The organism is Pseudomonas sp. Bc-h (genome assembly GCF_002080045.1).
Lineage (GTDB): Bacteria > Pseudomonadota > Gammaproteobacteria > Pseudomonadales > Pseudomonadaceae > Aquipseudomonas.
This window is the reverse complement of sequence record NZ_MUIN01000015.1, coordinates 57,672-115,342: the sequence shown is the minus strand read 5'-3', so window position 1 is coordinate 115,342 and position 57,671 is coordinate 57,672. Positions and strand designations below refer to the sequence as shown.

Sequence of the window (57,671 nt, the reverse complement as noted above, 5' to 3'; positions counted from 1 at the left end):
TCGGTGACGACAAAGGTAACGTCCAGCGAATCGCCGGAACGTTGCAGCGAGCCCTTCTCGACCATGCCCCCGGCGCGAATCCGCGTGTCATGGGGAGCTTCGCCACTGGCGATCTGGGTCGGGGTGTAAAACAGGTTGATGTTCTCTCGCAAGGCGCTGAGGGCCAGGCTCACAGCGATGCCGACCCCGGCGAGGATCGCCACGATGATCAACAGTCGCTTCTTTCGCAGCGGATTCACGTGTTGCTCTCCCGGCGCAAACGACGCGCCTCTTGTTGCAGGTAACGCCGACGCGCCAGCAGCGGTGACGCGACGTTGATCGCCAGCACGGTCAGGCAGATGCCATAGGCGGTCCAGACGAACAGCCCGTGTTTGCCCATGGCGAGAAAATCGCCAAACGAATCGAAACTCACTGTCCGGCTCCTTTGCGCGGGGCGTGCCCAAGGCTCTTCATCACTTCGTCCTTGACCCAGGTGGCGCGGGACTCACGCTTGAGCACTTCCAGGCGCATGCGCATCAGCAGCACCGCGCCAAAAAAGCAGTAGAACCCCAGCGCGGTGAACAGCAGCGGCAGCCACATCTCAGCAGGCATCGCCGGTTTTTCGGTCAGGCTGAAGGTTGCGCCCTGATGCAGGGTGTTCCACCACTCCACGGAGTACTTGATGATCGGGATGTTGATCACGCCAACGATCGCCAGCACCGCACAGGCCTTGGCGGCGCTGTCACGATTGCTGATGGCGTTGCCCAGCGCAATCAGACCGAAGTACAGGAACAGCAGAATCAGCATGGACGTCAGTCGCGCATCCCACACCCACCACGAGCCCCAGGTCGGCTTGCCCCAGATCGCGCCGGTGACCAGCGCCACGGCGGTCATCCAGGCACCGATGGGCGCGGCGCATTGCAGGGCCACGTCGGCCATCTTCATCTTCCACACCAGGCCGACCACCCCGCACACCGCCAGCATCACGTAGCAGGACTGCGCCAGCATGGCGGAAGGAACGTGGATATAAAGGATGCGGAAACTGTTGCCCTGCTGATAATCCGGCGGCGCGAAGGCCAGGCCCCAGACCACGCCGATGCCGATCAGCAACGCCGAAGCGATGCTCAGCCAGGGCAGCAGGCGGCCGCTGATGCCATAGAACCATTTCGGCGAGCCCAGTTTATGGAACCACGCCCAACTGATGCCGCTTTTAGCCTTGGCGCTTGTGTTCATCACGCTGCCTTTTCATCACGGTACTTTTCATGTTCTGGTTCTGTTCTGGCGCTTCTATTGATTGAAGCGTCCTGGCTCCGACGACCGAAAAGTTGTCCGGTCGGTCAGAATCCGATTATTCGCCAACGCTGATTTTCAAGCCAGCAGCAATTGCAAAAGGTGTCAGGGTTATCGCCAACGCGGTCAGGCTGCCAAGCCAAAGCAGATAGCCGGTCGCGGGCATGCCCTGAAGTGCCGCCTGAAGCGCACCGCTGCCCAGAATCAACACCGGGATATACAGCGGCAGGATCAATAACGCCAGCAGCAGGCCACCGCGCTTGAGCCCTACGGTCAAGGCCGCACCTACTGCACCGAGCAGGCTCAGCACCGGTGTGCCCAGCAACAGCGACAACAGCAACACCGGCAGGCATGCGCTCGGCAGCCCCAGCATGAGCGCCAGCAGCGGCGCCAGCAACACCAGCGCCAGACCGGAAAACGCCCAGTGCGCCGCCACCTTGGCCAGGACCAGTAGCGCCAGAGGGTGCGACGAAAGCACCCATTGTTCAAGTGAACCGTCTTCGAAATCGCTGCGGAACAGGCCGTCCAGCGACAGCAACACCGATAACAATGCCGCTACCCAGACCAATCCCGGCGACAAGGTTTGCAACAATTGCGCCTCAGGGCCCACGGCCAACGGGAACAGCGCGATGACGATGGCGAAGAACACCAGCGGATTGAGCAGCTCGGCGGGACGACGGAACAGCAGACGGGCTTCGCGGGCGATCAGCAGGGTGAACACATGACTCATACGGCCCATTGCCCCAGATCCAGATCGCGATAACCGGCCGGTGTGCGGCTCAGCGTGTGGTGCGTGGTCAATACCACGGTGCCGCCGTTGTCACAGTGTTCGGCCAGATGCGCTTCGAGTTGCGCGACGCCCTGCTTGTCCAGCGCCGTGAAGGGTTCGTCGAGCATCCACAAGGCTGGGCCCGGCAGGTACAGCCGCGCCAGAGCCACCCGGCGTTTTTGCCCGGCAGACAGCGTGTGGCACGGCACGTCTTCGAAACCGCGCAGTCCAACCGCTTCGAGGGCTTGCCAGATATCGGCGGACGCGACGCTTTGATGCAAGGCGCAGAGCCAGGAGAGGTTTTCAACGGGGGTGAGCAGGTCCTTGATTCCGGCGGCATGGCCGATCCACAGCAGGTTGTGGGCCAGTTCGCTGCGTTGCTCCGAAAGCGGTTTGCCGTCGAGCAGCACGTCGCCCGAGGTCGGCTGCATCAGCCCGCTCAGCAGCCGCAACAGGCTGGTCTTGCCACTGCCGTTGGGGCCGCTGATCTGCACCATGTCGCCCGCCGCCAGCCGCAGGTCGAGATGCTCGAACAGCAGACGCCAGTCACGCTCGCAGGCAAGCGCCACGGCTTCAAGAACAGGGATCGACATGTAGGCCTTCTTTTCGGATAGCAGGTGTGCACGGCGGTTCAAGTCACGCTCAGGGCGGCCGTTATACTGATGCAGCTTAACGGTAGCCCGCCGATGACGTTGGCGCAGGATTATACATAGATAGGCGCGGTTGCCGTGCTCGCGCTGAAACGGCGACCACCGCAAGACGGGCGACCCAGAGCGCATATTTACCGAGTCGGGATCTGATGACAGGCGATATACCCAATCTTTCTCCAGTAGCGGCCGCCACGGCCTTGTTGCGCGCGGGTGTGCCGCCGGGCGAAGTGCTCAAACTGATGGAGCCCCGCGAAGGCCTGCTCAACTCCGGTCAAGTCGCCAATGCCGAGGTGGTCAGCCTCAAGCAGCTCGGCCAGGATTTCCAGCTGCTGCTCAAGCTGACCATGAACAACGGCCAGCAGACCACCCTGCCCGTCAGCAGTACGTTGCCATTGACGCCGGGCACCAACGTCAACGTCGCCCAGGGTTCGGCCGACACGCTGACCATCAGCGTGCAGGACCTGCAAAAAGCCATCGCCAACAGCCTGACCAGCATCGACACCCGCCAGCTCCCTGCGGGCACGCTGCTACAGGGCAAGGTACTGACGACCCAGGTCGAGGCGCAGAACGTCGCACAACTGGCGGGCCAATCCGCAGGCGGCGCAAACGCACCAACGACATATCGCTCCATTGTCATGCTGCTCAATACCGCGCTGGCCGGCAGCAGCCTGACCATCGAAAGCCCGCAGCCATTACGGGTCGGCAGCCTGCTCAGCGCTCAGGTGCAGAACAGCCAGGCACTGAATTTCATCGCCATGCCCAATCGCCTCGACGAACTGGCCCTGGCCCAACAGCTTTCGACCCAGCAGAGCCGACAGGGCTCGCTGCAGAGCCTGCTGACCGCGCTGCAAAATCTCCCACAGCCCGGCGCGAACACGCCCGATAACCTGCCGCAGTCGCTGCGCGCCAGCATCGATCAGCTGTTTGCCGACCTGCCGGACCTGCAACAGATGACCACCGCCAAGGGCGTAGCACAGGCCTTGAACGCCAGTGGGCTGTTCATGGAGTCGCGCTTGATGGCGGGAGAAAACCCGACGCTGGTGCCAGACATGAAGGCCAATCTGCTGCGCATCATCGCGCAGATCCTTCCGGGCCTGCCGAACAACGCCAGTTACGATGCTGCCGCCGCCGCCAACACGCTTGCCCGGGCAATGCCGAGTGTGATCCGCAATGCCTTGGGCACGCTGGGACTGGTGGCTGCGCCGGCCCTGCCGATCAACTTCCCATTACCTTCCCGAACCCTCGGCAACCCGGAAAACAAGGACGATCTGGAGGTCCTGCTGAAACTGGCGGCGGGGGCGATTTCGCGTTTGCAAAGCCATCAACTGGGCGGACTGGAACAGACCCGCACCCACGCCGATGGTACGCAAGTGACCACCTGGCAGCTGGAAATCCCCATGCGCAACGCTCACGACATCGTGCCGTTGCAGGTCAAGGTTCAGCGCGAAGACACCCCCGAACGCGAACAGACGCCTGAAAACGCGACTCAGGAGGTCAAGGAGAAGGAAAAACTCTGGCGCGTCGAACTGGCCTTCGACCTGGAGCCGCTGGGCCCGCTGCAGGTGCAGGCGCAATTGATCGCGGGCAACCTATCCAGCCAGATGTGGGCCGAGCGCGAAGGCGCGGCGGAGCTGATTTCCAGCGAACTGGACAGCCTGCGCGCCCGACTCGTGGCATGCGGCCTGAACGTCAAGAAACTGGAATGCAACCGCGGGGTACCGGCCCAGGGTTCGCGCACGGTGCTGGAACAACGCTGGATCGACGAGAACGCCTGATGAACACCCACGACCAGAACTCGCGTCAGGCCATTGCCCTGAGCTACGACGGCCAGCAGGCCCCGACGCTGACCGCCAAGGGCGACGATGCGCTGGCCGAAGCCATTCTTGCGATTGCCCGGGAATACAAGGTGCCGATCTATGAAAACGCCGAACTGGTGAAGATGCTCGCGCGCATGGAGCTGGGCGACAGCATCCCGCAGGAGTTGTACCTGACGATCGCCGAAATCATCGCCTTCGCCTGGCGTCTGAAGGGCAAGTTCCCGGTGGGCTTCGATCCGGACCCTGAGCCGGTGGAGCGGGATATCACTCCCAGATAATCATCGAAGACGCACCTATGGGTCGGGTTTGCAGGCGGTAATGACCGGAAGATCGCTACCGCCGGCAAGCCGGACTGCTGCAGATGTGGAGGCAAAACGGACGATCAGTTGCCGTTGCCGTGCAACTTGGTCATCAACTGCGCCTCAGCCTGGGTCAACCCACAGGACTGAGTCAGTTCGTCGACGCTGGCGCCCATGCCGACCAGGCGCGCGGCCTGGGCGAAGGAGAGCGTGGAGGGATCGCGCTGTTCGAGCGCGGTGATCTTGTCCGGCAGCGGCGCGACGATGGAGCGCAGCTCGTGCAAGTCCTCGCCCATTTTCACCGTTCCGCCCTGGTAGTTTTCCAGGCGCCGGGCCAGATCGCGAATGCGCTGGTCACGCAGCGAGTCGGCTTCGACCTGCTGCATGGCCAGTGTGCGTTGGCGTTTGGTGTGGGCCATGAACATCGCGACGCTCGCGACCCACAACACCGCCAGAAAAATGACCGCAACCTCGAAAATCAATCAGATGTTCTCCAGCTCGGACCACTCTTCCTCGGACATCATCTTGTCCAGCTCGACGAGGATCAGCAGTTCGCCGTTCTTGTTGCAGACGCCCTGGATGAATTTTGCGGATTCGTCGTTGCCGACGTTCGGCGCGGTTTCGACTTCCGACTGACGCAGGTAAACCACTTCAGCGACGCTATCGACCAGGATCCCGACCACTTGCTTATCGGCCTCGATGATCACGATACGCGTGTTATCGCTGACTTCAACCGGCGACAGACCAAAGCGCTGACGGGTGTCGATCACGGTGACCACGTTACCGCGCAGGTTGATGATGCCCAGCACGTAGCTTGGGGCACCCGGAACCGGGGCGATCTCGGTGTAACGCAGCACTTCCTGAACCTGCATCACGTTGATGCCATACGTTTCGTTGTCCAGGCGGAAGGTGACCCACTGCAGAATCGGATCTTCGGAACCCTGTGCTGACGACTTCTTCATACCCCTAACCCCTTGCGTGTTGTGCTTTGCGGACGACGCTTCAGACGCCGGCCTGTGTTTATTCGATGATGTTCAGTTGCCGATGTTTATTTAAATGCCTGCATCTGTTTGACGGCGCCGCTGGCAATCAGCTCGGCCAACGCGGCAACGTCCAGCAGCGCACACATGTGTTCGATGACGGTCCCGGCAAGCCAAGGGCGCTGACCCCGATGGGAGCGCCATTTGATTTCCTTCGGGTCCAGACGCAGCGAGCGGCTGACCTGATGCACCGCCAGCCCCCATTCATAGCCCTGAACCGAAATCACATACTGCAAGCCCTGGCGAAAGTCGTCGCGATAACGGTCCGGCATGATCCAGCGCGCGGTGTCCAGCACCTTCAGGTTCCCTGCCTGGCTGGGCAGGATCCCGAGAAACCAGTCCGGCTGGCCGAACAGCGGCGTCAGGTCATGCCCGGCCAGTGGGTAAATCGAACCCAGGCACACCAGAGGCACCGCGAGCGTCAGACCCGCGACGTCGAACAGCAGGCATTCGAAGGGTTCTTCTGCCCACGCTGGACGCTCGTCCGAGGTCGGTGGCGGCGTCGGCGTTCGTTGTGCAGGCAGATGCACTTCGGCGACCGGCTCGACCAACGCTACTTCAGGTTCTGGCACAACCGGTTCGACAACAGGCGCGATAACCGGAGGCGCAATGACCGGTGGCAGGATGACCGGCGCTTCGAACACCTTGGCCACCACAGGCTCGGCAACCCGTCGAACGACCGGCTCGGGCTTGATCTCGGGCGTAAACGCCAACGAAACCGGCGCAGGTCGGATGACCGGAACAGCAGCCGCGACCGCTTCGGCAACCGCCGAGCGCATGCGTGCATCATGGGCCTGCTCTTCGAGCACGGCCGCCTGAAATTCGTCGACGCTCTCGACTTCCAGCTCTTCGGTGGCGTCTTGCAGCAACGCGTCGAGGTAGTTTTGCAGCGCCAGTTGTGGCCGTGAAGCGATGTCCAGAGGGCGGTTCATACAGGGGCCCGAAAATAAGTGATGCGATTACCGCCTGAACCCGATATCGGCTGAATAACGTGCCGACTTGAGCCCACAGACGCAACGCATGTGAATAAACGATCAATGGACACGTCAGGCCACCTGTCCGACAAGCTGTTCGGTGAGCATGTGTTTGAGCAACGCGCGATATGCCAGCACGCCGCGACTCTTATTGTCGAACTGCGACGGGGTCACCCCTGCCCGGCTGGCATCGCGCAAGCGCGTATCGACCGGGATGTAGGCATTCCAGACGTGCTCCGGGTAGCTGTCGCGCAACAATTTGAGCGTGCCCATCGACGCCTGGGTACGGCGGTCGAACAGGGTCGGAACTATGGTGTAAGGCAACGGCACTTTGCGCGAGCGGTTGATCATCGCCAGGGTGTTGACCATTCGCTCGAGGCCTTTGACCGCGAGGAACTCGGTCTGCACCGGAATTGCCAGCTGCTGGCTCGCTGCCAGGGCATTGACCATCAACACGCCCAGCAACGGCGGGCTGTCGATGATCGCGTAATCGAAGTCCTGCCACAGCTGCGCCAGGCTCTTGGCGATCACCAGACCGAGGCCACTCTGGCCGGGGGTTTGTCGTTCAAGGGTCGCCAGCGCGGTGCTCGAAGGCAGCAGGGAAATGCGTTTGTCGCTGGTGGGCAGCAGCAGTTGACCGGGCAAGCCGTCAGGTACCGCGCCCTTGTTCAGAAACAGGTCGTAGCAGCTGTGCTCCAGCGCATCGGGGTTGTGGCCGAAATAACTGGTCATCGAGCCGTGAGGGTCCAGGTCGACCACGACCACGCGCTTGCCCGCCTCGGCCAGTAACCCGGCTAAAGCGATTGAGGTGGTGGTCTTGCCGACCCCGCCTTTCTGATTGGCTACTGCCCAGACTCTCATGTGCTCGTTTTCCCCCCAGCCATATCAACCATGACCGAGACCTGTTTAAGGGGCAGATGACGAAGATTTGACGCCTTGTGGCGGTTTGGCTGGGACAGGTGCAGTTTGTGTGCCAGCACGACGCAGTGCCGCATCGGGTTTTGCGTTGGCCGCGGTGCCGGAGCCGGTCAGGCTGCGACGCACGTCCAGATTGCGGGAGATCACCAGCACCACGCGGCGGTTGCGGGCCCGGCCGTCGGCGGTCGCGTTGGAGGTCAACGGCTGGAACTCGCCGTAACCGACCGACGCAAGCCGCGCCGGGTTGATACCGTCCATGGCCAGCATGCGCACGATGCTCGAAGAGCGTGCCGAGGACAGCTCCCAGTTGCTCGGGAACTGCCCGGTGTTGATCGGCTGGTCGTCGGTGAAGCCTTCGACGTGAATCGGGTTATCGAACGGTTTGACGATTTTCGCCACCTTGTCGATCAGGTCGAACGCCAGGTTGCTGGGCATCGCATCGCCGCTGCCGAACAGCAGACTGGAGTTGAGTTCGATCTCGATCCACAGCTCGTTGCCGCGCACGGTCATCTGCTTGGACGCGATCAGATCACCGAACGCCGCGTTGACGTCATCGGCGATGGATTTCAACGGATCCTGAGCGCCCTGCCCCAACGCTGCGTCGGTTTGTTCGCTGTCCTGAACCAGTGGATCGGCGGGACGCACGGTCTGCGGTTTCTGCTCGCCGATCGGGATCGGCTTCACGCTGCGCTCGGCTTCATTGAACACACCGACCAGCGCTTCGGAGAGGACCTTGTACTTACCTTCGTTGAGCGACGAAATGGAATACATGACCACGAAAAACGCGAACAGCAAGGTGATGAAGTCCGCGTAGGAGACCAGCCAGCGTTCGTGATTTTCGTGCTCTTCGTGGCGACGTCGACGGGCCATCAGTCCATCACTCCATGAAGCCTTGCAGCTTCAGTTCGATCGAACGCGGGTTCTCGCCTTCGGCAATCGACAGCAGGCCTTCGAGGAGCATTTCGCGATAGCGCGACTGGCGAATGGCGACCGCCTTGAGCTTGTTCGCCACCGGCAACAGGATAAGGTTGGCCGAGGCCACGCCATAGATAGTCGCAACGAAGGCCACCGCAATACCGCTGCCCAACTGGTTGGGGTCGGCCAGATTGCCCATGACGTGAATCAGGCCCATGACGGCGCCGATGATGCCCACGGTCGGCGCGTAGCCGCCCATGCTTTCATAGACTTTCGCGGCCTGGATGTCGCGGCTTTCCTGGGTCATGAAGTCCACTTCCAGGATGCTGCGAATGGCTTCCGGCTCGGCGCCGTCGACCAGCAGCTGCAGGCCTTTGCGCGAGTACGCGTCGGGCTCGCTGTCGGCAACCGATTCCAGGCCCAGCAGGCCTTCCTTGCGCGCCGTCAGGCTCCACGACACCACGCGGTCGATGCCGCCGGCCAGGTCGATGCGTGGCGGAAACAGAATCCAGATGAAGATCTGGATCGCACGCTTGAACGCGCTCATCGGCGTCTGCAACAGACAGGCCGCCAGGGTGCCACCCAGCACGATCAGCGCCGCAGGACCATTGAGCAACGCGCCCAGATGGCCGCCTTCGAGGAAGTTGCCGCCGATAATGGCGACGAACGCGAGAATGATCCCTATCAGCGTCAGAACATCCATTACAGACACGCCTCGACCAGGTGGCGCCCGATATCGTCCAGGCTGTAGACGGCGTCAGCCAGATCGGCTTTGACGATGGCCATGGGCATGCCATAGATCACGCAGCTGGCTTCGTCCTGCGCCCAGATGTGGCTGCCGCCCTGCTTGAGCAGACGCGCACCTTCACGACCGTCGGCGCCCATGCCGGTAAGCACCACGGCCAGCACTTTGTCGCCATAGGACTTGGCCGCCGAACCGAACGTGATGTCGACGCAAGGCTTGTAATTCAAACGCTCATCGCCGGGCAGGATTTTCACCGCCCCGCGACCGTCGACCATCATCTGCTTGCCGCCGGGGGCCAGCAGCGCCAGGCCAGGACGCAAAACGTCGCCATCCTCGGCTTCCTTGACGCTGATGCGGCACAGCTTGTCCAGACGCTCGGCAAACGCCTTGGTGAACGCTGCGGGCATGTGCTGAATCAGCACAATGGGAGCCGGAAAATTGGCAGGCAGTTGAGTCAGCACGCGCTGCAGGGCAACCGGGCCACCCGTGGACGTGCCAATGGCAACCAGCTTGTAGGCCTTGCGCTTGGGAGCGGGTGATGTCGGTGCGTGATGAGCGGGCGCATGATGCGGCGCATGAGCCGCGGGGCCAGGCCGAGCAGGTGCTGGCGCCGGACGCGCAGCAGGAGCAGCGGTCGGACTGCTGCGCAGCGAGCTGGTCGCAAGTGCTGAAGTCGACGCTGGCGCTGCGGTGGTCGAATGCGTGCTGCCGAAACCGCCGAAACGACGGTTGCTGCGCGAGATGCTGTGCACCTTTTCGCACAGCATCTGCTTGACCTTGTCGGGGTTGCGCGAGATGTCTTCGAAGTTCTTCGGCAGGAAGTCGACAGCGCCGGCATCGAGCGCATCCAGGGTTACCCGGGCGCCTTCGTGGGTCAGCGAGGAGAACATCAGAACCGGGGTCGGGCAGCGCTGCATGATATGACGAACTGCGGTAATGCCATCCATCATCGGCATTTCGTAGTCCATGGTGATCACGTCGGGCTTGAGCGCCAGGGCTTGCTCGATCGCTTCCTTGCCATTGGTGGCGGTACCGACCACTTGAATCGTTGTGTCAGAGGAAAGAATTTCCGAGACGCGCCGGCGGAAAAAACCGGAATCGTCTACCACCAGAACCTTGACTGCCATAAACACTCCATTAGGCGAAACGGGCCATGCCCGCAGCCCCTTTCATCAAACTTGACACAACGAGTGCCAAAACACGGTCACGCTCTGTAGCAGCACGGCTTGCCGGCGGTGACGTCAGCAAGATCGCTACCGCCGGCAAGCCGTACTGCTACAGATAGCGTGGCGCCGTGGCAGCGAGCGCACTCGCTGAATCAAATACGCCGCGCGGCGTAACGCTTGAGCATGCTCGGTACGTCGAGGATCAGCGCGATGCGGCCGTCACCGGTAATGGTGGCGCCGGACATGCCTGGCGTGCCTTGCAACATCTTGCCCAGCGGTTTGATGACCACTTCCTCCTGGCCCACCAACTGATCGACGACGAAGCCGATACGCTGAGTGCCGACCGAGAGGATCACCACGTGACCTTCGCGTTGTTCTTCATGCGCGGCAGAGCTGACGAGCCAGCGCTTGAGGTAGAACAGCGGCAAAGCCTTGTCGCGCACGATCACCACTTCCTGGCCATCGACGACGTTGGTGGTCGACAGGTCCAGATGGAAGATCTCGTTGACGTTGACCAGCGGGAAGGCGAATGCCTGGTTGCCCAGCATCACCATCAGGGTCGGCATGATCGCCAGGGTCAACGGCACCTTGATGACGATCTTCGAGCCCTGGCCCTTGGTCGAGTAGATGTTGATCGAGCCATTGAGCTGGGCGATCTTGGTTTTCACCACGTCCATGCCCACACCACGGCCTGACACGTCGGAAATCTCGGTCTTGGTCGAGAAGCCCGGCGCGAAGATCAGGTTGTAGCAATCGGTGTCGCTCAGCCGATCCGCCGCATCTTTGTCCATGACTCCGCGCTTGACCGCGATTGCGCGCAGTACCGCGGGGTCCATGCCTTTGCCGTCATCGGAAATCGACAGCAGGATGTGATCGCCTTCCTGTTCCGCAGAGAGCACCACGCGACCGCCACGGGCCTTGCCCGAAGCCTCGCGCTCTTCCGGCGACTCGATGCCGTGGTCCACCGCGTTGCGCACCAAGTGCACCAACGGGTCGGCCAGTGCCTCGACCAGGTTCTTGTCCAGGTCGGTTTCTTCACCCACCAGTTCAAGGTTGATTTCTTTTTTCAGCTGACGCGCCAGATCGCGGACCAGTCGCGGGAAACGACCGAAGACCTTCTTGATCGGCTGCATGCGGGTTTTCATCACCGCGGTCTGCAGGTCGGCAGTCACCACGTCCAGATTGGACACGGCCTTGGACATGGCTTCGTCGGAGCTGTTGGCCCCCAGGCGCACCAGGCGGTTACGTACCAGCACCAGTTCGCCGACCATGTTCATGATTTCGTCCAGCCGCGCGGTGTCGACGCGCACGGTGGTTTCCGCTTCGGTTTTTTCAGCTACCGCAGGCGCGGCACGAGCCGGTGCAGGTGCGGCGGCTGGAGCTGCTTTCGCAGGCGCAGCAGCGGCAGGTGCAGGTGCAGCCGCTTTCGCCGGCTCGGCTTTCGGCGCTTCGACCTTGGCGGGTTCGGCTTTCTTGACCGGTGCAGTGGCGGTAGCAGCATTGGCCGCAACGGCAGGTTCGAACTTGCCCTTGCCATGCAACTGGTCGAGCAGGTCTTCGAATTCGTTGTCGGTGATCTCGTCCGAGGCAGCGGCTTTTGCCTCAGCCGCGGTTGGAGCGGCGGCTACCGGAGCAGCTGCACCCGCTTCGGGCGAGAACGAGCCCTTGCCGTGCAACTGGTCGAGCAGCGCTTCGAATTCGTCGTCGGTAATCTCGTCGCTGGCCGGTGCAACAGCAGGTGCAGCGGCGGCAGCTGGCACCACGGCGTCGACCGCGAACTGGCCCTTGCCATGCAGTTGATCGAGCAGGGATTCAAATTCGGCGTCAGTGATTTCATCGCTGGTCGCTTCATTGGCTGGCGCCGGCGTTGCAGGCGCTGCGACGGCAGCAACCGGTGCAGGCACAACAGCACCCGCCGCTTCGGCCTTGACCGCATTCAGCGAGTCGAGCAGCTGTTCGAATTCCTGATCGGTGATGTCGTCGGACGGCGCTTCGGCAACCGCCTCGACCACTGGCGCAGGCGCGGCAGCCACTTCGTCAGCCGACGCAGGCTCAGCCAGGCGCGACAGCGCGGCCAGTAATTCAGGCGTGGCCGGGGTAACGTCGGAACGCTCGCGAACCTGACCGAACATGCTGTTGACGGTGTCCAGTGCTTCGAGCACAACGTCCATGAGTTCCGCATCGACCCGGCGCTCACCTTTGCGCAGGATATCGAACACGTTTTCGGCGATGTGACAGCATTCAACCAGCTCGTTGAGCTGGAGGAAGCCGGCGCCCCCTTTTACAGTGTGAAAACCGCGAAAAATTGCATTGAGCAGGTCCGCATCATCCGGTCGGCTTTCCAGCTCGACCAACTGCTCGGACAACTGCTCCAGAATCTCGCCGGCCTCTACCAGAAAATCCTGAAGGATTTCTTCATCGGCGCCGAAGCTCATTGGGGGTGCTCCTAAAATTAACCGTCAAACCGATCCAGAGGCCGCATCACCGGTCTGCGCGCATTGCTTTCGTCGAAGCATTCGCGCGCAAACCTTGCGCCACTTTCACATAGAACCTGGAATCTAAAAGTTAGAACCCGAGGCTGGATAGCAGATCGTCTACATCATCCTGACCGGATACGACGTCTTCACGTTTATCGGCATGAATCTGCGGACCTTCACCCTTGGAATGAAGTTTTTCCTGTTCTTTTTGCTTACGGAACACTTCCTGGTCGTGCTCGATCCCGGCAAAGCGATCGACCTGGCTGGCCATCAGCACCAGCTTGAGCAGATTGCTCTCGACTTCGGTCACCAACTGGGTCACGCGCTTGATCACCTGACCGGTCAGGTCCTGATAATCCTGAGCCAGCAGAATGTCGTTCAAGTGGCTGGCGACCTCGTGGGTCTCCTTCTCGCTGCGCGTCAGAAAACCATCGACGCGGCGGGCCAGGTCACGAAACTCTTCAGCGCCGATTTCGCGACGCATGAAGCGTCCCCAATCGGCACTCAACGCCTTGGCGTCGGCACTCAGGCCGTTCATCAAAGGCGTGCTCTGCTCCACCAGGTCCATGGTGCGGTTGGCCGCACCTTCCGTGAGCCTGACAACATACGACAGGCGTTCGGTGGCATCGGTGATCTGCGACACTTCCTCGGCTTGCGGCATGTGCGGGTCAATCTGGAAATTGACGATTGCACTGTGCAGCTCGCGCGTCAGTTTGCCGACTTCCTGATACAGGCCACGATCGCGGGTCTGATTAAGCTCATGGATAAGTTGCACGGCGTCGCCGAACTTGCCTTTTTCGAGGCTGGTGACGAGCTCTTGTGCGTGTTTCTTCAGGGTCGACTCGAAGTCACCCATTGTCGAATCTTTAGGATCCATAGCGCCCTCGCAGCGGACATCAGCTATTGACGCGCTCGAATATCTTCTCGATCTTCTCTTTGAGCACTTGGGCGGTGAATGGCTTCACCACGTAGCCGTTCACACCGGCCTGAGCGGCTTCGATGATCTGCTCGCGCTTGGCTTCGGCAGTCACCATCAACACCGGCAGATGACGCAGACGCTCATCGGCACGCACCTGACGCAGCAGGTCGATGCCGGACATGCCTGGCATGTTCCAGTCAGTGACCAGGAAGTCAAAAGCCCCGCTCTGCAGCATCGGCAATGCGGTGGTACCGTCATCTGCTTCGGCCGTGTTGGTGAACCCAAGGTCACGCAACAGGTTTTTTATGATCCGCCGCATCGTTGAGAAGTCATCAACGATGAGGATTTTCATGTTCTTGTCCAATTCGACCTCCAAGCAGTCTTTAACGCGTCCAGCACCTGGACGCGCGTTCAATCAATACCGGCACAACCTGATGACCAGTGTGCGAAAACAATAAGAGGGGTTTTGAATCGACAACTGACGAGCGCAGCGGAACCGGACTTTGAAAGACCTGATCCGACCGGCTCCTGCCTTGTCTCTCTTATGACCCACACAACATTTTGCACAGCCGGTCTTACATGCAACACGCAGACACCACGGTCTACGCTTGATGAGTCAACGCGCGCGCCACTCGCCCAACCGGCCGCGCAACCGCGCGGCGCACTGGCTATGCAACTGGCTGACCCGCGACTCGCTGACACCCAGGACCTCACCGATTTCCTTGAGGTTCAGCTCTTCGTCGTAGTACAGCGCCAGCACCAGGCGTTCACGCTCGGGCAGGTTGGCAATGGCGTCCGCCAGCGCGCTCTGGAAGCGTTCGTCTTCCAGATCCCGTGACGGTTCGAGCGACTGGCTCGCGCCGTCCTCGTGCAGTCCTTCATGCTCGCCGTCCTGCAACAGGTCGTCGAAGCTGAACAGGCGACTGCCCAGGGTATCGTTCAAAATCCCGTAGTAATCGTCGAGACTCAATTGAAGTTCGGCCGCAACTTCGTGATCTTTAGCGTCACGGCCGGTTTTTGCTTCAATTGCACGAATCGCGTCGCTGACCATGCGCGTATTGCGGTGAACCGAACGTGGCGCCCAGTCCCCCTTGCGCACTTCATCAAGCATCGCGCCACGGATACGAATACCCGCGTACGTCTCGAAACTCGCACCCTTGGTGGAGTCGTACTTGGTCGAGACTTCGAGCAGACCGATCATGCCGGCCTGAATCAGGTCCTCGACCTGTACGCTGGCCGGAAGACGCGCCAGCAAGTGGTAAGCGATGCGCTTGACCAGAGGGGCATAACGCTCGATCAGCTCATACTGAGAATCTTTGGATGATTTGCTGTACATGCGATAGCCGCTTGCTGTCATGACACTGGCCCTGCGCTGGTCTGATGAACCAGACGTTCAACGAAAAATTCAAGGTGGCCACGCGGGTTCGCCGGGAGTGGCCAGGTATCGACCTTCTGCGCGATGGCCTTGAACGCCAGCGCACATTTGGAACGGGGGAACGCCTCGTACACCGCGCGCTGCTTCTGCACCGCCTTGCGTACGCATTCGTCATACGGCACGGCGCCGACATATTGCAGGGCCACGTCGAGGAAACGGTCGGTGACCTTGGTCAGCTTGGCGAACAGGTTGCGCCCTTCCTGCGGGCTCTGCGCCATGTTGGCCAGCACGCGGAAGCGGTTCATGCCGTAGTCGCGGTTGAGCAGCTTGATCAGCGCGTAGGCGTCTGTGATCGAAGTCGGCTCGTCGCAGACCACCAACAGCACTTCCTGAGCCGCGCGAACGAAGCTGACCACCGACTCGCCGATCCCGGCAGCGGTGTCGATCACCAGCACGTCCAGGTTGTCGCCGATGTCACTGAATGCCTGAATCAGGCCTGCGTGTTGCGCAGGCGTCAGGTGCACCATGCTCTGAGTGCCGGAAGCCGCAGGCACGATGCGAACACCGCCTGGCCCCTGCAACAGAACATCGCGCAGCTCGCAGCGCCCTTCGATGACGTCGGCCAGGGTGCGTTTAGGGGTCAACCCCAACAATACGTCGACGTTGGCCAGACCCAGATCGGCGTCCAGCAACATGACGCGACGTCCCAGCTCGGCCAGGGCCAGCGAGAGATTCACCGACACGTTGGTCTTGCCTACGCCACCTTTGCCACCGGTCACCGCGATAACCTGAACGGGATGCATGCTGCCCATGTTAATTTTTTACCTTGTCTTGCTTAGACCTAAGCCACATTTCGGGCTGCACGTTCACTGAGTGAACAATGCCTGGCAGACCATCGATGCAGGTATTTTCCAATGTCATTTTCCTTAACCTAGCCCGCGCGCTTGCCGGGGCTGTGATAAAGATCCGCAAACATATCCGCCATCGCTTCCTCGCTAGGCTCCTCCTGCATCTGCACGCTGACAGCCCTGCTGACCAGCTGGTGCCGACGTGGCAGATGCAGATCATCCGGTATCCGTGGGCCATCAGTGAGATAGGCCACCGGTAACTCGTGTGTCACTGCAAGGCTCAGCACTTCGCCAAGGCTTGCCGTTTCGTCCAGCTTGGTCAGGATGCACCCGGCCAGGCCGCAACGTTTGTAACTGTGGTACGCCGCTGTCAGCACCTGCTTCTGGCTGGTCGTTGCCAGCACCAGATAATTGCGGGCCTTGATACCACGGCCTGCCAGGCTTTCCAGCTGCAGACGCAATGCCGGATCACTGGCTTGCAGGCCTGCGGTGTCGATCAACACCACGCGCTTGCGCAGCAGAGGTTCCAGCGCCTGCGCCAGGGACTGTCCCGGATCGACGTGCGTCACCGGCACATTGAGAATACGTCCCAGCGTCTTGAGCTGTTCCTGAGCCCCGATACGAAAGCTGTCCATGCTCACCAGCGCGATGTTTTGCGCGCCGTATTTCAACACATATTGCGCCGCAAGTTTCGCCAGAGTGGTGGTCTTGCCCATACCGGCAGGACCGACCATGGCAATCACCCCGCCCTCTTCCAGCGGCTCTACATCGGGCGTCACGATCATGCGGGCCAGATGCGCCAGCAACATGCGCCAGGTGTGCGCCTGATCGTCAGCATCCGGAACCATCGCAAGCAAGTCGCGCGACAGCGGGCCGGACAAGCCGATGCGTTGCAGGCGACGCCACAGATTAGCCTGTTGCGGGCGTGTGCCTTGCAGTTGATTCCAGGCCAGCGAACCCAGCTGGACTTCCAGCAGTTCACGCAGGCCATTCAATTCGGAGCGCATCGAGTCGTAGGCCCGCTGGCTCACGGCAGGCTCGGCGGCGGCACGTTCGGCGCGCTCGGCACGGTCCGCGGCAATGGCGGCGTGGATCGACGGGCGGAACGGTTCGTCCAGCGTCGGCTCGATCTGCTTGCTGTCGTCCATGGCAATGCCGGTGAACAGCTGACGGTTGGCGACAGTGTCCACTTCGCTGCGATGCGTCAGCTCGGCCTGAGCGCTGACGATCCGCGATTGGGTCTTGCGCAGCTCGTCTTCAAGCTCGATGTTCGGCACACGCGGCGCCAGCGCGGACAATTTGTAGTCCAGCGCGGCGGTCAGTTCCACGCCACCGGCGATCCGCCGGTTGCCGATGATGGCGGCTTCAGCGCCCAGCTCATCACGAACCAGTTTCATGGCTTGTCGCATATCGGCGGCGAAAAAACGCTTAACTTGCATGACTCACTACCTCAGCCGTTCGGCCCGACAGTCGCTACGATGGTGACTTGCTTATTGTCAGGAATTTCCTGGTAAGCCAAAACATGCATATTCGGTACTGCCAGACGCCCGAAGCGGGACAACATGGCGCGAACCGGACCTGCGACCAACAAAATAACCGGCTGCCCCTGCATCTCCTGACGCTGCGCCGCTTCGATCAACGAGCGCTGAAGTTTCTCAGCCATGCTCGGTTCGAGCAGAACGCCTTCTTCCTGACCCTGACCCGCCTTCTGCAGACTATTGAGCAATATCTGTTCCAACCTTGGCTCAAGCGTGATAACAGGCAGCTCCGGCTCAATGCCGACAATGCTTTGGACGATTGCGCGGGACAAACCGACCCGTACGGCAGCCACCAATGCGGCGGTATCTTGACTCCGCGCAGCGTTGTTGGCGATGGCCTCGGCAATGCTGCGAATATCACGTACCGGAACCTGTTCGGCCAACAGCGCCTGCAACACCTTAAGCAGCGCCGACAGCGACAACACGCCGGGTACCAGCTCTTCTGCAAGCTTTGGCGAGCTTTTGGCCAACAAGGTCATCAATTGCTGGACTTCCTCGTGACCGATCAACTCATGAGAGTGCTTGTAGAGGATCTGGTTCAGGTGAGTTGCCACTACTGTACTGGCATCTACCACGGTATAGCCCAGTGACTGCGCCTGAGCACGCTGGCTGATTTCGATCCAGACCGCTTCCAGGCCGAACGCCGGGTCTTTGGCATTGATGCCGTTAAGGCTGCCAAAGACTTGACCAGGGTTGATCGCCAGCTCGCGATCCGGGTAGATCTCGGCCTCGGCGAGGGTCACGCCCATCAGCGTCAAGCGATAGGCGCTCGGCGCCAGATCGAGGTTGTCGCGGATGTGGACGGTCGGCATCAGGAAGCCCAGCTCCTGTGAGAGCTTCTTGCGCACGCCCTTGATCCGCGCCAGCAACTGACCACCCTGATTGCGATCCACCAGCGGAATCAGGCGGTAGCCCACTTCCAGGCCGATCATGTCGATCGGGGTCACGTCATCCCAGCCCAGCTCTTTGGATTCCTGCGCGCGACTCGGTGGCGGCAGCAGGTCCTGCTGACGCTTGACCTCCTGAATCGCGGCCAGCTTGACCATGTTCTGTTTCTTCCACAGCAGGTAGGCGCCACCCGCTGCCACCAGCCCCAGGCTGATGAACGAGAAGTGCGGCATGCCCGGCACCAGCCCCATGACGATCATGATGCCGGCCGAAACGGCCAGAGCCTTGTGCGAGGTGAACATCTGGCGACCGACCAGCTTGCCCATTTCTTCGGAACCCGAAGCACGGGTCACCATGATCGCGGCAGCGGTGGAGAGCAGCAGAGAAGGCAATTGCGCCACCAAACCGTCACCGATGGTCAACAACGCGTAGACCTTGCCGGCGTCGGCGAACGTCATGTTGTGTTGAAGTATGCCGACCAGCACACCGCCGATGAGGTTGATGAAGAGGATCAACAGGCCGGCGACGGCGTCACCGCGCACGAACTTGCTGGCACCGTCCATGGAGCCGTAGAACTCGGCTTCCTGGGCGACTTCCAGACGACGTCGCTTGGCCTCCGGTTGGTCGATCAGACCGGCGTTGAGGTCGGCGTCGATGGCCATCTGTTTGCCGGGCATCGCATCGAGAGTGAAACGCGCGCTCACCTCGGAGATACGACCGGCACCTTTGGTCACGACGACGAAGTTGATGATCATGAGGATCGCAAACACCACGATACCGACCACATAGTTGCCGCCGATGACCACTTCACCGAAGGCCTGAATCACCTTACCCGCGGCGGCGTGGCCGTCCTGACCGTGGAGCATCACCACCCGAGTGGACGCCACGTTGAGCGCCAGTCGCAACAAGGTGGCGATCAGCAGGATGGTTGGGAATACCGAGAAATCCAGCGGCCGCAGTGCGTAGACGCATACCAGCAGGACGACGATGGACAAAGCAATGTTGAACGTGAAGAACACGTCCAGCAGGAACGGTGGCATCGGCAACATCATCATTGCCAGCATGACCAGCAACAGCAACGGAACGCCCAATTGGCCACGGCCCAGACCGACCAGTCCAATGCGAGTGTTAGAGATTAACTGAGAGCGATCCACCGATTCTTTACCTGCGCGTTAAATCAAACTTTTGACGCCAGAGGCGCTGTAACACAGGTATTGCAAAAACCTGTCCAACTTTTGGAACAGGTGGAAAGTATCAGAGTGCCAGTATCATTTTTGTGGGGTTGTTCGCAGTTTCTTGCGACGCTCAGCCTGCAACCAGGTCGCGATTTGTGCCGTCTGGATATCGCGCATACAAGCAAAATCAAAAGCCAACGCGACTCTCGAAGGCTGACGCCATCCCTGTGGGAGACGCCGGAGGCCACGACGGTACGGGCCGCGATTCGGACGAGGCGGTGGGTCAGCCAGGACGTTATTTWCTGAGATACCGCTTCGTCCGATCGCGGCCCGGGCTGTCGCACAGCTCCAGCAGCTCCCACAGGGTTCCGTGTGCAGGTGGAAATCTGGATACGCCACGNCTGAGATACCGCTTCGTCCGATCGCGGCCCGGGCTGTCGCACAGCTCCAGCAGCTCCCACAGGGTTCCGTGTGCAGGTGGAAATCTGGATACGCCACGTAATAGCGGCGCGGCTGATACGGCTCTGGCTAACGCCAGACCTGTTTCGCCTCCGGCGAGTTACTTGATAAGACCCCATGTAACCAAGGGTCCTGGCTCCTGGTTGGGTTCCTCCTTCGTCGGAATACCCTCACTTCGGCGACGCTCCGTGGGCCCGCCGCCATCCGCCATCCATGGCAGGGGGCGGCTCTCGCGGCATCCATGCCGCTCGGCCCACTACGCGCCTCCTGCGTTCAGCCTGCACCCAAGTCGCGATTTGTAGCGTCTGAACTGACGTGCGCTTAGAAGCAAGATCAAAAGCCAACGCTAACGCAGATCTTCAATTCTGACGCAGTACCTGTGGGAGACGCCGGAGGTCACGACGGCAGCGAAGCGGTGGGTCAGCCAGGACGTTATTTTCTGAGATACCGCTTCGNGATCTTCAATTCTGACGCAGTACCTGTGGGAGACGCCGGAGGTCACGACGGCAGCGAAGCGGTGGGTCAGCCAGGACGTTATTTTCTGAGATACCGCTTCGCGGCTGTCGCACAGCTCCAGCTTCTCCCACAGGGATTGATGTTCAGCTTTAAATCTCGGATCGACACACAACCCTGCAGCAGTCCGGCTTGCCGGCGGGGCGTATTCGAGATCGCTACCGCCAGCAAGCCTGACCGCGACAGGGGGAAGCGCCGCATCTCGTGCTCTTGCTCTTGCTTTAAGCGCGCAACAGCCCAGACACCACAGATCGCGACTTGGGTGCAGGCTGAACGCAGGTGGCGTGGAGTGGGCCGAGCGGCATGGATGCCGCGAGAGCGCCGTCAGGACATGGATGTCCGTTCGGCGCGGGCCCACCGACGAAGGAGGAACCCAACCAGGAGCAAGGACACTTGGTTACTTGGTGTCTTTTCAAGTAACTCGCCGAAGGCGAAACAGGTCTGGCGTTAGCCAGAGTCCTATCAGCCGCGCCGCGATTACGTGGTGTATCCAGATTTCCAGCTGTACACGAAACCCTGTGTGAGACGCTGGAGCTTTRGGAGCTTTGGGAGCTTTGACAGCCCGGGCCGCGCTCGGACGATGGGGTAGGTCAGTAGATAACTTCTTCACTGACCCACCGCTTCGCTGCCGTCGTGACCTCCGGCGTCTCCCACAGGTACCGCATCAGAATTGAAGATCTGCGTTGGCGTTGGCGTTGGCGTTGGCTGCTTCTAAGCGCACGTCAGTTCAGACGACACAAATCGCGACTTGGGTGCAGGCTGAGCGCAGGCGTCGTGGAGTGGGCCGAGCGGCATGGATGCCGCGAGAGCCGCCCACCGCCATGGATGGCGGATGGCGGCGGGCCCACGGAGCGTCGCCGGAGTGAGGATACGCTGACGAAGGAAGCGCCAAACCAGGAGCCAGGACCCTTGGTTACTTGGGGTCTTATCAAGTAACTCGCCGAAGGCGAAACAGTTCGGACGTTAGGACGAACCGCTCCTGACCTTGATCTCAAGCCTCAAGCCTCAAGCCTCAACCCCCAAGCCCCGAGCCCCCATCACGAATCCCGCCTCAAATCCGGCGGAATCGGCAAATCATCACGCAATGGATCAGGCCGCTTCCCACGCCCCTGCCGGAACTGCCGAATCTGATACACATAGGCCAACACCTGCGCCACCGCCAGATACAACCCCGCCGGGATCTCCTGCTCAAGCTCAGTGCTGTAATAGATCGAACGCGCCAGCGCCGGCGACTCCAACAGCATGATCTGATGCTGCGCCGCGATCTCACGAATCTTCAGCGCCATGAAATCGCTGCCCTTGGCCAGCAAAATGGGCGCCCCACCCTTGTCCTGATCGTACTTGAGCGCAACGGCATAATGAGTCGGGTTAGTAATGACCACATCGGCGTCGGGGATCGCCGCCATCATCCGCCGCTGCGACATCTCCCGCTGCAACTGACGAATCCGCTGCTTGACCTCCGGACGCCCTTCATTGTCCTTGTGCTCATCACGCACTTCCTGCTTGGTCATCAACAGTTTGTTGTGGGCCTCGTACAACTGAATGGGCACGTCAACGGCCGCGATAATCAACAAGCCGAACGAAATCCATAACGTGCTCCAGCCCACCAATTGCAAGCTGTGCACAATGGCCAGGTTCATCGGCTCATGAGCGATGGAAACCAAGTCATTCTTGTCTTTGAGCAGCACCACGATCGCCACCGCCAGGACAATCAAAAACTTGGCAAAGGATTTGAGCAGTTCGATCAGGGCCTTGGGCGAGAACATCCGCTTAAGCCCGGCAGCCGGATTCATCCGGCTGAACTTGGGCGCCAGCGAACCTGCCGCGAACAGCCATCCGCCCAGGGAAATGGGACCTACAAAGGCTGCAATCGTCAGCGCGACAAGAATGGGTTGAACCGACAACAGCGCGGCCTTGCCCGAAGCCAAAAGCATCAGGCCCATGCTGCGCTCGTCCATCAGCGCTTCACGGGAGATGGTGAAGTTGTCGCGCATCAACTGCATCATCATTTCGGCCATCGAACCGCCAAACGCCAGCAATCCGGCGGCGCCGACCAACATCACGATGACCGTGTTGAGCTCTTTGGAGCGGGCGATCTCGCCCTTCTCCCTGGCCTCACGTTTTCGTTTGTCCGTGGGGTCTTCTGTCTTGTCCTGACCGCTCTCGCTTTCAGCCATCTCAGCGCGCCTTGACCATTTCCTTGAGCAACTGCAAGGCGTCGACCGCCAGCGGTTGATACTGGTTGAGAATGTCGCCCAGGGTGACCCACAGAATCCCCATGCCCATCACCAGAGTGACCGGAAAACCGATGGTAAAAATGTTCAGCTGCGGCGCCGCCCGGGTCATTATCCCCATCGCGACGTTGACCACCAGCAACGCCGTAATCGCCGGCAGCACCAACACCAGCGCCGCCCCGAGCACCCAGCCGAGGCGCAGCACCAGCGCCCAGAAATTGGCCGTGACCAGCCCGTCGCCCACCGGCAGCGTGGTGAAGCTTTCGATCAGCACCTCGAACACCACCAGATGCCCGTTCATGGCCAGGAACAGCAGCGTCACCAGCATGGTGAAGAATTGCCCGATCACGGCCACGGATACGCCGTTGACCGGGTCGACCATGGACGCGAAGCCCATGCCCATCTGAATGGCGACGATCTGCCCCGCTATCACGAACGCCTGAAAGAACAGCTGCAGTGAAAGGCCCAGCGCCGCACCGATGATGATTTGCTGGGCGATCAGCAGTAGCGCACTGAGATCCAGCGCGTGGATTGCCGGCATTGGCGGCAGGCTGGGTGCGACCACTACGGTGATGGCAAGGGCCAGATAGAGGCGCACACGATTGGGCACCAGCGTCGTGCCGAAGATAGGCATGGTCATCAACACCGCTGCGATACGAAACAGCGGCAGCATGAAGGCCGCGACCCACGTGCTGATCTGCGTGTCGGTCAGCGCCAGCACGGGTTCCATTGCAGGGTCAGCCGATGACTTGAGGAATGCTGGTGTACAGCGAGGTGATGTACTCCATGAAGGTGCGCACCATCCACGGACCGACCACGATCAACGTAACCAGCATGACCAACAGACGCGGCAGGAAGCTCAGCGTCTGTTCGTTGATCTGCGTCGCGGCCTGAAACATCGAGACGATCAGGCCCACGACCAGGCTCGGCACTACAAGGATCGCCACCATGGTGGTGGTCAGCCACAGGGCTTCGCGAAACAGGTCGACGGCGACTTCAGGGGTCATGCTGCGCACTCCACGTCAAACAGGTTCATACGCCACCGAAACTGCCGGCCAGCGTGCCGATGATCAATGCCCAGCCGTCCACCAGCACGAACAGCATAATCTTGAACGGCAGCGAAATGATCAGTGGCGAGAGCATCATCATACCCATGGCCATCAGCACGCTGGCGACCACCAGGTCGATGATCAGAAAAGGGATAAAGATCATGAAGCCGATCTGAAACGCCGTCTTGAGCTCCGAGGTCACGAACGCGGGGACGATGATCGTCAGGGGCGCAGCATCGGGGGTCGGGATATCGGTGCGCTTGGACAGGCGCATGAACAGTTCCAGATCGCTGGAGCGGGTCTGGGCCAGCATAAAGTCCTTGATCGGCACTTCTGCCTTGGCCACGGCATCTTGCGCGGTGAGTTTTTCCGCCAGATACGGCTGCAGGGCGTCATTGTTCACCCGGTCGAACACCGGCGCCATGATGAACAGCGTCAAAAACAGCGCCATGCCGGTGAGGATCTGGTTCGACGGCGTCTGCTGCAAACCCAGAGCCTGACGCAGAATCGAGAAGACGATGATGATCCGGGTAAAGCTGGTCATCAGCATGACGAACGCCGGGATGAAGCTCAGCGCCGTCATGATCAGCAGGATCTGCAGGCTGACCGAGTACTCCTGCTGACCGTTGGCGCCAGTGCCCAGGGTGATCGCCGGGATCGACAACGGGTCGGCCGCGAATGCCAGCGGCGCTGCCAGCAGCAACAGCAGCGTCAAAACAATGCGCATCAATTCTTATCCTTCTGACCCGGGTTGCCGAAACCGTCTCTACCGGCACGCGGCGTGATGCCTTTATTGCCCAGCACTTCCATCAAACGTCTGGCGAATTCGGGCGTGGCGTTCTGGGTTTCAGGCACCTGCACCGGCTCGTTCATCACATGCAGCGCGGTGATGCTCCCCGGCGAGACGCCCAGCAGAACCTGCTCATTGCCGACCTGAACCAGCACCAGCCGGTCCCGCGGGCCCAATGCCCGGGAACCCACCAGCTCGATCACCTGATTGCCCGCAGGACCGCTGCGCTGGACCCGACGCATCAGCCAGGCCAGCACGAAAATCAAGCCGACCACCAGCAACAGGCCCAGCACCAGCTGCAGCAATTGCCCACCGACGCCAGCCCCCAACGCGCTCGATACCTGCGGCACCGCAACTGGCGCGGTGACCGGCGCAGCGGCGGTTGCAGCGGCAGGTGTTGCCGGGTCGGCTGCCATCACGACCCAGGACAGCGCCAGCAATGGCAGGGCCGAAAGGCCTTTGAGGAGACGATTCACTTAGCGCAGCTTCTTGATGCGTTCGCTCGGGCTGATCACGTCGGTCAGGCGAATGCCGAATTTCTCGTTCACCACCACCACTTCACCGTGGGCGATCAGCGTCCCGTTCACCAACACATCCAGCGGCTCGCCGGCCAGACGGTCCAGCTCGATCACCGAGCCCTGATTGAGTTGCAGCAGGTTGCGGATGTTGATGTCGGTGCTGCCCACTTCCATGGAAATCGACACCGGGATGTCGAGGATGACGTCCAGGTTCGGACCATCCAGCGTCACCGGGCCGTTGCTCTTCGGCATGCTGCCGAATTCTTCCATCGCCAGACGGTTGGTGGAGGAATGGCCTGCGTCGGCGGCCAGCAGCGCGTCGATGTCGGCCTGACCACCCTCGCCCGCTTCACCCAGGGCCGCAGCCCACTCGTCGGCCAGTGCCTGGTCGTCTGTGGAGTTCATATCGTTTTCATCAGCCATGGTTGTCCTCGGGGAGCAATGTTCGTTGACACAGCAAATCGTTAAAACACTAGTTCTGAAACTGACGGCAAAGCGTCAACGGCGTTCGACGGGCTCGACCACTTGCAGGGCCAGGTTGCCCTTGTGCGAGCCCAGCTTGACCTTGAATGTCGGCACGCCATTGGCGCGCATGACCAGATGATCCGGCAACTCCACCGGAATCACATCGCCGGGCTGCATGTGCAGCACGTCGCGCAACTTGAGCTGACGACGGGCGACGGTGGCGCTCATGGGCACCGATACGTCGAGCACGTCCTGTTTCAACGCGTTGACCCAGCGCTCGTCCTGATCGTCCAGATCCGACTGGAAACCGGCGTCGAGCATTTCGCGAACCGGCTCGATCATTGAATACGGCATGGTCACGTGCAGATCGCCGCCACCGCCATCGAGTTCGATGTGGAAGGTCGACACCACGATCGCCTCGCTCGGTCCGACGATATTGGCCATGGCCGGGTTCACTTCCGAGTTGATGTACTCGAAGTTGACTTCCATGATCGCCTGCCAGGCTTCCTTCAGATCGATGAACGCCTGATCGAGGACGATGCGAACCACGCGCAATTCGGTGGGCGTGAACTCACGACCTTCGATCTTGGCGTGACGGCCATCGCCACCAAAGAAGTTGTCCACCAGCTTGAACACCAGCTTGGCATCGAGAATGAACAAGGCCGTGCCGCGCAGTGGCTTGATCTTCACCAGGTTCAGACTGGTCGGCACGTACAGCGAGTGCACGTATTCACCGAACTTCATCACCTGCACACCGCCCACCGCCACGTCGGCAGAGCGCCGCAACAGGTTGAACATGCTGATGCGGGTATAACGGGCGAAACGCTCGTTGATCATTTCCAGGGTCGGCATGCGTCCACGGACGATGCGGTCCTGACTGGTCAGGTCATAACTCTTGACGCTGCCAGGTTCGATAACGCTTTCGGTCTGTACCAGACCATCGTCGACACCATGCAGCAGCGCGTCGATTTCATCCTGGGACAGCAGGTCTTGCACGGCCATGTCGTGGTCCTACTGCAATACGTAGTTAGTGAAAAGTACCTGTTCGATGACGCTTTTGTTCAGCTCCTTCTGGCCGACTTCCTGCACCACGGCAGCGGCTTTCTGGCGCAGCATCTCCATCCCGACCGGGGTCGCGATGGTGTCGAACGGCTGACCGGAGAACATCATGACCAGGTTGTTGCGAATGACCGGCATGTGAACCTTCAGCGCTTCCAGATCAGCGTGATCGCGGGCCAGCAAAGTAATGCTGACCTGCATGTAGCGCTGACGACCGTTGACGTTGTAGTTAACGACAAAGGGCGGCGTCAGAGGTTCGAAAATCGCTTCCTTCTTGACGTTCGCAGACTCGGCGGCCACGGCGGGATCAGCCTTGCTCTCTGCCTTGTGCATGATGAACCAGGTCGCGCCGACCGACAGACCAATGGCCAGCAGCAAGCCCACCACAATCAGAATGATGACCTTAAGCTTGCCTTTTTTTGCGGGGTCTTTAACTGCGTCGTCGCTCTTCGCCATGCCAATAATCCGTCACTATCCGAGGGGTTCTGTGTTGCGTGACAGAGGGAGAGCAAGGGTTGTGCCACATCTAAAGCTGCAAGTTGTCAGCGGCAAGAAAAAGCAAAAGCGGCAAGGCATCAGAAACCGGCGTCTCTCATGCTCTTGCCGCCCTTGATCTTGCTTGCACTTGCCGCTTGTAGCTTGAAGCGGCTCTTACGCGTAATAATCAACCGCGCTGGAACCCACCACCGTCAACGGCGCGCTCGCCGCCGCAGTGGCTGCATCGACAGGCGCGCCATCGGCGATCAAGTCGCTGCCACTGCCAGATCGACCAGTGCCGCTACCGCGCTGGGCATCACCGCCCGATTGCTGCTGGGCCTGCTGCTGCATGTTGCGCGATTGATCCGAGACGTTGACGTCGACCTGCCCCATGCCTTGCTGGACGAACGAGTCACGCAGACGCGACATCTGGCTTTCCAGCGCTTCGCGCACGCCGACGTGGGCACTCATGAAGGTGACCTGGGTCTGCTGGTCTGCCGCCATATTGACGCGAATGTCCAGACGCCCCAGCTCAGCCGGTTCAAGCTGGATATCGGCCTGCTTGAGGTTTTGACTGGACAGGTACATCACGCGATTGACCACCCCTTCGGTCCAGCCACCCTGGTTCATCGCCAGCGGCTGATTGAGCAACGGCGCAGGGGCGGCAGTGGAACTGGTTTTCGCCTGCGCAGCCTGTGACAACGCCGCCAGACGCTCGGCGAAGTTATCCACGCGGGTATCGCTGCTCGCCCCCTTCACATCTTTGAGCCCATCGGCCAACAGCCCACTGAAGGCCTTGTCACCACCACCCTCGGTGGTGCTCTTATCCACAGGCTGATCGCCCAGCGCTGCAAGATTACCGGCCATTTGCTGCGTCAGATCGGCATTGGGGTCCTGCTTGCCGGAAGTCTTGCTGGCATCGTTGGCATGCCCCGCTGCCTGGGCATTCTGCTGAGCCTTGGCGTCAAGAGCGACCTGAACCGCGGTCAACCCTTCCAGCGGATCGGCGTAAGGGTCGAATGTGTCATCGGTCGCATCAGCCGGCGCCTCTACCACTGGCGGCGGAATCACCGGCGCGGTAGTGGCCAGCAGCGCAGGATCGACCGCCGGTTGCTCAACGGCAGGCTGCGCAGGGTCCTGAACCGGCGGGGTCACCGCCAGCGTCGGGTCCACAACCGAATCGGTAGCAGACGCGTCTGCCACCGTCGGATCAGCTGAAGCCTCTTGGGTGTCGGAAGCGTCGTCATCGTGTTTCTTGTCACTCGCACTGCCGTCGGCTTTGCTTTGAACCGTCTTGGCAGGCAACCCCTTGCCGCTATCGGCAACGGTCTTGTCGTCGGCGGCAGACGAATGGCTGGCGCTGTCCTTCTTGTCCACTGCCGAACTCTTGGCGCTTGCAGGCTTGGCGGGGCTGTCGTCGACACTGTTCGACTTGGGCGTCGCTTGTTTGGCAAACACTGTCGAGAAGCTGGAACTGCGGTCCTTGACGGGGTCGGGTGCCTTTGCCGAGGTGTTGGCGCTGGCTTTCTGGGCTTTGGCAGCCGTCAAAGCCGTTAGTAAAGGGTTGTTGGCAAGGGCCATGTTTATCTCCGCAAGAGCACGATTGCACGGAGATCAAGCAAATGGCGGGCCAGTTATGGAGGTGACGAATTTTTATCGGCTTAATGCCGGATGAGGGAGGACTGCAGTTCGACATCGAACATATCGCGGACGATGGAAAATTCGTCTTCTATCGCCTGGACCTGCTGCCGGACTTGCTGATCGGAGACCGCAGCGACACCCCTGCCCATGTCTTCGAGCTGACGGCACAGCTCGGCCAGGTGGGTGGCGCCCATGTTGCTGCTACTGCCTTTGAAGCTGTGAGCCATTTCGCCCAACAACTGGCGTTGCACCGTAGAAGTGACAGAGAAGCCGGGATCATTCGTCAGCCCGTTCAAGTCCCTGACACGCTGCTCCGAATCCTTGATGAACACGTCCAGCAGCGACGGATATTCCCCTTCCATGACATCGCGCAGCGTTTCGAGAACGCTCAAATCCACGTGATTTTTCAACACTTGTTCGCTCCTTGACCAAGAATCGCGGGATTATGCCAGACCCTCCCACGCAAACTCCACACGGGCCGTCCGACCGTCCGCAGACCACTGACATTGATGGCTCAACTGCCTGACCAGGCTCAGCCCACGCCCGGACAGCTGATCCACGGCGGGCGGAAGCGCCAGCACTTGCTCGGCGTTGAACCCGCCGCCGCTGTCATGCACCTCCACAATCAGTCGCCCACCCTGCCCCTGGGGGATTATCTGAAAATTAAAGCGGATGAAGCCGTCTTCCAGACTGTCCAGCCGCTCGCCCCGCTGCTGGTAGTAAAGCGCAAAGCCATCGGCATCGCGCTTGAGTGCCGAGTCCAGCCCTAACACCCCGTGCTCCAGCGCATTGCTGTAAAGCTCCGACAGCACGATATACAACTCGCTGCTCTGCAGACGCAGGCCGTGAACCTCCTGCAATAGCTGCAGCAGGTAGGGCAGCGGATTGAAGCGCTTGAGGGTCGAGGCGCGGAACTCGAAACTGGCAGCCCAATCCAGCGGGCTGGAATCGCCGCTGTCGGTGTAGATCACCGAGGGCGGCCCCAGCAGCTCCGGCTCGGTGAACGCGACCTCGACCATGCTCACATCGTCGCGAGCCTGCCCCCGAAATCGCGCCAGCGCCCATTGCACTTCTTCGATCAACAGCGCCGGATTGCGATTGGAGACGAAGACATTCTGGAGCCTTCGCGTACCGAACATTTCGCCGCTTTCGTCAGTGCTGTCCACTACGCCATCGGACAACAGGAAAACCCGGTCACCGGCGCCGAAGGGATAGACCTGGGTGTTGTCGTCGAAGCTGCCGGCGCTCAGCACGCCCAGTGGAAGATGGGCCGACACCAGAGGCGTATGCGGCCGGCCATCAGCATGGAGCAGGTAGCCGTCGGGCAATCCGCCGTTCCAGATCTCGACCAGTTGCTGCTTGAAGTTGACACACAGCAGCGCCGCGCAGCAGAACATGTCCACGGGGAGGATGCGTTTGAGTTTGGCGTTCATCTCCCGCAGGGTTTCGGGCAATCCGTAGCCCTTGGCGGTCATGCCGTAGAACACTTCCGCCAACGGCATCGCCCCCACCGCTGCGGGCAGACCGTGGCCCGTGAAGTCCCCGAGCAGAACGTGCATGTTGCCGGACGGCGCCCAGGCGGCCAGCAGCAGGTCGCCATTGAACAACGCGTAAGGCGATTGCAGATAACGGATGTTGGGTGCGCTCAGGCACCCGGAATGCGCCACCTGATCGAACACGGCCTTGGCCACACGTTGCTCGTTGAGCAGGTACTTGTGATGACGGGCAATCAGGTCGCGCTGTTGCAGAACGGTCTCCTGCAACAGTCGCAGGCGGTTCATCGCGTTGATCTTGGCGGCCAGCACCACCTGGTTGTAGGGCTTGGCCACGAAGTCGTCGCCGCCCGCATCCAGACAGCGGGCCAGGCCCTCACCTTCGGTCAGAGAGGTCAGGAAGATAATCGGCACCAACGCCTCGCCCGCCAGCGCCTTGATCTGTCGCGCCGCCTCGAAGCCGTCCATCACCGGCATCATGGCGTCCATCAGGATCATCTGCGGCCGACCGCGCTCGAACAACGCCACCGCTTCGGCGCCATCGCACGCGCTCAGGACCTCATGCCCCTGGCGGCTGATGATGGCCGAGAGCAGCATGCGGTCACTGGCGTTGTCGTCGGCGATGAGAATCTTCAGGCGCTCGGGTGGCGCAGAGCCCGTCATCAGCCGATTTTGAAGAGTTTGGCGAAGTTGGAAATGGCGAGGATTTTGACGACGTCGGCGCTGCAGTTTTCCAACCGCACATCCGCCCGTTCGCCCCCGGCATGATCGCGCAGCAGCAAGAGCATGCCCAGCGCCGAGCTGTCGAGGTAGTTGGTCTCTTTCAGATCGACCACGTAGCGCTTGGCCTTGGTCTCTTTTTCGTAGGCACCGCGAAAATCCTGATGCGTCGAGAAGTCGAAGCGTCCCTTGATCTTGATGGTCAGCTGCTGCTCGTCTGGTGAACGATCGGAAGTTACTGACATGGACAAATCCCTTATATGAAACGACGTCAGACGGGTGAAGTTTTAGCACCGCTTGTGCGGGGGGGCAAATGGAAGATTGCGGGGCGCGTTGTGCCAGGGCTTCGGCCTGACGGCCAAACCGTTCCGCATTCGGCGGGTTACTTGAAATGACCCCGCTTTTTTTCAAGGGGCAGCCAGTGGTGGCTGATCTGACGCGCGCCAAGAAGCAAGATCAAAAGCGAACGCGGCTCTGGAATCTAGAACTCAAAACCCATCATGCCTGGGCAACCGCTGCGACAGTTCATCCAGCAGCTTTTGCTCGCGCTTGTCCTCAAGCGCCCGCGCCTCATCGATATAACGCTGCACCAGCTTGCGCAGTCCTTCGACACGCGCATAAGCCTTCTGCCATTCGTCGCGGGCCTTGTTCACGTTGTTCTGATGCCAGGCCAGACTCTGACGCTGCTGACTCACCGCCGTCTCCAGCTGATTGAGAAAGCGCTGGTAGTTCATCAGCCACTGGCCGGACACCCCGTGGGCGCCCTTATCGATCCACTGCTGCTGATAATCGGAACGAAACTTCTCCAGGTCGCCCAGCTTGCTCTCGGCCAACCGAACCTGCCCCTGAAAATGCCCCAGACGCTGGACAGCGGTTTTCTCGGTCTTCTCGGCCATCTCCACCACGGGAGCCAAACGAGCCGCACGACTCTGCGCCATGACCTATCAGCTCCCGCCCTGCGGATTGAAGATCTTCGCCAGCTGAGCCTCGCTGCTCTGCATGCTTTCGTTGTCATGCAAACCCTGGCGCAGGTACTGGACCAGTTGTGGTTGCAGATTGATCGCGAGGTCGGTTTCCCGATCACCGCCAGCCACATAAGCGCCGACGCTGATCAGATCGCGGCTCTGCTGATAACGCGACCACAGCTGCTTGAAATACTGGGCCTGGACCATGTGCTGCGGATCGACCACCGACGGCATGACCCGGCTGATGGAGGCTTCGATATCAATGGCCGGGTAATGCCCTTCCTCGGCCAGACGCCGTGACAGCACGATATGCCCGTCCAGCACACCCCGCGCCGAGTCGGCAATCGGGTCCTGCTGGTCATCGCCTTCGGACAGCACGGTGTAGAACGCGGTGATCGAGCCACCGCCCTTTTCGGCGTTACCGGCGCGTTCCACCAGCTTGGGCAGCTTGGCGAACACGGAAGGCGGATAACCCTTGGTCGCCGGCGGCTCACCGATGGCCAGGGCGATCTCCCGCTGGGCCTGGGCGAAACGTGTCAGCGAATCCATCAGCAACAGGACGTTCTTGCCCTTGTCGCGAAAGTATTCGGCGATGCGCGTGCAGTACATCGCTGCGCGCAGACGCATCAACGGCGCGTCGTCCGCAGGCGACGCCACGACCACCGAGCGCTTGAGGCCTTCCTCGCCAAGGATGTGTTCGATGAATTCCTTTACCTCGCGGCCCCGTTCGCCGATCAGCCCGACGACAATGATGTCGGCCTCGGTGAAGCGGGTCATCATCCCCAGCAGCACACTCTTACCCACGCCAGTACCGGCGAACAGCCCGAGACGCTGACCACGACCTACCGTCAACAAACCGTTGATGCAGCGAATGCCCACGTCCAGCGGCGTGCTGATCGGGTCACGTTTGAGGGGGTTAATGGTCGGGCCGTCCAGCGGCACCCAGTCTTCGGCTTTCATGCCGCCCTTGCCGTCCAGTGGACGACCGGCGCCATCGAGCACGCGCCCGAGCATGGTCATGCCCATCGGCAGACGCCCGGTGTCAGGGAGCGGGACGACGCGAGCACCCGGCGCGATGCCGGCCACGCTGCCCACCGGCATCAGAAAGACCTTACCGCCGGCAAAGCCCATGACTTCCGCTTCGACTTCCACCGGGTGGTGGCTGTCGTCGTTGATCACCACGCAGCGGCTGCCCATGGCCGCGCGCAACCCTTCTGCTTCGAGGGTCAGGCCGACCATGCGCAGCAGACGGCCCTCGACCACCGGCTGCACCGGCAGTTTGATGGCCTCAGCGTACGTGCTCAGGCGTTTGCCGAAGCTGGTGCGCTCAAGACGCATCGGAGGCGTCCGCGTGTTTCTGCATCACTTGCTCGGCGCTCTTGATTGCCGCTTCCAGGTCCACGCTCACGTCTGGCACCGCAGGATGCAGCGCCTGCTCGTGCAACTGATCGAACATCTTGGCAATGGCCACGCTCAGCCGCGTCTCGACCGTGGCATCAATTCGACTGTGCTCGGTTTCGACCCGGCAGCCGCCCGGCTGCAGCGTGTCGTCCTCGAGAATGCGCCAGGTTTCTTCATGACGTTCGCGCAGGGCTTTGACCTGAGCGAAGTCCTGGGAATTGACCAGAATACGAACGTTGTTGGCGCCCATCGGCAGCAGCCGCAGGGCATCCTGCAGCACTTTGCCGATCTGGCTGGAGTCGGTTTTCAGTTCACGCTGAATCACTTCGCGCGCCAGGTGCTCGACCAATTGCACCAGAGATTTTTCGATCTGTGCATCCTGATCGGCAATCGGTTCAAGCAGGTGCGTCATCACGGTTTCCAGCCCTTCCAGCTTGGCTGCCAGCGCGACTTCCGCCTCCTGACGCACCTTGAGCTGGGTGCTGTGGAAACCCTCTTTTTCACCAATGGCGAAACCCTCGTTATAGGCGTCCTGACGGATGCTTTCCAACTCTTCAAGGGTCAGTGGCTGGACTTCTTCCAGCGGCACTTCTTCGCTTTCGGCAGGCTCCGGTTGTTCGACGACGGGCTCAGGCTCGGGCTCTTCCACCTGAGGGTCGAAACTGGGCAATGCCCAGACATCCAACCCGCGCAGATCCTTGGCGCGGATGAGCTCGCTGGGTGCTTCTTTATCGGAGCTGAACATCGACTGCACCTGTTGTTAGATCATTTCCTCGCCACCTTTGCCGCCGAGAACGATCTCCCCGGCCTCCGCCATACGACGGGCAATGGTGAGGATCTCTTTCTGTGCAGCTTCCACGTCGCTGACGCGAACCGGGCCCTTGGCTTCCAGATCGTCGCGCAGCAGCTCGGCGGCACGCTTGGACATGTTCTTGAAAATCTTTTCCTTGATCGCGTCGTCCGAACCCTTCAGTGCCAGTACCAGCACATCGGAGGAAACTTCGCGCAGCAAGGCCTGAATACCACGGTCGTCGACGTCGGACAGGTTGTTGAAGACGAACATGAGGTCTTCGATCTGCGTCGACAGGTCTTCGTCCACTTCGCGGATGGAATCCATGAGCTGGCCTTCGATCGAGCTGTCGAGGAAGTTCATGATGTCCGCTGCACGCTTGATACCGCCCAGGGTGGTACGCGACGTGTTGGCGTTGCCCGAGAACTGCTTCTCGAGGATCTGGTTCAATTCCTTCAGCGCCGCTGGCTGCACGGTGTTCAACGACGAGACGCGCAGGATGATGTCCAGACGCACCTTGTGGTCGAAATGGCTCAGCACTTCACCGGCCTGGTCGGCGTCGAGATAGGCGACGACGATGGCCTGGATCTGCGGGTGCTCGAAGCGAATGACGTCCGCGACGGCGCGCGGTTCCATCCACTTCAGGCTGTCCAGACCGCTGGTGTTGCCACCCAGCAGAATGCGGTCGATCAGGCCGTTGGCCTTGTCCTCGCCCAGTGCCTGGGTGAGCATCTTGCGAATGTAGCCGTCCGAGCCGATGCCGACGCCGGTCTGATCGCCAATGACGTCGACGAACTCGCTCATCACCTGCTCGACCTGCTCGCGGTGCACGTTGCGCATCTGCGCCATGGCAACGCCGACACGCTGAACCTCCTTGGGGCCCATGTGACGCAACACCTGCGCCGCATCGGTCTCACCCAGGGTGAGCAGCAGGATCGCAGCCTTATCAACGCGGGTCATTTTGACCGCAGCAGCACGACTATCACTCATCTGTGTTGATCCACTCTTTTACGACCTGAGCCACACGAGCCGGGTCTTCAGCCACCAGGCTCTTGATTGCGTTGAGCTGCGCGTCATAACCCTCGCTCGGGCTCGGCAGCAGAATGCTTTGCGGACCGCCCAGACTCACGCGGTCGTTCGCCAGCTCACCGTCCAGACCGACCATGCCGCCCAACTCGACGTCGCCGTCAGCGTGCTTGCCTTTCGGATTGGTGATGTTGTTCAACACCGGACGCAGTACGCCGAACACCAGCACCAGGATGAAGATCACGCCCATCGCCTGTTTGACGATGTCCCAGAACCATGGCTGCGAGTAGAACGGGATGTCCGGAATCACTTCGCCACGATCAGTCGAGAACGGCACGTTGATCACGCTGACACTGTCGCCACGGGCAGCATCGAAGCCCACGGCGTCCTGCACCAGACGGGTGAAGCGCGCCAGTTGATCGGCGGTCCACGGCACCATGGTGCTTTCACCATTGGCCGGGTTGACCTTGACCTGATCGTCCACCACCACCGCGACCGACAGGCGATTAATCTTGCCCTGCTGCTGCTTGGTGTGGCTGATGGAACGGTCCAGTTCGAAGTTCTTGGTCGACTGGTTGCGCTTGTCCGACGGGTACGGCGCCAGCATCGGCTGACCGGTGGCCGGGTCCATGATCTGCTGACCGTTGGCGTCCAGCAGCGGCTGGCCTGGAGCGATCGGGCCTGTGGCACCGGCAGCACCGGCGGTGGCGTTCTGCGGAGCAGTGGCCGGACCAGGTGGCTGGTTGCTCAGAGCACCCGGAACACCTTGCGGGCCGCTGCTGCTGGAGCGTTGTTCGTTGGTGGTCTGCTCACTGCGCAAGGCAGGCTGGTCAGGGTTGAAGCTTTCGGCAGTGGACTCCACTGCGCTGAAATCGACGTCGGCCGAAACCTCCGCCTTGTAGCGATCATTGCCCAGTACCGGTTGCAGAATGTTCTGCACACGCTGAGTCAGCATGGTTTCCATGCGACGGGTGTAGTCGAACTGCTTGCCGGCCATGGTCAGCTCGGAGTTCTCCGCCTGATCGGACAGCAGGTTACCTTTCTGGTCGACCACGGTGACCTGGGATTTGGTCAGCTCGGGAACGCTGGTCGCCACCAGATTGACGATTGCCATCACCTGACCGGGCTCAAGCGAACGACCGGCATACATCTCCACCAATACCGAGGCGGTAGGTTTACGGTCATCGCGAACGAACACCGAACTCTTCGGAATCGCCAGGTGAACGCGAGCGGCCTTGATGTTGTTCAGGCTGGAAATGGTGCGTGCCAGTTCGCCTTCCAGACCACGGCGATAACGGGTCGCCTCCATGAACTGGCTGGTACCCAGGCCCTGGTCCTTATCGAGGATCTCGAAACCGACGTTGCCATCGGTCTGCGCGATACCGGCACCGGCCAGCTTGATGCGCGCACGGGCCAGGTCATCGGACTTGACCAGCAGGGCGCCGGAATTCGGCTCCACGGTGTAAGGAATATCGGCCTGTGCCAGAGTATCCATCACCTGCTTGGTGTCCATGCCCGACAGGCTGCCATACAGCGGCTTGTAGTCCGGCTGCTGCGACCAAAGCACGACGGCAAAACCAATCGCCACGCTGGCAGCCAGACCGACCATGAGGCCGACCTGCCGCAGCATGGTCATCTCGGACAGATTTTGCAGGAACGCCAAACCGAACATTGGCGGTTTGCTTCCTGTCGCACCCGCTTTGGCGGGTACGTTATCGGCGACGGCTTCAGCCATGACTTAAATCGTCCTCAAACCGGCATTTGCATGATGTCTTGGTACGCCTGAACCAGCTTGTTGCGTACCTGGGTCAGCGCTTGAAACGAAACGCTGGCTTTCTGCGAGGAAATCATCACGTCCGTGAGATCCACACCGCTCTTGCCCATCTCGAAGGCGCTCGCCAACTGGTTTGACGCCTGCTGGGTGTCGTTGACCTTGTTCACGGCCATACCGAGCATGTCGGAAAAACTGGTGGCACCTGCCTGCTCCGGCGCTTCGATAGCTTTCGGCTTGGCCATGGCGTCCATTTGCATGGAGCGCATGTCCAACATCAACCGATTAAATTCAACACCTTGGCTCATGGACTTCTCTCTCAAAAGGGCCGCAAATTTTTGACACGGATTCAGCGGTTACCCATGTAGTAGCAACAACGGTGCCAGACCAGTGACGGCACAGTGCCAGCTTTTCATGAAAGTATTTGGGTGCTTACAAAAAGGGGTTTTTGCAGATCGTGACGACCACTCAATATCCTGTAGCAGCACGACTTGCCGGCGGTAGCGATCTCAATGACGCCAATGCCGGCAAGCCGTGCTGCTACAGGTGCGGTGATTGGTCGCGGGCACGCGCCTTACGCTCAGTCAGGACGCGAACAGATACCCTTCGACGTCCATCCCGGCGTCACGCATCTGCGCCAGTTTGTAGCGCAACGTACGCGGGCTGATACCCAGGCGTTCGGCGGCTTCCTTGCGGCGGCCGCGCTCGGCGCGCAGGGTGTCGATGATCATCTGGAACTCGCGACGGCGCAGGTCTTCGCCCAAGGCCCCCGCCAATTCTCCGCTGACCGCTTCCGACGACGAATCCATGACGCTGACTGATGTCGGCACGCCGGACAAAACCTGAAGGACCGGCGCAGGCGCAGGGATCAACGCGAAGGTAATCGGGCCCGCGAGACAGAAGTCTTCGGCCTGAATCACCCCACCCTGCTGGAGAATCAGCGCGCGCTGCACGGCGTTGTCCAGTTCGCGCACATTGCCCGGCCAGCTGTAGCCGACCAGACACTTTTGCGCGTCGGCCGACAGTCGCACCGGCGCGTGCTTCATTTTATTGACGTGTTTGGCCAGCAGACGCTCGGCCAGCGGCAGAATATCGGCGGGACGCTGACGCAGCGATTGCCAAGCCAGCGGGAACACCGACAGACGATAGAACAAGTCTTCACGGAAACGCCCAGCCGCCACTTCGCCGGCCAGATCGCGGTTGGTGGTGGCGAGTACGCGGATGTCCAGCTCGATAGGCTTGCGCGCACCGACCCGCTCCACTTCACGCTCCTGCAACACGCGCAGCAATTTGGCCTGCAGGCCCATCGGCATTTCCGAAATTTCGTCGAGCAGAATGGTGCCGCCATCGGCCTGTTCGAACTTGCCCGGTTGCGCTGCAATGGCACCCGTAAACGAACCCTTCTCGTGACCGAATAGCGTGGCCTCAAGCATGTTGTCCGGGATCGCGGCGCAGTTGATGGCAATAAAGGGTTTAGTTGCACGTGGCGACTGCTGGTGAATGAAACGTGCCAGTACTTCTTTACCGGTCCCCGATTCCCCGGAAATCAGCACGGTGGAATCGCTTTTTGCCACACGACTGGCCAGGCTCAACAGCTGTACGCTGGCAGGCTCGACCGCAATCGGCCCCTCGCCATCGGCTGGCCCCAGGCGCCCCAATGCATGGCGCGCAACCAGTGCCAGCAGCGCCTTGGGCTCGAACGGCTTGACCAGATAATCGGCGGCGCCTTGACGCATCGCTTCGACCGCGCGATCCACCGCGCCATGGGCGGTCATCAACAACACCGGCAGTTGCGGGTAGCGGCTGCGCAGTTGATTGAGCAACTGATGCCCGTCCATGCCCGGCATGTTGACGTCACTGACCACCAGGCTGAACGACGCCCCGGCGGCGGCAAGAAGCGCCTCCTCCGCCGAGCCGACCGCGTGGTAATCATGGCCCGCCAGCTCCAGGGTTTCGCCCAACGCCTCGCGCAGGGAATGATCGTCCTCGACCAGCAATACCTTGATCGTCATGAGTAGCTACCCAGTGCGCCAACGGCCGGAATCAGCGGCAAGGAAACGATGGCACAGGTGCCGCGCCCCGGACGTGAACGAAATTGCACTTGCCCTTGGTGAGCGCGGGCAACGGCCGTGACCACGGCGAGGCCAAGCCCGGTGCCGGTGGTCTTGGTGGTAAAGAATGGCTCGCCGATGCGAGTCAGCGCCGCAGCGTCAATGCCGCTGCCGTTATCGCTGATGCACAGGCGCAGGGTGTTGCCACGGTTGTAGGCGTGAATCTTGATGCGCGAGCGGCCAGCGCTGGCCTGCACCGCGTTCTCGATCAGGTTGAGCAAGGCGCCGACCAGCGTGTCGCGATTGCACAGCAACTGGCCTTCGACGCTGTCGCACCGCCAACGCACTGCGGCATCGCGCACATGGGTCTGTGCAGCCGACTCAAGGGCCTCGACCAACGCGGTCGGGCTGACTCGGTCGGTCAACGGCAATTCGCCGCGGGCGAACACCAGCATGTCGCGCACCTGATGCTCCAGTTCGTGCAGGCGTTCCTTGAGGCGGCCGGCAAAACGCTGCTGGGTTTCGACATTCAGCGCCTGCTCAGTCAAATGACTGGCGTAAATCATGGCGGCGGAGAGCGGCGTACGAATCTGATGGGCCAGCGAAGCGACCATGCGACCCAGCGAAGACAAACGCTCGTGGCGCGCCAGCTGACTTTGCAGGTGTCGGGTTTCGGTCAGGTCGTTGAGCAGCACCAATTGGCCGGGCTCAGCGTCCAGCGAACGAGTGGCAATCGACAGGCGACGCCCGTCTTTCAAGGAAATTTCATGGCCGTCGTCCTCGCGGGGTGCGAAGCAGCGGGTGATGACGTTACGCCAGAGCATGCCGATCAGCGGCTCGCCCAGAAGGTCCAGCGCTGCCGGGTTGGCCTCGCGCACCATGCCATGCGCATCAATGACGATAACGCCGCCCGGCAGCAGATCGAGCAGGTTCTGCAGGCGATTGGCCAGACGTTCCTTCTCGGCCAGCTCTTGCATGCGCTGGGCACTGACCACCGCCAGCTCACCCTTGAGCTCGGTGACTCGCGCTTCCAGCAGGCTGCAGGAGTCGGTCAGTTGCGCGGACATCTGGTTGAACAGGGCAAACGCCTGTTCAAGGCCTTGTCGGCTTTCCACTTCCGGGGACGGCTGCACTTGCGAACCGGGCAAGACGGGTTCGGAAGACATCTGAGCGGCCTGGGGCATAGTTGATCTCTCGCGTGGCGAACCGTCAGTAAACGGTATGTGTTGCAAGAGACTTAGCAATCCTCGTGCCGAAAAAAAACCGCTGAAAAATCAGCGGTTTATTTTTGACGCGTCAAACCAGTGTCAGTCGTCGCCCTGATCATCGCCTTCGCGACGGCTCATCCCGTACTTGCGCATCTTCTCCACCAACGTGGTGCGACGGATACGCAGACGTTCGGCGGCGCGAGCGACGATACCGTTGGCATCGTCAAGCGCCTGCTGAATCAGGCCCTGTTCCAGACCACCGAGATAGTCTTTCAGGTCCAGGCCTTCCGGCGGCAGCATGGCGCTGTTGGCGAAGTTCGGCGTGTGGCCGTTGATCGCCACGCGTTCTTCCAGATCGCTGCGCAGGCTGTCGACCAATTGCTCGTCTTCGTCATCGACGTAGCGGAATTTCTTCGGCAGCTCGGCGACACCGATCACCCCGTACGGATGCATGATCGCCATGCGCTCCACCAGGTTGGCGAGCTCACGAACGTTGCCCGGCCAACCGTGACGGCACAGCGACATGATCGCCGCCGAGTTGAAACGGATCGAGCCACGCTTCTCGTGTTCCATGCGCGAAATCAGCTCGTTCATCAGCAGCGGGATGTCTTCCACGCGCTCGCGCAACGGCGCCATCTCGATCGGGAACACGTTCAGGCGGTAGTAAAGGTCTTCGCGGAAACCACCGGTCTCGATCATGTCTTCGAGGTTCTTGTGGGTGGCCGCGATGATGCGCACGTCGACGCTCTGGGTCTTGTTGCTGCCCACGCGCTCGAAAGTGCGCTCCTGCAACACGCGCAGCAGCTTGACCTGCATCGGCAGCGGCATGTCACCGATTTCATCGAGGAACAGCGTGCCACCGTTGGCCAGCTCGAAACGCCCTGCCCGACTGGTGATTGCACCGGTAAACGCGCCCTTCTCGTGACCGAAGAGTTCGCTTTCCAGCAGCTCGGCCGGAATCGCGCCGCAGTTGACGGGCACGAAAGGCGCATCGCGACGTTTGGAATGGTAGTGAAGGTTGCGCGCGACCACTTCCTTGCCGGTGCCGGACTCACCCAGGATCAACACGCTGGCATCGGTATCGGCCACTTGCTGCATCATCTGGCGCACGTGCTGGATGGCACGGCTGGTGCCTACCAGGCTGCGGAAAAGGTTGGGTTCGCGCTGGCGACCACGCTCGCGGGCCTGATCGTACATTTCACGATAGACCTGAGCCCGGTGCAGGGAGTCCAGCAGTTTGCTGTAGCTGGGCGGCATCTCGACGGTGGACAACACCCGTCGACGCAAGTCTTCGGCGAGGTCGGCCGAAGAATTTTCGCCCATCAGCAGAACCGGAAGGAACTCATCCCATGCCGCAATGGTCTTAAGCAGCCCTTGAAGGCTGCCCGGAGCATTTACGCCGCCGACCATCACGCAAAGGACTTCCCGAGTGGATGCCAGAGAGCCCACGACTTGCTGCCAGTCGGTACTGGAGCAGGACAGGTTCTCATCGCCGAGAAAATTCAGAATCACCGCCATGTCACGGCGGCGCTGGCTATCGTCATCGATCAGCAGAATTTTGATTTCACGCCACATGCAATAGCAACTTCCCTAGTCAACTCGATGCCCATTCAGGGGCAAGCTTGGCATTTGTACTGTCCGCAGGACGCTACATCAACCAGAAATTAGTGAACATCACTAGTTAAGTCAAAAAACCGTACACAGTCAATTTTATGGCGCACAAATTTTTCAGATCAACCAAGCGTCAACCAAACAGATGGTAAACCTTTGCAGCGTTTTTCGCTCGCTGGATCTGCGACATTTCATCGACAATTGCCTGACGCTCTCCCACAGCGATATCTATCAGCTGTCGATACACGCCCAATAACTCCTCCAGATTGCTGCGCAGCTCAGGCTCGTCGTCATTCGCCTCACGGATGACGTCGTCGACGCAGGCCCGGCAGGCCAGATCGAGTTTGCCGATGGCCTCCCAGTCACGCTCAGCGAGCGCACCGACCAGGGCCTCGCGGGTTTCTTCGATTCGCTTGAGTGCAGCGCTCATGGTGATCTCCTTTACAGCACAGGCGGCTGATCGCCAATCGCGTCCCAACCTTCCTTCACGGTAGTCAACAAACCGATGACTTCATCGAGAATTTTCGGGTCGGTCTTGATATTGGCTTCAGCCAGACGCTTCATCATGTAAACGTACAGGTTGTCGACATGGGCAAGGGCCTGGGCCTGTTTTTCCATGTCCAGACCTTCACGCAGACCACCCACGATCTCGATGGCCTTTCCGATCAACACGCCTTTGGCGGCGATGTCCTTGCGCTCTATAGCGCCCTTGGCCTGAGCGATACGGTCCAGGCCGGCTTCCATCAACATCTGTACCAGACGGTGCGGCGTGGCCACGGCTGTCTGGGCTTGCGAATTGACCTTCTGATACTGCCGAAGGGCTGCCATACGGTTCATGCTCTTACCTCGCACAACTCGAAGTTTCTATATTCAGGGTATCGACACGGCCTTGAGAAACTTTAAGGCCAGATGCCAAAAACCCGGCACATTGGCCGGGTCTGGTTTCTCATCGAATCATCAGCCGCTCTGCTGAGCGTTCAACGAGTCGAAGAACGACGTGATGCTGGTTGCAGACGCCTTGAGCTGCCCTACCAGCAAGTCCATGGCGTTGTACTTGGCGGTCAGGGTTGCAGTCAAGGTGGTGACACGCAGATCCAGTGCAGTCTGTTGATTCTGCAAGTCTGTCTGTTGCTTGTTCAGACTGCTGGTGCGGCTATCGAAAATACCCCCGGTCTGGGTGTAAGGCGTAAGAGCCGCGCTCATGCGCTTCAGCAAACCGTTTGAGCCATCACCGGTGCCGCTGAACAACTGCTGCACATCACCGGCCAGGCCCTGGCTCATCGCAGCCGTGAACTTGGTAGCGTCCAGAGACAACGTACCGTCGGATTGCCCTGTGGTGATACCCAGCTGGGAAAGAACCGAAAGGTTGCCTTCTGCGCCGGTGGTCACCAGTTCATTACGGATGGCCGACAAAATGTTGCGCGGCATCGAATCGCCGGTCAAGGCGGCTGGCGTCACGGTCGCACCCGTGGTCGCGTCCGGCGTATCGCTGACCGTCGCCTTGGTCACGGTTGAAACAGCTTTGACCACCGCGTTGTAGGCGTCCACGAACGTCTGCAGCGAAGTCTTCAAGCCGTCGGTGTTGCCGGATACGGTGACGGTGGACGTGCCTTTGTCCAGCAACGTCATCGAAACGCCACCGAGGCTCTTGTCGATGGTGTTACTGGCGCTGGTGATGCTCAAACCGTTGACGGTCAGGCTCGCGCTGACCGCCTGGGCATTGATATAGCCTGCGCTGGCGGTATTGGCTGGGTCGAGCTTGGTACCCGCGACGATATTGAACTCAGGCACGTCACTGGTGGCGGTGATGTCAGAGCCTGCGCCGGTGACCGTAGACGAAAACACCAACCGCGAACCTTTGTCGTCGGTGATGATGTTGGCGCTGATCTTGGACGTCGCGCTTTGCGCGTTGATCTGCTTGGCGACTGACGCAAGTGTCGCGTCTTCTGGAATGGTGATACTGGTCGAAATGCCATTTTGAGTGACGGTCAGGTTGCCACTCGGAATAGCACTGCTGCTGCCACCGGAGAAAGATGCACTCGCGACGCTGGAGCTGGTAGCGATGTGGTCGACATTAACGCTGTAGCTGCCCGGGACTGCCGAATTGTCGGAGGTCACGGTCATTTTAGTGGCGTCGGACGCCTTTGCCGCGTAACCCGCGAATGCCGGGGTGTCGGTTTTCCCAAGGTTGGTCAAAGCCGTCTGAAATGCCGACATCGCCGATTGCAGCGTGCCGATACCTGACAGTTTGGTGGTGACCAGCTTGGTCTGGGTAGTGATCTGGGTCTGCTTGGCAAGCTTGTCGGAGTTCACCAGCGCACTGACGATATCCCCGATCGCCAGGCCTGATCCGAGGCCGGTTGATGGGGTGATTGGACTAGCCATTTGAGTCTCCTTCCAGGGTTAGTCGGGCTTTTGACAATGTTTCACATCAAAAGAACCGCGTTCACGTTTCGTGCCAGTTAAACTTTGGCGTCTAACAACAGGCTGTTTGCGTTTTTCAGACTGTCGGCAATCTTCAAAGCCTCGGCAGACGGCAGTTGACGAACCACCTCCCCCGTCTCAGTCGCAATCACCTTCACGACGACCTGCCCGGAACCCTCATCGATCGAGAACTCCAGATTACGGCGAACCGACTGAAAGAATTTTTCCATTTCCTGAACTGCAGCTTTCAAGTCCTTGGACTCTTTATCGGGATTGGAGTCTTTACTCGTCGCCGTATCCAGCTTGTCGGCAGCTGCCGGAGCGGGAACGACTTGAGGCGCCACGGCCTGCTTATCAGCTACCACTGGCACCGATTGCACTGACTGCGCCGCTGGGTAAGACAAGTTCAACCTGGTGCTGATGTCCATGTCCACTCACCTCTCAAAGTAAAAAAGCGGAAGAGTACGCAAGCACACTCCCCCGCCAAAACTCACTAACCGATATTACTGAAGCAGTTTCAGAACAGCGGATGGCAGCTGGTTAGCCTGGGCCAGAACAGAGGTGGAAGCCTGTTGCAGAGTCTGTTGCTTGGTCAGGTTAGCGGTTTCAGCTGCGAAGTCGGTGTCTTGAATACGACCCAGGGCAGCGGTGGCGTTTTCGTTGACGTTCTGCAGGTTGGAAATGGTGCTGGTCAGACGGTTTTGCGAAGCACCCAGGCTTGCGCGAGTGGTGTTGATTGTCGCCAGTGCAGCGTCGATTGCCGAGATCGCGGCGTCGATGCTGGAGTGAGCAGCAGTGTTGCTGGTGCCGCTGATTGCGGTGGTGCCGCTACCAACCGACAGAGCCGAAGCAGTGAACGACTGAGTCAGGGTCAGGTCGATGTGGTCCGAAGTACCAGTGTTCGAGCCAACTTGCAGAGTCACGGTGCTAGCGGAACCGTCCAGCAGGTTTTTGCCGTTCAGGTTGGTCGACTGAGCGATACGGGTCAGTTCGTCCGACATCTGAGCGTATTCAGAGTTAAGAGCTGCACGGTCAGCAGTGCCGTTGGTGTCGTTTCGGGACTGTACGGCCAGTTCACGCATACGCTGCAGAATGTTGGTCGATTCTTGCAGAGCGCCTTCAGCGGTCTGAGCGATCGAGATACCGTCGTTGGCGTTTTTGATAGCTACAGTCTGACCGCGGATTTGCGAAGTTTCGCGAGTGGCGATCTGCAGGCCGGCGGCGTCGTCTTTAGCGCTGTTGATTTTCAGACCGGAAGACAGACGAGTCATCGAAGTCGACAGTGCATCGGAAGCCTTGCTCAGGTTCTTCTGAACAGCCAGGGAAGCTACGTTGGTGTTTACGCCTAAAGCCATGATGAATTCCTCGTTGGTTGGGTACTGCGGCTTTCCGGCCCTGGCAAGCGCCGGGTGTGGCCTAGAGAACCTTCGTAATGTTTATCGTCGTATCTGGAAGGAGCTTGAGGGCAATTTGAAAATTTTTTGCCACCAGAGCGCCACCCCTGCTTTTGACGGGGGTTACACAGCGTTTCGGCTCGATCCCCATTTGCTTTAATCAAAACGATAAACACCTGATTACCAAAGGGTTTCAGAACGGACACACCCCTCGGCGTGCCCGGCTTGGGCGTTACCTATTAAGGCAAAATAATCACTGCAGCAGCTTCAAGACCGCCGCCGGCAGCTGGTTGGCCTGGGCGAGGATGGCGGTTGAGGCCTGTTGGAGGGTTTGCTGTTTGGTGAGATCTGCGGTTTCGGCGGCGAAGTCGACGTCCTGGATGCGACCTCGGGAGGCTGTCACGTTCTCCACGATATTCGTAATGTTGGCGACCGTTGTGGTTAGCCGGTTCTGTTTCGCACCAAGCTCTGCCATTGCTCCAGTAACACTCGCGATCGCAACGTCAATTTGATTGATCGCCTCATCGATGTTTTTGTTGGCAACGGCCGACTCTAAAGCGAGTTCCTCGGCAGTCGGATTCAAAGCATCTGCTCGGGTCAATCCTTCATAAATACCTGTCCCGTCGATCTTGGGTGTCAGATTTTCCCCCGCCGTAATCTGTCGAACACCGACAACTGGAGCGGTTGCCGGAACAGCATCCACGGCAGGAACCTCCGGCGTGGCAGGGATTGGAGGAGTCGCGTTGGGATCTCCTGGATTTGCCGGAATCATTGGTGTGCCAGGTGTGCCCGCACTGCCGAGCACAGCAGCTATGGCCGCAGCGTCCGCTGGCGCTTTGAACATCGATTGGGAGGAAAAGTCTTTATCCAAAACAATCTGGATCTCTTCATGCGCTCCAGTATTCGCTCCGACATGGAAAGTTAAAATCCCTGCCGTGCCGTTCAACAAGGTCAGGTCTTTTCCGAACTTCGTACTTTTGCTCAGACGCGTCAGCTCATCCGCCGCTTGTTCAAACTCTTTGTGAGATGCAAGACGGTCAGAAGGTGTATTGGTCCCATTTTTAGCCTGCACGGCGAGATCACGCATGCGCTGCAAGGTATTCAACGTTTGAGACAGCGCACCCTCTGTCGTTTGAATAACCGACATCGCATCATTTGCATTACGTGCCGCTACAGTCAGACCCCTGATTTGCGTGGTCAAACGACTCGCGATCTGCATTCCGGCCGCATCATCCTTGGCACTGTTGATTCTCAACCCCGATGATAGACGCGTCATCGCCGTGCTCAGCGAGTCAGAAGACCTGTTCAAGTTCCGTTGTACAGAAAGAGACGCGATATTGGTATTAACGGTTAAAGCCATTTTGAGTTCCCTCGTTGATAGAAACGGCTGGCTTTCCAAAAACGGGGAAGTCCATTTCTCCCGGAAAACCTACAGTGGCGTTATCGACGATTGAAAAAAGGCCTTTAACCGGTGACCGGGCACGCTCGGCGCCCATACCCGACAAATGAAGGGTAAATAATCCGCTAACTTCTTAAATAGGCTCACTTTAAAAAAACTATAAAAAAAAGACCCCGCAGGGTCTTCAAAATCCGAGTTTTCTGAACAGTCCGTAAGACGTTTCTTAAACTAAGCTCATTATGGAAACTTCATTCCTGACACAACGCCACAAACTCCACCTCCAGCCAATGCTGTGTCGCGACCCAGGCGGAACATGTCAACTTCTGTCAACTATCAAATCGCCCCCCCCAACACGACACACCTGGCTTACAGGTTTCTGGCGCGTTATCCAGATTCCGCTCTATGGGACCGCCTGCATGCGTAGAGCTAAATGCGGTTCTCATCGCGAAATCTTCTAATCAACTGTCATTTCTGACAGTAGACGCCCGGGCTGCGCTGATCCCATGATTGATACGCCGAAGCCACTGGCCGTTCGTCCCCCTTGATACGTACCGCTGGCTGAAAATGGATATTCCAGTTACCGGGAATAATGTCTCAAGGAAAATACTATGGCGTATGCATTGGGGCATTCTCCCAAAGAACTGGAGCGGTTGACGTTTCAGGCGGCCGTGCTCGAGCCGACGACACAACGGATGTTAGTGAATGCAGGCCTACGCCCCGGCATGCGGGTGTTGGATCTGGGTTGTGGGCCAGGTGACGTCGCAATGTTAGCGAGCAGGCTGATGGGCAACAAAGGCTACGTTCTAGGTATCGACATGAACGCAGATGCGGTTCAACTGGCTCGCAGTCGCAAGCAGGCACAGAGCTACGGCCGCAATGTCGAATTCGAAAAGTGCGCAATCGAGAACTTCGTTGCGGACCATCCTTTTGATCTTGTCGTTGGTCGATATGTGCTGATCCATCAGGAAGACCCCACTGCCATCATCAAGCGGGCTCTCAAGTGTGTTAAATCCGGTGGCACTGTGGCTTTCCATGAACTCTGCATCGCTGCGCCCTTCGCCGAGTCCCGCCCAAAAGCGAAGCTGTGGGACCAAGTTGCAAAAACGATTTTTGGGGTGCTCCATGCGAATCTGCCCTCTCCCGACGTCGCGAATCGGCTCGCGGCAATCTTCGTGGCCGCCGGTTTACCTTTTCCGTACATGCTCCATGAGCGTTCATGCGGGGGCGGGCCAGACTCGCAGATGTACCGATGGGCGGCTGAGATGATGAAAAGTATCGACCCGAAACTGATTCCGTCGGGCATCACGACTGAGTCATTGCCGTTGTCCACGCTGGAAGCCCGTTTGAGGACGGACTCCCTTGCATCGGGCAGTCAGCTGGTCGGTCCTGCACAGATATGTGCATGGGCGGCAGCCAGATAACTGGCGAGAGGTGGTCTCCATGACGTTCAAAACCCGGTATGAACAGGCGCAACGGACATTGTGGGGATACTTGAGTCCTGACCATGTTGCCAGTTTCACGATGGACTTCCTTGGCGCTTTGAGCGCCCACGATGGTGCGCTGAAGCAAAACGCGGGACATATTCTCAAGGATGGCGTTAGACAGCCCGTACACTTCTACGTCTGGGCATCCGCATCGCAGAAATACTTCAGCCTGGGAGGCGATCTCGCGTACTTCATTCGGTGCGTCAAGTCCGGGGACCGCGCCGGGCTGAATGATTACGCAACCCGGTGCGTAGAATGCGTCTACATGCGCCTTAATTACTACTTCGCCGACGATTTGATTACGCTTTCATTGGTTCAGGGAGACGCCTTTGGCGGTGGGTTCGAGTGCGCGCTGAGCAGCCATGTGATCATTGCCGAGGAACATGCACGATTCGGGTTCCCCGAAATACGGTTCAACTCATTTCCCGGCATGGGAGCGTGCAGCCTGTTAAAGCGAAGGGTCAGCCAGCCAGTTGCCGAAAGGTTACTGCTCTGCGGCGAGCGTTATTCTGCAACGGCTATGCTTGAATTGGGATTGGTTGATATCGTCGTGCCCAAGGGGCGAGGTATTTGCGCCGTGAGGGATTACGTGCAGTCCACGTCTGCAAGAAGGCATGGCACCGCAGCAATCTATCGTGCTCGTCAAGCCGTGTCCCCCATCAGCCGCGATGAATTGATGTCAATCACCCATGACTGGGTAGACACGGCACTCAAGCTGGAAGACAAGGACTTGCGCCTGATGGCTCAGTTGGTACTCCGTCAGCAGAAATCCCTACGTTGAGATATTGAGCTCATTATCAACAGCATTGCACAACGCCACAAACTCCACCTCCAGCCAATCCGCCACCCCAAGCCAGTCCTGGCGCTCCTGGCATTGCAGGATTTCACTCAATACCCGCGTGGATTCGGCCTGCTGATCGGCGGGAAGAGAGGTGATGAAGGGCATGGCGCTGTCGATCAGGTCGACCATGTTCAGCGCAGCTTCGATGTCGCGGCCCAGGCGGAACAGGCGGGCGCAGTGCTGTGCGTTCGCGATGATTTGTGTGTTGGGGGTCATGGCGCGGTCCAGTCGGGGTCGAACGTGGTGCCGGCGATGAGGGCGCCGTCGCGGCTGGTGTTTAAGAATTGCACTTCGGGATGGAGGGCGATGTAGCGCTCCAGTTCGATGAGGTAGCTGCGGAAGTTGAGCTGGGTCTTGACCTTGTTGCCGCGCCCGTCGCGTACCCAGTGCCTGGCGATGCTCAGTTCCGGGCCTAGCACGCCGTCTTGCCAGCCGGTGTGGGTTTTGCCTCCGGGGAACGCGAAGTCGGCGCCAAACAGGGTAATGCGGGTTGCGCCCATTTTGACCGCGAGGTCGATGGCCGGGTGAATGACGCTGCCGCCCACGTGCAGGTTGGCTCGGGGGATGTGCTGTCGAATCTGTGAATAGACGGGGCTGGTGGAATAACCGACGTAACGCGGCCCGCGCCAGGCTTCGAGCATCGGTGCTTCCTGCCCCGGCAAATACACCAATGCGATGCCATCACTACCCTCCGGCGGAAGATGGCGCGTACTGATGCGATGGTCGATGCTGACCACCAGATCAGGCGTGATCCCTGCGTTGCGCAACGGCACGTACGCTGTGTCGACGCAGATGAGCAGAGGTCGATCGGTTTGTTGATGGGTGACCAGCAGGCGTTGCAGATGTTGCTGCAAGCTGGGGCCCGTGGCGATGACGAGCACGTCCCGCCCAGGCTGGGAGCCGAAAAGCGCGGCGACATCGGCGTCGCTTTGCAGCAGCTCCCTGCCCTGCTCCAGCCGCTTGACGCTTTCAGGGTTTTCAGGTGAAAACTCCCGGTTGTTGAACCCGACATGCACTTCACTGACAAGCCGGTCACGAATCCGCGCATTGGCGTCATCGGCCAGCACCAGCTCGGCCGGCAGCGCGAAGAACGGCAATTGAATTTCCGTGCGCTCGTCGGCGTAGGCCAGCATGACGCGTGGATCGCTGAGCCAATCCTGTTGCTCCAACAGTTGCAGCACCAGGACGAACAGGGCGCCATTGAGAATATGCACCTGCAGCTGTTGCAGGCTCGCGGACGCCAACAGCACGCGCTGCAAGTCGCCCAGCCCGGTGCCGTAGAGATGAACCACGGGGCTGTTGGCTGGCAGGCTGTCGGCCTGAGTCTGCGCTTCAGCCAGACGATCATGGCGACTGGTGAGCTGAATGCCGGCAACAGTCAGGGTTGAGCTTTTCCCCTCCAGCAATTGCGCGGGCACCGATGTCGCGTCCTCTGCAGCCAAGCGCTGCATGACGGCGGGCCAGCGTTGAGCCAGAACGGCGCTGTTGCGCTGGTAGATCTCGTCCACGGCGACTGTCCTTATCAAACGAGCGAAATGAAAAACGGCGACCTGAATCCAGGTCGCCGTTTTTGGCAGAGCTTAATCAGGGGCCGTTCAGGCTCACGGACGATAAATGATCGCCGAGCCCCACGACAAGCCTACGCCGAATCCGCTCAGGGCCACGCGCTTCCAGGTCGCGTTGAGCACGTGTTTTTCCAGCAGCAGCGGGATACTGGAGGAAACGGTGTTGCCGGTCTCCAGCATGTCTTTGACGAACTTCTCCGGCGTGCTCCCTTCTTCGAAACGACGGGCCACAGCGTCGACGATCGCGGCGCTGCCCTGGTGGATGCAGAACGCGTCGATGTCCGAGGATTGCAGGCCGGAGTCGATGAGCAGTTCGTTCAGGTGCGCCGGCACTTTGACCAGCGCGAAGTTGAACACCTGACGACCGTTCATGAAGAAGTTGCCGTTGGTGGTCTTGAGGAACTCCGCGCCACCGCCGTCGGTGCCGAACTTGGACTTGCCCAGTTGCCAAGGCGCGTCTTCGCCCATCCAGGTGGCCGTAGCGGCGTCGCCGAACAGCATGGTGGTGTTGCGGTCTTCGGGGTCGACGATCTTGGAGTACGGGTCGGCGGTGATCAGCAGGCCGTTTTTCAGACCGGTGGCTTCCATGAAGCCCTTGAGCACGTAGATGCCGTAGACGTAACCCGAGCAGCCCAGGGAAATGTCGAACGCGGCGACGTGAGTCGGCAGGCCGAGCTTGTGCTGAACGATGGCTGCGGTGTGCGGCAGGCCTTCTTCGTCACCGTTCTGGGTGACCACGATCACCACATCAATGGCGTCGCGCGAAAGCGCAGGGTTGTTGGCGAACAGCTGGTTGGCGGCTTCGACGCACAGGTCCGAAGTTTCCTGAGCGTCATCCTTGCGTGGCAGAAAAGCAGAACCGATCTTGCCAAGGATGAACTCTTCATCCTTCCCGAATTTGGCACCCTGCGCGTAATTGTCGACGCCGGCTGCAGGCACGTAACTCGCTATGCTCTTAATGCCAATCATCATGGCTTCCCAATCAAAAACTGCTGAACATCACCCATCGCCATGAGGCGGGGCATTGAAATCCGGGGCTTGAGGCCGAAAAAACTGGCAACGGCAAGGCATGGGCGCGTTCAGAAAGTCTCTGAAATCAGCCTGATGCCTTCATCACCTGCAAGCACGATACAGTGAAGATGCCCGTTATGACTCACAGGTCACCAAAAGTTTTACAAGCTTTTAGCTGACCGATGGGTCGCGCGCAAGGGTCGACTGGCTTTCAGACAGGCAATTGACATGAAGGCTTCATGGGTTTGTGAGTTGTGAAGCAGTTGCCAGCACGCGCGAAAAACCTTTAGCAGCAACGCTGGCCGGTAATGGCGATCTCCAGGGCCCCGCCGCCGGCAACCCGGACTGCTACAGCAGATATGTGCAGAGCCGGGGTCTTGGGGTGGACATCGAAGCTGCGGGAGAAGCTGGAGCGGTGCGGATGAACATCAATCCTGTGGGAGAAGCTGGAGCTGTGCGACAGCCGCGAARCGGTGGGTCAGAGGGCTCATGGCTAACTGACCCACCGCCGTCGCTGCCGTCGTGACCTCCGGCGTCTCCCACAGGGATCGCGTACAACTTTCAGATCGCTCGTGGGTCAGAGGGCTCATGGCTAACTGACCCACCGCCGTCGCTGCCGTCGTGACCTCCGGCGTCTCCCACAGGGATCGCGTACAACTTTCAGATCGCTTGCCGCTAATGACGAGCTCAAGGGCCCCGCCGCCGGCAATCCGGCCTGCTACAGCAGGTGTGTGCAGAGCCGAGGTCTTGGGGTGGACATCGAAGCTTGGGAGAAGCTGGAGCGGTGCGGATGAACATCAGCCTGTGGGAGAAGCTGGAGCTGTGCGGATGAACATCAGCCTGTGGGAGAAGCTGGAGCTGTGCGACAGCCGCGAAGCAGTGGGTCAGAGGGCTCATGGCTAACTGACCCACCCCCGTCGCTGCCGTCGTGACCTCCGGCGTCTCCCACAGGGATCGCGTACAACTTTCAGATCGCTGGCCGGCGGTGGCGATCTCCAAGGCCCCCGCCGCCAGCAAACCGGACTGCTACAGCAGATGTGTGCAGAGCCGGGGTCTTGGGATGAACATCGAGCCTGTGGGAGAAGCCGGAGCTGTGCGGATGAACATCGAGCCTGTGGGAGACGCTGGAGCTGTGCGACAGCAGCGAAACGGTGGGTCAGAGGGCTCATGGCTAACTGACCCACCCCTTCGCTGCCGTCGTGACCTCCGGCGTCTCCCACAGGGATCGCGTACAACTTTCAGATCGCTGGCCGGTAATGACGAGCTCAAGGGCCCCGCCGCCGGCAACCCGGACTGCTACAGCAGATGTGTGCAGAGCCGAGGTCTTGGGGTGGACATCGAGCCTGTGGGAGAAGCTGGAGCTGTGCGACAGCCGCGAAACGGTGGGTCAGAGGGCTCATGGCTAACTGACCCACCGCCGTCGCTGCCGTCGTGACCTCCTCCCACAGGGATCGCGTACAACTTTCAGATCGCTCGCCGGTAATGGCGATCTCCAGGGCCCCGCCACCGGCAAGCCGGACTGCTACAGCAGATATGTGCAGAGCCGGGGTCTTGGGGTGGACATCGAAGCTGCGGGAGAAGCTGGAGCGGTGCGGATGAACATCGATCCTGTGGAAGAAGCTGGAGCGGTGCGGATGAACATCAATCCTGTGGGAGAAGCTGGAGCTGTGCGACAGCCGCGAAACGGTGGGTCAGAGGGCTCATGGCTAACTGACCCACCGCCGTCGCTGCCGTCGTGACCTCCTCCCACAGGGATCGCGTACAACTTTCAGATCGCTCGCCGGTAATGGCGATCTCCAGGGCCCCGCCACCGGCAAGCCGGACTGCTACAGCAGATATGTGCAGAGCCGGGGTCTTGGGATGAACATCGAGCCTGTGGGAGAAGCTGGAGCTGTGCGACAGCCGCGAAGCGGTGGGTCAGAGGGCTCATTGGCTAACTGACCCACCGCCGTCGCTGCCGTCGTGACCTCCGGCGTCTCCCACAGGGATCGCGTACAACTTTCAGATCGCTGGCCGGCGGTGCCGATCTCCAAGGCCCCGCCGCCGGCAAGCCGGACTGCTACAGCAGATGTGTGCAGAGCCGAGGTCTTGGGGTGGACCTCGAAGCTGGGGAGACGCTGGAGCTGGGCGGATGAACATCGGGCCTGTGGGAGAAGCTGGAGCTGTGCGACAGCCGCGAAGCGGTGGGTCAGAGGGCTCATGGCTAACTGACCCACCCCTTCGCTGCCGTCGTGACCTCCGCCGTCTCCCACAGGGTTCGCAGCAGGACTCGGTTTCAGCCCACCACATCCCAACTCAGCGCCGTGCCGCGCTTGAGGGCGTGTCGGGCTGTACGGCCGAGCACGGTATCGATGTGCTTGGGGGCCAGCCCCAGCCCCGGACGGATGGCGCGGACGTTGTCTTTGCTGAAGGCCTCGCCTTGGGCAATGTCCCGCACCACGTAGAGCGAGCGGCGGAACACCAGGGACTTCTGTTCGGCTTGAGTGGCGCCATAACGCACCACGCCGAGACCTTGCCAGGCGCGCTCGGTTTCTGTCACCAGGCTCGCCATCTCGGCAGGCTCCAGCGAGAAACTGGCGTCTACACCGCCATCGGCACGATCGAGGGTGAAGTGTTTTTCGATGACCGTTGCGCCCATCGCCACCGCTGCCACCGAAACCCCGACGCCCATGGTGTGATCGGAAAGCCCGACCTGACAGCCAAACAGCCCCGCCAGATGCGGGATGGTGCGAATGTGGCTGTTCTCGGGGGAGGCCGGGTAGGTGCTGGTGCATTTGAGCAGCACCAGATCCTTGCATCCCGCCTCCCGCGCCGCGCGCACGCTTTCGTCGAGCTCGGCGATGCTGGCCATGCCGGTTGAAATGATCATCGGCTTGCCAGTGGCGGCGACTTTGCGGATCAGCGGGATATCGGTGTTCTCGAAACTGGCGATCTTGTACGCCGGCACGTCCAGGCTCTCAAGAAAGTCCACGGCGCTTTCATCGAATGGCGTGGAGAACGCGAGCATGCCCAACTCTTTGGCGCGGGCGAAAATCGGCGCATGCCACTCCCACGGCGTGTGAGCCTTCTCATACAGCGCATACAGCGAAGACCCGGCCCACAGACTGTTGGGGTCCTTGATGAAGAATTCGCCCTCAGCGATGTCCAGAGTCATGGTGTCGGCGGTGTAGGTTTGCAGCTTGAGGGCATGAGCGCCCGCCTTGGCGGCGGCCTCGACGATGCGCAGCGCCTGGTCCAGCGACTGATTGTGGTTGCCACTCATTTCGGCGATGACGAACGGCGCTGCGTCGTGGCCGATGGTTCTCGAACCGATCCTGAAACTACTCATCGTTGATCACTCGCTGAAAATGACACTCGGCCTGGCGGTAACCGGCCTTCTGGAAAAGAGAAATGGACACCGCGTTATCGGCCAGCACCTGGGCCTCAATCACGCGTACCTGCGGCCAATGCTGGCGCAGATAGCGTTCGCCGCTGCTGAGCAGCGCCTGCCCCCAGCCAACTCCGGCCTGGCCTTCGAACAGGTAGATCGACACTTCGACGCGCTCGTCCTGGCGGTCGTACCGCAGCATGCCGACGGGGCCGTGGGCGGTATCGCCAATCAGAAGCAAGCGCTGCGGGTTCTGCAGGCTGCGCTGGAGCCAGGCGACGTGGCTGTCCCAGTCGATCAGATCACTGTTGAATGCCCACTGCCGCACGTGTGGCGCGTTACGCCCTTCGAACAACAGCGTCGCGTCGAGTTCGGTTGCCTTGCGCAGCGCCCAGACCGGCTCGATCAAGGCGACCGCCAGACGCTGCGCGCCCCGGCCATCGACCATTGCCTGTGAGCGTACGGCAAAGCTTTGGCGCAGTGGACGATTGTCACGCAGCAGCGCGATGGCCTGGACCAACTGCTGCGGGTCGAGGGTTTCGTGGCCCCCCAGGTACAGATGCACGCCCGACTCGGCCAGTAATTGCGCGTTGAGCTGCTGGTTGTTGGCGACCGAAACGCATAGGGTCGGCAAACCCAGCGCAGCACGCTCCCACGTCGTGCCACCGCCTGCCCCGATGAACAGATCGGCTTGTCGCATCAGACCGAAAAAATCACTGACCAACTCATGCAACCGCCAGTTCGGGCGCGCCTTGGCCAAGTCGCACATGGCTTCCCATTCGGGATTGTGCGATCCGGCGACAAAGTCCACCTGCAGGTCGTCGAAGCCCTGCAGCGCCAGCATCGTTGCATGCACCTGTCGCGCGGCATCGAAGCCGCCGAAGTTGACCAGCACGCGTTCAACCCGAGGTTTGATCGTGATCGGCTCGCACTGGAATTCGTCGCGCATCAGCGCAAAGCGCGGGCCGAGGAAAGTCTTGCAGCGAGGGTCGAGCCACTGATCGTAGGGGCGATCCTGAGCCTGCGCAGAGTAATTCTGATCCAGCAGCAGGTCCACGGCGTGAGGCCGATTGGCCAGATCGTCGACTGCCATCAGGCGATCAGCGAACCGCCGCGCGGCACGCTCCCAGCGAGCGTCCAGACCGTAGTGGTCGACAATCAGCCAGTCGAATCGCGGCTGATTGTTCAGAGCGTCCGCGAGGGCATCAATGTCAGCCTGCCAGGCAAGAGACGTTTCGATATCCGCCCCGCTCTGCTCCTGCTCCTGCTCCTGCTCCTGTGCATAGCGCTCTGGCAGATCAAGGGCGACATAACCCTGATCGGCCAACCGCTGCAACAGATGGCCTGGCAACTGCCGACAGGCGAAGACCACTTCGGCGCCATCCTTGCGCAGCACGTTGGCCAGCGTCAGGCAGCGGGCGATGTGGCCACTGCCGATGGTCATGGAGGCGTCGGCGCGAATCAGCACTCTCACGGCTCAAGCTCCCCGCCCGCCTTGAGTGCCGCATAGAGGTACTCGGCGCGCAGCCAGTCTTCTTCGGTGTCGATGTCCTGCACCAGATGCCGCGGCAGAATCACCGGCAGGCTCAGGTCGGAAAAAATTACATCGCCACGCAACCAGGCCTCGCTACGCCCCCAATAGAACTGACCGGCGTCCTGATAGGCGACGGGCAGATCCTGAGAACGTACGGTGCGGTATTCGGGGTGCATCGAGCTCAGGCTGCCGTCGTCGTTGATCACCAGCGCGCGTTGTATGGGGAAACCAAAGCTTGCGACCGAGAACGCATAGGATTTGTCCGGTGCCCCCTGCAAGGCGTGCAGGCCCTCACGCAGGAAGCGCGCCTGCAACAACGGGGCGGTCGCGTAGAGGCAGCAGGTGAAATCGAATGGCTGATCCAGTGCGCGGATGGCGTGCTGAATCACCGCTGCCGTGCCGGTCCAGGCATCGGCGAGATCGGCGGGCCGCATGAACGGCACCTCTGCGCCATGGCTTCGTGCGACCTCGGCGATTTCCTCGTCGTCGGTGCTGACCACCACACGATCGAACAGCCCGCTCGTCAGCGCCGTACGAATCGAGCCGACCATCATCGGCTCGCCGTTGAACAGCTTCAGATTCTTGCGCGCAATTCGCTGGCTGCCACCGCGTGCAGGAATGATCGCAAC

The 57,671-nt window shown here is 60.2% G+C and carries 56 protein-coding genes (2 of these 56 cut by a window edge); 4 read left to right on the top strand and 52 right to left on the bottom strand.

Annotated features, from left to right (window positions below):
- From ccmE to ccmA, 5 genes are all read right to left on the bottom strand, one after another.
- Positions 1-239 carry the beginning of a cytochrome c maturation protein CcmE gene (gene ccmE / locus BWR59_RS27670; RefSeq protein ID WP_081568876.1) on the bottom strand. It extends 241 nt beyond the left edge of the window, so the window shows 239 of its 480 coding nt (coding positions 1-239); its start codon is at positions 237-239; its stop codon lies beyond the left edge, outside the window.
- A complete protein-coding gene (gene ccmD, locus BWR59_RS27665; RefSeq protein ID WP_081568875.1) occupies positions 236-412 on the bottom strand; it encodes a heme exporter protein CcmD in 177 nt (58 codons plus the stop codon). Before ccmD ends, ccmE begins: the two co-directional genes overlap by 4 nt.
- Entirely contained in the window at positions 409-1,212 is an 804-nt protein-coding gene (locus BWR59_RS27660) for a heme ABC transporter permease (RefSeq protein WP_168184543.1), read from the bottom strand. The genes ccmD and BWR59_RS27660 overlap by 4 nt, the downstream gene beginning before the upstream one ends.
- A 115-nt stretch (positions 1,213-1,327) precedes the next feature.
- A complete protein-coding gene (gene ccmB / locus BWR59_RS27655) occupies positions 1,328-1,999 on the bottom strand; it encodes a heme exporter protein CcmB (protein ID WP_081569087.1) in 672 nt (223 codons plus the stop codon).
- The gene (ccmA, locus tag BWR59_RS27650; protein ID WP_081568874.1) at positions 1,996-2,631 is read right to left on the bottom strand and encodes a cytochrome c biogenesis heme-transporting ATPase CcmA; all 636 of its coding nucleotides are present in this window, start codon (positions 2,629-2,631) and stop codon (positions 1,996-1,998) included. The genes ccmB and ccmA overlap by 4 nt, the downstream gene beginning before the upstream one ends.
- 206 nt (positions 2,632-2,837) lie before the next feature.
- Here ccmA and BWR59_RS27645 point away from each other — a divergent pair, with 206 nt between their 5' ends.
- Both BWR59_RS27645 and BWR59_RS27640 read left to right on the top strand, forming a co-directional pair.
- Positions 2,838-4,463, top strand: coding sequence for a flagellar hook-length control protein FliK (locus tag BWR59_RS27645; protein ID WP_081568873.1), 1,626 nt, complete (start codon positions 2,838-2,840; stop codon positions 4,461-4,463).
- Positions 4,463-4,783 carry an EscU/YscU/HrcU family type III secretion system export apparatus switch protein gene (locus tag BWR59_RS27640; RefSeq protein ID WP_081568872.1) on the top strand — a complete coding sequence of 107 codons (321 nt, stop codon included), beginning with the start codon at positions 4,463-4,465 and terminating at the stop codon, positions 4,781-4,783. Before BWR59_RS27645 ends, BWR59_RS27640 begins: the two co-directional genes overlap by 1 nt.
- A gap of 104 nt (positions 4,784-4,887) precedes the next feature.
- Here the strand turns inward: BWR59_RS27640 and BWR59_RS27635 are convergent, their stop codons facing one another.
- The 41 genes from BWR59_RS27635 to BWR59_RS27430 all read right to left on the bottom strand — a co-directional run bounded on the left by BWR59_RS27635 (position 4,888) and on the right by BWR59_RS27430 (position 47,201).
- Positions 4,888-5,286, bottom strand: a complete 399-nt coding sequence (locus tag BWR59_RS27635) for a DUF2802 domain-containing protein (RefSeq protein WP_081568871.1) — start codon at positions 5,284-5,286, stop codon at positions 4,888-4,890.
- Complete coding sequence (locus BWR59_RS27630; RefSeq protein ID WP_074759332.1) at positions 5,287-5,766, bottom strand: chemotaxis protein CheW; 480 nt, start codon at positions 5,764-5,766, stop codon at positions 5,287-5,289.
- 86 nt (positions 5,767-5,852) lie between these two features.
- Complete coding sequence (locus tag BWR59_RS27625) at positions 5,853-6,776, bottom strand: CheW domain-containing protein (RefSeq protein WP_081568870.1); 924 nt, start codon at positions 6,774-6,776, stop codon at positions 5,853-5,855.
- Between the two features lie 114 nt (positions 6,777-6,890).
- Positions 6,891-7,679 (bottom strand): ParA family protein, encoded by a 789-nt coding sequence (locus BWR59_RS27620; RefSeq protein WP_081568869.1) that lies wholly within the window; start codon positions 7,677-7,679, stop codon positions 6,891-6,893.
- A gap of 45 nt (positions 7,680-7,724) precedes the next feature.
- Complete coding sequence (gene motD / locus BWR59_RS27615) at positions 7,725-8,606, bottom strand: flagellar motor protein MotD (RefSeq protein WP_081568868.1); 882 nt, start codon at positions 8,604-8,606, stop codon at positions 7,725-7,727.
- A 7-nt stretch (positions 8,607-8,613) separates the two neighbouring features.
- Positions 8,614-9,354, bottom strand: a complete 741-nt coding sequence (locus BWR59_RS27610) for a flagellar motor protein (protein WP_081568867.1) — start codon at positions 9,352-9,354, stop codon at positions 8,614-8,616.
- Entirely contained in the window at positions 9,354-10,523 is a 1,170-nt protein-coding gene (locus tag BWR59_RS27605) for a chemotaxis response regulator protein-glutamate methylesterase (RefSeq protein WP_081568866.1), read from the bottom strand. Before BWR59_RS27605 ends, BWR59_RS27610 begins: the two co-directional genes overlap by 1 nt.
- Before the next feature lie 191 nt (positions 10,524-10,714).
- Positions 10,715-12,997, bottom strand: a complete 2,283-nt coding sequence (locus BWR59_RS27600; protein WP_081568865.1) for a chemotaxis protein CheA — start codon at positions 12,995-12,997, stop codon at positions 10,715-10,717.
- Between the two features lie 130 nt (positions 12,998-13,127).
- Complete coding sequence (locus BWR59_RS27595; protein WP_081568864.1) at positions 13,128-13,916, bottom strand: protein phosphatase CheZ; 789 nt, start codon at positions 13,914-13,916, stop codon at positions 13,128-13,130.
- A gap of 19 nt (positions 13,917-13,935) precedes the next feature.
- On the bottom strand, positions 13,936-14,310 hold the full coding sequence (locus tag BWR59_RS27590; protein ID WP_175500148.1) for a chemotaxis response regulator CheY: 375 nt from the start codon (positions 14,308-14,310) through the stop codon (positions 13,936-13,938).
- Positions 14,311-14,574: 264 nt separating this feature from the next.
- Entirely contained in the window at positions 14,575-15,315 is a 741-nt protein-coding gene (fliA, locus tag BWR59_RS27585) for an RNA polymerase sigma factor FliA (protein ID WP_081568863.1), read from the bottom strand.
- Positions 15,312-16,145: a flagellar synthesis regulator FleN gene (gene fleN / locus BWR59_RS27580; protein WP_062385964.1), complete on the bottom strand. Its 834-nt coding sequence runs from the start codon at positions 16,143-16,145 to the stop codon at positions 15,312-15,314. Before fleN ends, fliA begins: the two co-directional genes overlap by 4 nt.
- 119 nt (positions 16,146-16,264) lie before the next feature.
- The gene (gene flhF, locus BWR59_RS27575; protein ID WP_081568862.1) at positions 16,265-17,620 is read right to left on the bottom strand and encodes a flagellar biosynthesis protein FlhF; all 1,356 of its coding nucleotides are present in this window, start codon (positions 17,618-17,620) and stop codon (positions 16,265-16,267) included.
- Positions 17,621-17,631: 11 nt separating this feature from the next.
- On the bottom strand, positions 17,632-19,761 hold the full coding sequence (gene flhA, locus BWR59_RS27570; protein ID WP_081568861.1) for a flagellar biosynthesis protein FlhA: 2,130 nt from the start codon (positions 19,759-19,761) through the stop codon (positions 17,632-17,634).
- A gap of 2,030 nt (positions 19,762-21,791) precedes the next feature.
- Positions 21,792-22,931, bottom strand: coding sequence for a flagellar biosynthesis protein FlhB (gene flhB, locus BWR59_RS27560; RefSeq protein ID WP_081568859.1), 1,140 nt, complete (start codon positions 22,929-22,931; stop codon positions 21,792-21,794).
- A gap of 1 nt (position 22,932) precedes the next feature.
- Complete coding sequence (gene fliR, locus BWR59_RS27555) at positions 22,933-23,718, bottom strand: flagellar biosynthetic protein FliR (RefSeq protein ID WP_081568858.1); 786 nt, start codon at positions 23,716-23,718, stop codon at positions 22,933-22,935.
- A 7-nt stretch (positions 23,719-23,725) separates the two neighbouring features.
- Positions 23,726-23,995: a flagellar biosynthesis protein FliQ gene (gene fliQ, locus BWR59_RS27550; RefSeq protein ID WP_081568857.1), complete on the bottom strand. Its 270-nt coding sequence runs from the start codon at positions 23,993-23,995 to the stop codon at positions 23,726-23,728.
- A gap of 25 nt (positions 23,996-24,020) precedes the next feature.
- Positions 24,021-24,764 (bottom strand): flagellar type III secretion system pore protein FliP, encoded by a 744-nt coding sequence (gene fliP, locus BWR59_RS27545; RefSeq protein ID WP_081568856.1) that lies wholly within the window; start codon positions 24,762-24,764, stop codon positions 24,021-24,023.
- Complete coding sequence (gene fliO, locus BWR59_RS27540) at positions 24,764-25,303, bottom strand: flagellar biosynthetic protein FliO (RefSeq protein ID WP_081568855.1); 540 nt, start codon at positions 25,301-25,303, stop codon at positions 24,764-24,766. Before fliO ends, fliP begins: the two co-directional genes overlap by 1 nt.
- Positions 25,304-25,768: a flagellar motor switch protein FliN gene (fliN, locus tag BWR59_RS27535; protein ID WP_081568854.1), complete on the bottom strand. Its 465-nt coding sequence runs from the start codon at positions 25,766-25,768 to the stop codon at positions 25,304-25,306.
- A gap of 75 nt (positions 25,769-25,843) precedes the next feature.
- Entirely contained in the window at positions 25,844-26,812 is a 969-nt protein-coding gene (gene fliM, locus BWR59_RS27530) for a flagellar motor switch protein FliM (protein ID WP_081568853.1), read from the bottom strand.
- Between the two features lie 9 nt (positions 26,813-26,821).
- Entirely contained in the window at positions 26,822-27,325 is a 504-nt protein-coding gene (gene fliL, locus BWR59_RS27525) for a flagellar basal body-associated protein FliL (protein ID WP_081568852.1), read from the bottom strand.
- Between the two features lie 195 nt (positions 27,326-27,520).
- Complete coding sequence (locus BWR59_RS27520) at positions 27,521-28,927, bottom strand: flagellar hook-length control protein FliK (RefSeq protein ID WP_081568851.1); 1,407 nt, start codon at positions 28,925-28,927, stop codon at positions 27,521-27,523.
- An 80-nt stretch (positions 28,928-29,007) separates the two neighbouring features.
- The gene (locus tag BWR59_RS27515; RefSeq protein WP_143490966.1) at positions 29,008-29,400 is read right to left on the bottom strand and encodes an Hpt domain-containing protein; all 393 of its coding nucleotides are present in this window, start codon (positions 29,398-29,400) and stop codon (positions 29,008-29,010) included.
- 30 nt (positions 29,401-29,430) lie between these two features.
- Positions 29,431-31,143, bottom strand: a complete 1,713-nt coding sequence (locus tag BWR59_RS27510; protein ID WP_081568850.1) for a fused response regulator/phosphatase — start codon at positions 31,141-31,143, stop codon at positions 29,431-29,433.
- Complete coding sequence (locus tag BWR59_RS27505; protein ID WP_081568849.1) at positions 31,143-31,445, bottom strand: STAS domain-containing protein; 303 nt, start codon at positions 31,443-31,445, stop codon at positions 31,143-31,145. The genes BWR59_RS27510 and BWR59_RS27505 overlap by 1 nt, the downstream gene beginning before the upstream one ends.
- Positions 31,446-31,688: 243 nt before the next feature.
- Positions 31,689-32,138 carry a flagellar export protein FliJ gene (gene fliJ / locus BWR59_RS27500; protein WP_081568848.1) on the bottom strand — a complete coding sequence of 150 codons (450 nt, stop codon included), beginning with the start codon at positions 32,136-32,138 and terminating at the stop codon, positions 31,689-31,691.
- Positions 32,139-32,144: 6 nt separating this feature from the next.
- Complete coding sequence (gene fliI / locus BWR59_RS27495) at positions 32,145-33,503, bottom strand: flagellar protein export ATPase FliI (RefSeq protein WP_081568847.1); 1,359 nt, start codon at positions 33,501-33,503, stop codon at positions 32,145-32,147.
- Complete coding sequence (gene fliH / locus BWR59_RS27490) at positions 33,493-34,311, bottom strand: flagellar assembly protein FliH (RefSeq protein WP_081568846.1); 819 nt, start codon at positions 34,309-34,311, stop codon at positions 33,493-33,495. The genes fliI and fliH overlap by 11 nt, the downstream gene beginning before the upstream one ends.
- A gap of 15 nt (positions 34,312-34,326) precedes the next feature.
- Complete coding sequence (gene fliG, locus BWR59_RS27485) at positions 34,327-35,346, bottom strand: flagellar motor switch protein FliG (RefSeq protein ID WP_081568845.1); 1,020 nt, start codon at positions 35,344-35,346, stop codon at positions 34,327-34,329.
- Complete coding sequence (fliF, locus tag BWR59_RS27480) at positions 35,339-37,117, bottom strand: flagellar basal-body MS-ring/collar protein FliF (protein ID WP_081568844.1); 1,779 nt, start codon at positions 37,115-37,117, stop codon at positions 35,339-35,341. The genes fliG and fliF overlap by 8 nt, the downstream gene beginning before the upstream one ends.
- A gap of 14 nt (positions 37,118-37,131) precedes the next feature.
- A complete protein-coding gene (gene fliE, locus BWR59_RS27475) occupies positions 37,132-37,461 on the bottom strand; it encodes a flagellar hook-basal body complex protein FliE (protein WP_081568843.1) in 330 nt (109 codons plus the stop codon).
- Between the two features lie 276 nt (positions 37,462-37,737).
- Positions 37,738-39,165, bottom strand: a complete 1,428-nt coding sequence (locus tag BWR59_RS27470) for a sigma-54 dependent transcriptional regulator (protein WP_081568842.1) — start codon at positions 39,163-39,165, stop codon at positions 37,738-37,740.
- On the bottom strand, positions 39,162-40,370 hold the full coding sequence (locus BWR59_RS27465) for an ATP-binding protein (RefSeq protein ID WP_230982099.1): 1,209 nt from the start codon (positions 40,368-40,370) through the stop codon (positions 39,162-39,164). Before BWR59_RS27465 ends, BWR59_RS27470 begins: the two co-directional genes overlap by 4 nt.
- 141 nt (positions 40,371-40,511) lie before the next feature.
- Positions 40,512-41,987, bottom strand: coding sequence for a transcriptional regulator FleQ (fleQ, locus tag BWR59_RS27460; RefSeq protein WP_081568840.1), 1,476 nt, complete (start codon positions 41,985-41,987; stop codon positions 40,512-40,514).
- 169 nt (positions 41,988-42,156) lie between these two features.
- Complete coding sequence (gene fliT / locus BWR59_RS27455; protein ID WP_081568839.1) at positions 42,157-42,453, bottom strand: flagellar protein FliT; 297 nt, start codon at positions 42,451-42,453, stop codon at positions 42,157-42,159.
- 11 nt (positions 42,454-42,464) lie between these two features.
- Entirely contained in the window at positions 42,465-42,860 is a 396-nt protein-coding gene (fliS, locus tag BWR59_RS27450) for a flagellar export chaperone FliS (RefSeq protein WP_081568838.1), read from the bottom strand.
- A 120-nt stretch (positions 42,861-42,980) separates the two neighbouring features.
- Positions 42,981-44,408 (bottom strand): flagellar filament capping protein FliD, encoded by a 1,428-nt coding sequence (fliD, locus tag BWR59_RS27445; protein ID WP_081568837.1) that lies wholly within the window; start codon positions 44,406-44,408, stop codon positions 42,981-42,983.
- A 77-nt stretch (positions 44,409-44,485) separates the two neighbouring features.
- Positions 44,486-44,875 (bottom strand): flagellar protein FlaG, encoded by a 390-nt coding sequence (locus BWR59_RS27440; RefSeq protein ID WP_081568836.1) that lies wholly within the window; start codon positions 44,873-44,875, stop codon positions 44,486-44,488.
- Between the two features lie 75 nt (positions 44,876-44,950).
- The gene (locus BWR59_RS27435) at positions 44,951-45,802 is read right to left on the bottom strand and encodes a flagellin domain-containing protein (protein ID WP_081568835.1); all 852 of its coding nucleotides are present in this window, start codon (positions 45,800-45,802) and stop codon (positions 44,951-44,953) included.
- Positions 45,803-46,094: 292 nt separating this feature from the next.
- Positions 46,095-47,201 carry a flagellin gene (locus tag BWR59_RS27430; RefSeq protein ID WP_081568834.1) on the bottom strand — a complete coding sequence of 369 codons (1,107 nt, stop codon included), beginning with the start codon at positions 47,199-47,201 and terminating at the stop codon, positions 46,095-46,097.
- Between the two features lie 647 nt (positions 47,202-47,848).
- Between BWR59_RS27430 and BWR59_RS27425 the strand changes: the two genes are divergently transcribed.
- Complete coding sequence (locus tag BWR59_RS27425; RefSeq protein ID WP_081568833.1) at positions 47,849-48,661, top strand: class I SAM-dependent methyltransferase; 813 nt, start codon at positions 47,849-47,851, stop codon at positions 48,659-48,661.
- Between the two features lie 19 nt (positions 48,662-48,680).
- Positions 48,681-49,505, top strand: a complete 825-nt coding sequence (locus BWR59_RS27420; protein ID WP_081568832.1) for a crotonase/enoyl-CoA hydratase family protein — start codon at positions 48,681-48,683, stop codon at positions 49,503-49,505.
- On the opposite strand, the gene BWR59_RS27415 is transcribed toward BWR59_RS27420, so the two are convergent.
- The 6 genes from BWR59_RS27415 to pseF form a co-directional block, all read right to left on the bottom strand.
- Positions 49,497-49,781 carry a hypothetical protein gene (locus tag BWR59_RS27415; protein WP_081568831.1) on the bottom strand — a complete coding sequence of 95 codons (285 nt, stop codon included), beginning with the start codon at positions 49,779-49,781 and terminating at the stop codon, positions 49,497-49,499. The two genes, BWR59_RS27420 and BWR59_RS27415, sit on opposite strands and share 9 nt — an antisense overlap.
- Positions 49,778-51,073: a 6-hydroxymethylpterin diphosphokinase MptE-like protein gene (locus BWR59_RS27410; RefSeq protein ID WP_081568830.1), complete on the bottom strand. Its 1,296-nt coding sequence runs from the start codon at positions 51,071-51,073 to the stop codon at positions 49,778-49,780. Before BWR59_RS27410 ends, BWR59_RS27415 begins: the two co-directional genes overlap by 4 nt.
- A 93-nt stretch (positions 51,074-51,166) precedes the next feature.
- Complete coding sequence (locus BWR59_RS27405; protein WP_081568829.1) at positions 51,167-52,099, bottom strand: ketoacyl-ACP synthase III; 933 nt, start codon at positions 52,097-52,099, stop codon at positions 51,167-51,169.
- A gap of 2,317 nt (positions 52,100-54,416) precedes the next feature.
- Positions 54,417-55,469: a pseudaminic acid synthase gene (pseI, locus tag BWR59_RS27400; RefSeq protein WP_081568828.1), complete on the bottom strand. Its 1,053-nt coding sequence runs from the start codon at positions 55,467-55,469 to the stop codon at positions 54,417-54,419.
- On the bottom strand, positions 55,462-56,982 hold the full coding sequence (pseG, locus tag BWR59_RS27395; RefSeq protein WP_081568827.1) for a UDP-2,4-diacetamido-2,4,6-trideoxy-beta-L-altropyranose hydrolase: 1,521 nt from the start codon (positions 56,980-56,982) through the stop codon (positions 55,462-55,464). The genes pseI and pseG overlap by 8 nt, the downstream gene beginning before the upstream one ends.
- A protein-coding gene (gene pseF, locus BWR59_RS27390) for a pseudaminic acid cytidylyltransferase (RefSeq protein WP_081568826.1) crosses the window boundary here: on the bottom strand, positions 56,979-57,671 show its 3' portion. Its footprint extends 9 nt past the window's final position; the window shows 693 of its 702 coding nt (coding positions 10-702); the start codon falls outside the window, past its right edge; the stop codon is at positions 56,979-56,981. Before pseF ends, pseG begins: the two co-directional genes overlap by 4 nt.

Bases quoted from the DNA above. Each gene is read 5' to 3' on its own strand.
- flhB (WP_081568859.1), bottom strand. From the start codon at position 22,931: ATGGCTGAAAGCGAGAGCGGTCAGGACAAGACAGAAGACCCCACGGAC.
- fleQ (WP_081568840.1), bottom strand. From the start codon at position 41,987: ATGTGGCGTGAAATCAAAATTCTGCTGATCGATGACGATAGCCAGCGC.
- ccmB (WP_081569087.1), bottom strand. From the start codon at position 1,999: ATGAGTCATGTGTTCACCCTGCTGATCGCCCGCGAAGCCCGTCTGCTG.
- pseI (WP_081568828.1), bottom strand. From the start codon at position 55,469: ATGAGTAGTTTCAGGATCGGTTCGAGAACCATCGGCCACGACGCAGCG.
- motD (WP_081568868.1), bottom strand. From the start codon at position 8,606: ATGGCCCGTCGACGTCGCCACGAAGAGCACGAAAATCACGAACGCTGG.
- fliP (WP_081568856.1), bottom strand. From the start codon at position 24,764: ATGCGCATTGTTTTGACGCTGCTGTTGCTGCTGGCAGCGCCGCTGGCA.
- fliG (WP_081568845.1), bottom strand. From the start codon at position 35,346: ATGAGTGATAGTCGTGCTGCTGCGGTCAAAATGACCCGCGTTGATAAG.
- BWR59_RS27630 (WP_074759332.1), bottom strand. From the start codon at position 5,766: ATGAAGAAGTCGTCAGCACAGGGTTCCGAAGATCCGATTCTGCAGTGG.
- BWR59_RS27595 (WP_081568864.1), bottom strand. From the start codon at position 13,916: ATGGATCCTAAAGATTCGACAATGGGTGACTTCGAGTCGACCCTGAAG.
- fliQ (WP_081568857.1), bottom strand. From the start codon at position 23,995: ATGACCCCTGAAGTCGCCGTCGACCTGTTTCGCGAAGCCCTGTGGCTG.
- BWR59_RS27505 (WP_081568849.1), bottom strand. From the start codon at position 31,445: ATGTCAGTAACTTCCGATCGTTCACCAGACGAGCAGCAGCTGACCATC.
- BWR59_RS27435 (WP_081568835.1), bottom strand. From the start codon at position 45,802: ATGGCTTTAGGCGTAAACACCAACGTAGCTTCCCTGGCTGTTCAGAAG.
- BWR59_RS27510 (WP_081568850.1), bottom strand. From the start codon at position 31,143: ATGACGGGCTCTGCGCCACCCGAGCGCCTGAAGATTCTCATCGCCGAC.
- fliM (WP_081568853.1), bottom strand. From the start codon at position 26,812: ATGGCCGTGCAAGACCTGCTGTCCCAGGATGAAATCGACGCGCTGCTG.
- fliD (WP_081568837.1), bottom strand. From the start codon at position 44,408: ATGGCTAGTCCAATCACCCCATCAACCGGCCTCGGATCAGGCCTGGCG.
- fliI (WP_081568847.1), bottom strand. From the start codon at position 33,503: ATGCGTCTTGAGCGCACCAGCTTCGGCAAACGCCTGAGCACGTACGCT.
- BWR59_RS27620 (WP_081568869.1), bottom strand. From the start codon at position 7,679: ATGAGAGTCTGGGCAGTAGCCAATCAGAAAGGCGGGGTCGGCAAGACC.
- BWR59_RS27520 (WP_081568851.1), bottom strand. From the start codon at position 28,927: ATGGCCCTTGCCAACAACCCTTTACTAACGGCTTTGACGGCTGCCAAA.
- fliA (WP_081568863.1), bottom strand. From the start codon at position 15,315: ATGACAGCAAGCGGCTATCGCATGTACAGCAAATCATCCAAAGATTCT.
- BWR59_RS27405 (WP_081568829.1), bottom strand. From the start codon at position 52,099: ATGATTGGCATTAAGAGCATAGCGAGTTACGTGCCTGCAGCCGGCGTC.
- BWR59_RS27645 (WP_081568873.1), top strand. From the start codon at position 2,838: ATGACAGGCGATATACCCAATCTTTCTCCAGTAGCGGCCGCCACGGCC.
- fliR (WP_081568858.1), bottom strand. From the start codon at position 23,718: ATGGAACCCGTGCTGGCGCTGACCGACACGCAGATCAGCACGTGGGTC.
- BWR59_RS27420 (WP_081568832.1), top strand. From the start codon at position 48,681: ATGACGTTCAAAACCCGGTATGAACAGGCGCAACGGACATTGTGGGGA.
- BWR59_RS27605 (WP_081568866.1), bottom strand. From the start codon at position 10,523: ATGGCAGTCAAGGTTCTGGTGGTAGACGATTCCGGTTTTTTCCGCCGG.
- BWR59_RS27430 (WP_081568834.1), bottom strand. From the start codon at position 47,201: ATGGCTTTAACCGTTAATACCAATATCGCGTCTCTTTCTGTACAACGG.
- ccmA (WP_081568874.1), bottom strand. From the start codon at position 2,631: ATGTCGATCCCTGTTCTTGAAGCCGTGGCGCTTGCCTGCGAGCGTGAC.
- BWR59_RS27470 (WP_081568842.1), bottom strand. From the start codon at position 39,165: ATGACGATCAAGGTATTGCTGGTCGAGGACGATCATTCCCTGCGCGAG.
- fliS (WP_081568838.1), bottom strand. From the start codon at position 42,860: ATGAACCGTATGGCAGCCCTTCGGCAGTATCAGAAGGTCAATTCGCAA.
- fleN (WP_062385964.1), bottom strand. From the start codon at position 16,145: ATGGGCAGCATGCATCCCGTTCAGGTTATCGCGGTGACCGGTGGCAAA.
- fliL (WP_081568852.1), bottom strand. From the start codon at position 27,325: ATGGCGAAGAGCGACGACGCAGTTAAAGACCCCGCAAAAAAAGGCAAG.
- fliH (WP_081568846.1), bottom strand. From the start codon at position 34,311: ATGTTCAGCTCCGATAAAGAAGCACCCAGCGAGCTCATCCGCGCCAAG.
- fliT (WP_081568839.1), bottom strand. From the start codon at position 42,453: ATGAGCGCTGCACTCAAGCGAATCGAAGAAACCCGCGAGGCCCTGGTC.
- BWR59_RS27625 (WP_081568870.1), bottom strand. From the start codon at position 6,776: ATGAACCGCCCTCTGGACATCGCTTCACGGCCACAACTGGCGCTGCAA.
- BWR59_RS27600 (WP_081568865.1), bottom strand. From the start codon at position 12,997: ATGAGCTTCGGCGCCGATGAAGAAATCCTTCAGGATTTTCTGGTAGAG.
- fliE (WP_081568843.1), bottom strand. From the start codon at position 37,461: ATGAGCCAAGGTGTTGAATTTAATCGGTTGATGTTGGACATGCGCTCC.
- BWR59_RS27610 (WP_081568867.1), bottom strand. From the start codon at position 9,354: ATGGATGTTCTGACGCTGATAGGGATCATTCTCGCGTTCGTCGCCATT.
- BWR59_RS27415 (WP_081568831.1), bottom strand. From the start codon at position 49,781: ATGACCCCCAACACACAAATCATCGCGAACGCACAGCACTGCGCCCGC.
- BWR59_RS27465 (WP_230982099.1), bottom strand. From the start codon at position 40,370: ATGTCTTCCGAACCCGTCTTGCCCGGTTCGCAAGTGCAGCCGTCCCCG.
- flhF (WP_081568862.1), bottom strand. From the start codon at position 17,620: ATGCAAGTTAAGCGTTTTTTCGCCGCCGATATGCGACAAGCCATGAAA.
- BWR59_RS27660 (WP_168184543.1), bottom strand. From the start codon at position 1,212: ATGAACACAAGCGCCAAGGCTAAAAGCGGCATCAGTTGGGCGTGGTTC.
- fliN (WP_081568854.1), bottom strand. From the start codon at position 25,768: ATGGCTGATGAAAACGATATGAACTCCACAGACGACCAGGCACTGGCC.
- BWR59_RS27590 (WP_175500148.1), bottom strand. From the start codon at position 14,310: ATGAAAATCCTCATCGTTGATGACTTCTCAACGATGCGGCGGATCATA.
- BWR59_RS27440 (WP_081568836.1), bottom strand. From the start codon at position 44,875: ATGGACATCAGCACCAGGTTGAACTTGTCTTACCCAGCGGCGCAGTCA.
- fliJ (WP_081568848.1), bottom strand. From the start codon at position 32,138: ATGGCGCAGAGTCGTGCGGCTCGTTTGGCTCCCGTGGTGGAGATGGCC.
- fliF (WP_081568844.1), bottom strand. From the start codon at position 37,117: ATGGCTGAAGCCGTCGCCGATAACGTACCCGCCAAAGCGGGTGCGACA.
- BWR59_RS27640 (WP_081568872.1), top strand. From the start codon at position 4,463: ATGAACACCCACGACCAGAACTCGCGTCAGGCCATTGCCCTGAGCTAC.
- BWR59_RS27425 (WP_081568833.1), top strand. From the start codon at position 47,849: ATGGCGTATGCATTGGGGCATTCTCCCAAAGAACTGGAGCGGTTGACG.